This window comes from Streptomyces sp. Wb2n-11 (assembly GCF_001049855.1).
GTDB lineage: Bacteria > Actinomycetota > Actinomycetes > Streptomycetales > Streptomycetaceae > Streptomyces > Streptomyces altiplanensis.
Map to the genome: position 1 here is coordinate 508,354 of NZ_CVPB01000001.1, position 54,206 is coordinate 562,559.

Sequence of the window (54,206 nt, forward strand, 5' to 3'; positions counted from 1 at the left end):
CGGTGGTCTGCGGCCCTCGCGCTGTTCGCCTGCGGCCTCATCCACCTGCCGACGGACTTCGCCCATCTGCGCTCCGGCGGATACGCGGACGCGCTGTCCGTCGCCGTCACCGTGTTCTGCCTGGTGCTCGGCATGTGGCTGGCCGTCCGGGACACGGCGCGCGTCTGGGCGGCAAGCGCCGCGACCGCGATCGGCATCGTCGCCCTGCACGTGCTGGCGAACATCGGGACCATGGACCTGCTGGAGAGCAGTCTGGGCGAGTCCTTCGCATGGGCGGACGCCGCGGCGGTGTCCTTCGCCGCGTTCGGCGCGGTCATCTCCTCTTCGGCTCTGCTGCGCCGCCAGAGGAAGCCCGACGCGACCAACAGCACCTGACGGACGGGCCCGGCCGGACCACCGGCCGGACCGTACCCGCCGGCCGCGGAGGACCGCGGCCGGCGGGTACGGGTGACCGCACCGCTCGGATGCGGTGGTCAAGAAAACCGCAGAACGAGCACATGACGCCCCTCCCATGAAGAGTCATCAGCTGTGAAGAGCCGTCAGCCCGGGCTGCGCACCGCCGTCCGGCACACCCTCCGCCGTTTCCTCACCCCCACCGCTGCCGCCGTCGCACTTGCCTCCGCCACTGATCTGCCGGTCCGGGCGCGGTGAACGTCGCCGGGCTGGACGCCGGAAAGGTCACGGAGAATCCGTTCCTACCGGGCGTCGTCTCCGGGGACCCGCTGCCCGGCAGCTGGGGATCGCCAGGAGCGGGAGCGCCACGGCTACCGCACGGCGCACAAGCACCCGGCCGGTGAGGATCTGGACCCGGTCGTCCACCTCGGTGAGCACCTCTACGAGTACGCCGTCGGCAGTGCGGTCGGCGCCCGCGGCCGCACCGACCGCCGGCGGGACGCTCGCCACAGCCGCCTCGTTCGCCGCCGAAGTCGGCGCACCCGGGCCCACCCCGGTCCGGACCGGCCTTCACCGGCACCCGTGCGGCGTTATCGCGTCCACCACGGGGGTACCCCTAACCACCGGCGGCCCCACAGAACAGAACCGGCCGTCGACACCGAGAAGTGAGGTGTACGCGATGAGCGAGAAGGAATCCCGGAATCCGGACCGTGAGGACCAGCCACGCAGGGACCTGGGGCCGGGCGCCCACTCCGGTGCGGAGCGCCAGGCGCAGGAGCGGATCGTACCCGGAACGGCGAGCGCGCACGAGGGCTATCCCGCGAAGGGCGGAACAGCCGACGGCGAACCCCTCGAGGGCGTGGAATCGTCCGGTGAGGAGGGCGTGCAGCGCTCCGCGGAGGGCAGCGCCACCGACACCCCCGCCGACCGCAAGCGCCCCAGGTGACCTCGGAAAACCGGAAAGGCGGTCTTTGTGATCACTGAGGAACACGTCCGGGATCTCCTGCGCCCGCGTGCGGACGACCCGACACTGGTCGTTCTCCAGGGCCGGGCACAGGTGGTCCCCGCGGCCGAACTGGGCACCGACCGCTACCGGGGCGCCCTGGAGGTGGCATCGGCCGGCGATCTCGCCCGGCGCATCGGTTCCCGTACGCCGTCCGACCAGGACATCGCCGCGCTGGCGAGCACGCTGGACGCGACCGTCACGGAACTCGGGGGCTGAGCGGCTCCCGCCCGTCCTCCGCTCCTGCTTTCCCTCCTGTCCCCCTCCCGTCCTGCCGTTCCCGTGCGGCTCGTTCCGGTGTGCACGCGGCCGCTCCGCACTCCCTCGCGTCCCTCGTCACCCGCGTGGCGTACCTGAGACGGCCGTCGGCCCGCCACCGCGTTCCACTGGAGACGACAGCGCAGGCACCGGGACGTGTGAAACCGGTTCACAGTGCATGGAGTGGAATGACAATGGTCCAAGTTTCGATCGTCGTGCCGTGCTTCAACGAGAGCGAGGTGCTCGAGGTCTTTCACGAGACCCTGGTCACCGCTCTCGAACCGGTCGGAGCGACCTTCGAGATCTGCTACGTCGACGACGGCAGCACGGACCGGACCACGGTGCTGCTGAGAGAGCTCGCGGGAGCGGATTCCCGGGTGCGTTACACCTCCTTCAGCCGGAACTTCGGCAAGGAATCCGCCATGCTCGCCGGTATGCGCATGTCCCGGGGCGCCGCGGTCGTCCTCATGGACGCCGATCTCCAGCACCCTCCCGAGTTCGTCCCCCGCATGCTGGAACTCCACCAGCACGGCTACGACCAGGTCATCGCCCAGCGCGACCGTACGCACGAAGGGGCCCTGCGGACCGCGCTCTGCCGCGCCTACTACCGCCTCGTACGGCGCTGCATGAACGTCGAGATCGTGAACGGGGCGGGCGACTTCAGGCTCCTGTCGCGCCGTGCGGTCGATTCCCTCCTGTCGCTCCCCGAAAGCAATCGCTTCTCCAAGGGGCTCTTCTCCTGGATCGGTTTCGACACGGTCAGCTTCACGTACGAGAACGTCCAGCGGGCCGCCGGGCAGTCCAAGTGGAGCGGCCGGCATCTGTTGAACTACGGCATCGACGGGCTGCTCTCCTTCAACAGCCGTCCGCTGCGTCTGGCGATCCACACCGGGCTCTGGCTCTTTCTGTCCGCGCTCGTCTACGCGCTGTGGATCATCGCGAACGCCGTACTGGACGGTGTCGAAACGCCCGGTTACGCGACGCTGATCACCGCGGTCGTCGCACTCAGCGGAGTCCAGCTGGCCACTCTCGGCGTCATCGGGGAGTACGTGGGGCGCATCTACGACGAGACGAAGCACCGACCGCACTACGTGGTCCGTGAAACGGACGAGTCCTCCGCAGCGCTTCCCTCCGGCCTCTCACTGGAGCCCGCGGGACGGACGCGGCTGGAGACATGACCGCTCCGGCGCTGCGTCAGTTCGCCTCCTTCGCCGCGATCGGCCTCGTCAACACGGCCGTCTACTACGCCGTGTACGCCTCGCTGAACATCTGGCTGCCCTACCTGGTCGCCCATGGTGTGGGCTACGCGGTGAGCATCGTCGGATCGTTCTTGCTCAACTCGTACGTCACCCTTCGTACGAGACCGACCTGGCGTGCCTTCGTCCGTTATCCCCTGTCGGGTGTGGCCAATGTCGTGGGCAGCGGAATCCTGCTGTACGTCGCCGTGAGCAAGCTGGGCATGGACGAGAACATCTCGGCCGTCGCCGCCGGTGTCCTCGTCACCCCGCTGTCGTTCCTGCTCGCCCGCTGGGCCATCACCTCCGGCGCTGCCGCCACCCGGTCCTCCGGGCCGCAGGCGCGGCGGGAGCCGCCGGGGCCGAAGGTCAGGGAAGCCGATTCGAGTAAGTGACCCGGTCCAGGTGGTAGTAGTCGGCGACGCACCCGGCCGGCCAGACGTTGCGTCCCTGACCGCCGAACGGCTCCAGCATCCCGCCGACGGACAGCGGCGTGTACGGCAGCACCTTCGCGCCCTTCGCCGCCCCGGCGCGCAGGTACTGGTCCTGGCGGTCCCACTTCTGCGCCCGTACGCGCATGTCGTGGCCCAGGTGGTGGAGCGGGGCGGCCAGCCCCAGGACGGACGCGGCGCACACCACCGCGGCGACGGCCGCCGCCGCGCGCGTGCGCCGCGTCCGCATGCGCAGGGCACGTCCCAGGAAGGCTCCGGCGCCCACGAGGAGCAGGACGTACAGCAGGAGGTAGTCGTTCCAGGTCCGTTGGGCGGTCATCACGCGTGCGCCGAAGACGGGGTAGGTGATGACGGTGCAGAGGTAGCCCGAGACAAGAAGGACGAGCGCTCCGAAGAACGTCCACAGGAGCGGCCTGCACGGCAGCAGGACCGGTGAAGGCCCCCGGCGGCCGCGCGCCAACAGACCCAGCAGCACTCCGGCCGCAAGCGCTCCGACGTACTGCCAGGTCGTGAAGACGGTCTCCAGGATGTGTACGTACCCGCGCAGCGACGCGATCAGCGACTCCGGGGCGAGCATGGAGGCACTCTCCAGACCGAACCGCTCGCGCCGTCGGCGCCCTCCCGGGGACACCGTCAGCACGATCGTGCCGATGACGGTTCCGGCCATGCCGGCCAGGGCCCAGTAGCGGGCGGCGGCCCTGGCCCGCTCGGTGAAGATCCATCGGCCGAGCAGCACGACGCCCGAGAGCACCACCAGGCAGACCACCGACGTCTCTTCGGAGAGCGTGCCCATGAAGACCCCGGCCAGCAGCACGACGACCAGGGCGGCGATCCTGCCCCGGCGGCTGCGCGCCCGCAGCAGCGGGATGGCCGCCGCGCAGGCCAGCACGGGGGCGATGGTGTGCGAAACGGAGGCGGCGGGCCAGTAGAACGTCTTGTACGTATTGGGGGTGGCGAAGAGGAAGACCGCCGTGACCATGGCCGCCACGAACAGGGGCACGCCGCGGGGAACCGTCTGGTCGGCCCTGCGCAACACCTGGACCGTCAGGGCCCACAGCAGGGTCAGCATGAGGACGCCGCTGATCAGGCCGAACCACTGGTGGCCGGCGACCGGGAACTTCGCGTACGCCCCGACGAGCAGGCCGTTGCCGATCCGGCCGTTGTCGGTGAGGTAGAACTTCTCGACCATCCCCCAGACACCGAGGTCGCGCACTTTGGGCAGGAAGCACCACTCGTCGGCGCTGGGACGGACGTAACGGCCCAACCACGAGGCCGCCGTGAGCAGCCCGAGCGGCAGCAGGGAAAGCCCCGCCACCCATGTGGCCGTCGACAGCCGGAGGAGGCTCCGGCCCCTCCCCCGCTCCGGACCGCCTCCGCCCGGTACCGGTTCGCGCGGGGTGGCGACACCCGGTGCAGCCGTCACAAGTTCTCCTGCCCTCCGCCTGGACCTGGAGGTGAAGTCCTCCACCGCACGGCATCGTGACCGGCCGCTGTTCATCCGCGCACAGGACCACGCCGCCGCGCGTCCGTTTGCCGTCCAATGGAGCAATCGGGGCGGTCCGGCGTGGGCTTCCGGTCCGTCCCCCCGGCCGCCGGCGACCGTGCGACGTACATGTGTGCGGTGAAGGGCCGGTCGGCGAAGATGTGGCTGTCACGTGTCACCCGTCAGAGCGAGGAGCGTCCGCGCAGATGCCCACTTCCGGTTCCGGTACACGGCCGCCGACGATCGCCGATGTCGCCAAGGCCGCCGCAGTGTCGCGGACGACCGTCTCGCACGCCCTGAACGGGCTCGGGAAGGTCGACCCGAGGACCCGCGAGCGCATCAAGAAGATCGCCGCCGACCTTGGTTACCGACCGAACCTGCGGGCGCAGCGGCTGCGGAGGGGGCAGGCGAAAGCCATCGCGCTCGCCTCGTCGATGCCCTTCGCGGTGGCCGGGGGGCCGTCCCGGCTCGGCTTCTACATGGAGGTCGCCGCCGCGGCCGCCGAGCGGGCGCTCCTGCACGACTACGCACTCGTGCTCGTACCGCCCGTGCAGTCGGGTTCGGCGCTGTACTCCCTGGACATCGACGGCGCCATCGTCGTGGAGCCCGACGAGAACGACATGGCCGTGGCGCAGTTGCGGGAGCGCCACCTGCCGTACGTCGCGCTCGGCCGGCCCGTGTCGCCCGAGGACGACGCCCCGTACGTCGATCTGCGCGGCGGATTCGTCGCCGAGCTGCTTCTGACGCACCTCCGGGAACAGGGGGCGCGCCGTCCGGCACTGATCATCGGCGCCGGTGCCCGCCACTCCGCGGTCGACGCCCGCGCCGCGTTCGAGCGCTTCGCCGCCGAACACGGGTGGGACCCGCTCGTCGCGACGGCTCCCGAGGAGGGCGGTGAGCAGGCCGGGTACGACCGCTGCGCCGCCCTGCTGGCCGCCCACCCCGGGATCGACTCCGTCTGCGCGCTGGTGGACGCCTTCGCGGTGGGCGCCGTCCGGGCGATCCGGGACAGCGGCCGCAGGATCCCGGACGACGTCATGGTCGTCACCCGGTACGACGGTCTGCGGGCCCGGACCTGCGAACCCCCGCTGACCGCCGTCGACCTGCACCTGGACCGGGCCGCCGCGGACGCGGTGGAGCTGCTGCTCGGCCGGCTGGGCGGCGCGGCGGCGGACACGGCGCCCGCGGTGGCGGTGCCCGCGCCGCGCGTGGTCCCCCGGGCCTCGTCGCTGCGCGTCACGGCGCCAGCATGAGCACCGCCCCGGAGACGAGGGCGAAGACCAGCACGAACAGGCGCATCCTCCGGGCGTCGAAGCGGTGGTGCACCAGCCGGCTCAGCCAGGCCCCCGCCGCGAGCGCGGGCAACAGCAGTACCGTCCAACCCAGTTGGGCCGGGCTGCCTTGTCCGGTCGCGAACAGCAGCGCGAGCGAGGCGACTTCGCCGACGAGGAAGCACGCAGCGACCGTGGACCGCAGCTCCGCCGGCGGGCGGTGCTGGTAGACCAGAGCGAGAGGCGGGCCGCCGACCCCCGTCGCGGTCTCCGTGAGTCCGGTGACGGCCCCGGCGGCGACGTACGCCCGCCGGCCGGGCGTGAACGCCGGAGCGGCGAGGCTGACCACCGCCGCCAGCACGGTCGACGCTCCGACGAACAGGCCGAGACTGCGGTCCGGGACGACCCACAGCAGCATGAGCCCGCCCGGTGTGGCCGCCAGCCGCGCGGCGGTGATCCAGCCGGCTCCGCGCAGGTCGAGGGAGGCCCGTTCGCGCCACGCGACGTACAGGTTGAGCGGGATCATCGACGCGAGTACGAATACCGGGACCAGACCGGGATCGAGCAGCCCTGCCACCGGTGCGACGATCAGTGCGAAGCCCAGACCGCTGCTCCCCTGGACGAACGCCGCGACGGCCACCGTCACCGCGAGGATCGCCGCCGTCTCCGTACTCACTGTGCCGCGCTCCGCTCCGCGCGGGCTCGGCGTGCGCGCGTGGAAGTGGGGTGGACGCGGATCACGGGGGCCCGCTCCACCACCTTTCGGCTCAATTCGGCGGCCCGCCGCACCAGCGCGGGACCGTCCCAGTCGGTCGGCTGCCCTCGCCACAGACGCAGCCGGCCGGCGACGAAGACCGCGGTGATCTGGTCGCGGTTGCCGCGCCGTACCAGCTCCCACGGCAGATCCCAGGACAGCCGCATCTCCGGTCCGCTCACGTCGACGAGCAGGAAGTCGGCGGCGGCGCCTTCGGCTGCTCGGCCGGTACGGGCGCCGAGCCCGACGGCGTCGGCGCCTCCCCGGCCCGCGTGCTCCAGCCAGGTCCAGCCCGCACCGCAGGAGGAGTCCCCGGTGGCCAGGCCGTAGGCGATGCGCTGCGCGAACTCGGCGGCCTCGGCCAGGCGGAACGCGTCCCCGCGGGTTCCGTCCGTGCCCAGCCCGAACCGGATCCCCCGCTCGGCCATGGTGGTCGCCGGGGCCACGGCGTTGCCCTTCCAGGCACTGGCGACGGGGTTGTAGCTCACCGCGGCACCGGATTCGGCGAGCAGGGTCAGTTCGCGCGGGGTGAGCAGGGTGGCGTGCGCGGCCAGCAACTGCGGTCCGAGCGCGCCGGCTTCGTGGAGGTACTCCAGCGGGCGCAGCCCGTGCTGCACGAGGGAGCGTTCCACGGCGGCGAGATGCTCGTTGACGTGGATCTGGACGACGGCTCCCGCGTCGGCGGCCATGCGGGCGGTGGCGTGCAGGGTGCGGGCCGTCGCGGCCTCCGGGACGGAGACGGCGAGGGACGGGTGGATCAGCTCCTCCGCGGCGTAACGGGCGAGGTGCTTCTCGGCGCTCGCGAGCACCGCCGAGGGGTCGCCGCCCGCGTCGGTGTCGTTGCAGACGAGGCCAAGCACGCAGCGGATCCCGGCGTCCCGGGCGGCCGCGGCCACGAGCTCCACGTCCACCGGCGCCCGGGTGCCGGCTTCGGCGACGGTGGTGAATCCGCCGCGCAGCGATTCCAGCGCGGCGAGTTTCGCCGCGACGTACACCGCTTCCTCGTCGAGGGCGCCTTCGAGGGGCACCCACAACCGCCGGAAGATCTCCGAGGGTTCACCGAAGGCCAGTGCCGCGCCAAAGGTCTGGGTGAGGTGGTGGTGGGCGTCGACGAAGCCGGGCATCAGGATGTGGCCGGGCAACCGGACGGGCGTCAGGTGCGGGTGGGTCCGCTCCAGTCGTCCGGCCGGTCCGACCGCGAGGAAGGCGCCTTCGGCGACGACGGCCGCGTAGTGGTCCATCGGCCCTTCGGGTGTCAGCAGCACGTCGGGCACCAGGAGCAGCGCGTCGTCGGCGCGCAGGCGGTCGGGGGCCGGGCCGGGCAGGGGCGACAGGTCTGGCAGGTCGGTCATCTGGCTCTTTCCGGTACGGGTCAGGAGTGCTGGACGGGGGTGGCGGGGCGGCTTTCGCCGGCCTGCGCGGGGACGGCGGCGGGCACTCGCTTCCGCGCGAGCCGCGGCCTTACGTGGTGGAAGAGGATGTTGAGTACGGCGGCGACGAAGGCCCCGACGGCGACGCCGCTTTCGAGGAGGATCCGGACGCCGGGCGCGAAGCCGCCGTACACGCCGGGGACGAGGATGGGCAGCAGCCCGAGGGCGATGGCGACGGCGCAGACGAAGGTGTGGGTGTGCCGGTCGAGGTCCGCGCGTCCCAGCATCTGCACGCCGAGCACCGTGATCACGGCGAAGACGACCATGGCGGTGCCCCCCACGACGGCCGACGGGATGACGCTGATCGCGCGGGTGACGGGCGCGAGGAAGCCGATGACGATGAGGACCACGCCGGCGGCGGCGGTGACGTACCGGCTGCGCACGCCGGTGACGCGGACGATGCCGATGTTCTCGCCGCTGGTCACCATCAGCGGCAGGCCGAAGAAGCCGCCGAGGAGGGACGTGACCGCGTCTCCGCGGATGGTCTTGGGGACGTCCGTACGCTTGTCGATCTCCTTGCCCACGGCCTCCGCGTTGATGACGGTCTGTCCGGTGGCCTCCGCCATGGAGGCGAGGCTGTAGAGCATCAGGGGCAGCGCGGCGATCAGGTTGAACTGGGGCGAGCCGAACGGCAGCAGCTGAGGGACGTTCAGGAGTCCGCCCCCGGCGGCGGGGCCGGTGTCCACGCTGCCGAGGGCGAAGGCTAGGGCCGTACCGGCGATCAGGCCGAGCATGACGGCGAGCTGCCGCAGCACCCCGGTGAACAGCCAGTAGAAGGCGACGGTGAAGCCGATCGTCGCGAGGCCGAGCAGGAGGTTGGTGGTGTCGGCGAAACCCGGCTGTCCGGGGCGGCCGGTGACGAGCAGCGCGCCGACCTTCACCAGGTTGACGCCGACGATGACGATCATCGTGCCGATGACGAGGGCGGGGAAGAACGCCAGCAGCCGGGAGAAGACGGGCAGCACGACGAAATAGAAGACGGCGGTGATGATCACCGCGCCGCTCGCGGTCGGCAGGCCGTGCTGTTCGGCGATGGCCAGGAAGAGGATGAGCGGGGCGCCGCCGGGCAGCATGACGAACGGCAGCCGGGGACCGCACTTCCACGGCCCCAGCGACTGGACGAGGGTTCCGACTCCGGAGAGCAGGAAGGCCGCCGAGAGCAGGTCGACGGTCAGACCGGGGTCCAGACGGAGTGTCGCGCTCATCAGGAAGATCGCCGAGATGGGGGTCGCGGCCATGACGAGGACGTGCTGGACACCGAAGAGCAGGATCCTGCCGATCGGGCGGGATTCGTCCACGGGGTGCGGCGTGGGAGAACCCGTGGGAAGGGACTGGGGGCGGGAGTCGGGAAAGGACGCGGGGCGGGGACTGGACACGTTCGAGCTCCGTTCGGCTCGCTCCGGCTTCGACCATGATCCGGCCCGGGACGGGGGCCAAATCGATTTGGCCAAATCGATTTGGCCGTCAGTATGTAAGGGCTCCTGGGGCGCGTCAAGGGATCCGGCGCGGCTCCGGAACCGCCCCGCGTCCACCGGGCGGGCGCCCGGGCGGCGGGACCGGCGAACGGGTGGTTCTGTGGTCGCGCGGCTTCATGTCCGGCAGGCCGGGCATCCGTTCGTCGAACGGTTTCGAGCCGAGGAACGGTGTGGTGATGACTGAGTACGAACGTTCGCGCACAATGCCGGCGCTGCCCGAGCACATCTTCGACCAGGCGGCCAATGTCGATCAGCTGGACCAGTGGTTGCCGGAGGCACTGCATGTGCGGGCCGAGGAACTGCCCGCCGTCACCGTCCACGAGGACCGCACCGACGAGGACACCTCGGCGCTGCTGCGCGCGCAGAAGGACCAGATGCGGCTGGAGTGGGGGACAAGGGACCAGGGAAGCTACACCGGGTGGCTCCAAGTGGCCGGTCTGGGCAGCGGAGCCTCCGAGGTGACGGTGCATCTTTCGTTCTTCGACGAGGACCACGACCCCGGCGGGAAAGCCGTGAACGACGCTCTCGACCACAGCCTTGAACGCCTGGAGCGTCAGGTACGGCTGCGCGTCGACAACACGGCCGGCTGAGGGATCCGGCCCCGTCCGCCGCTCTCCGCCGCCAGCTGCCGGGCTCGTCACCGGTGAGGGTGGTACGGCTATCGAGCTCGTAATGGGTACACGGAGGCGGTGCGACGACGAAAACGTCCAGCGCCCGGTTCGGCCCCGCCGGCTCGCCCATCGCCTTCCGCCGCCCCTGCGGGCCGCTCCACGGGGCCCGTCCGGGCGCCCCTTGTCCGTCGGATCGCCGGATCGCAGGAACGCCGCCGAGCGCCGAAAATGGCGTGTGAACGACCGAGAGGGCCGAATGATCCCCCGCTTCCACGACTACTGGGCACTTCGCCAGTGAGGACCACCCCGATGAGTGATCAGACACCTTCCCAGGCAGAGGGCGAACGCGAAGACGAGGAGCGCGAGAACGTGCGCCAGACGACCCCTTCCCAGGCAGAGGGCGAGCGGGACGAGAGCGAGGGGCAGGGGCCGGAGGGCGGCGCCGCTTCCGAGTGATTCCCTCTCCGCCCTTCTGCGTGCGGGAAGCCCGCGTGCCGGACTCGGCAGGAAAGGGCCGCGGTGGAGGAGGGCTCGGGATGTCCGACGGTCGCCCCGCACGGGCGCAGCGCATGGAGTCCGAGCGCGCCGCCCGCGGCTGGAGCCCGCTGGACGTGGCCCGCGCGATGGTCGCCCACTCCCCCGATCCGCTTCCGGAGCCGCAGGCGCTGGCCCGGGAGTGGTGTCGGTGGGAGTCCGGCGCGACCGAACCCGGGGACCACAAGGCGCTGATCTCACAGGTGTTCGGTGCGCCGACCCTCGCCTTCTTCCCTGCGGAGCGCCTCCGTGGCAGCCGGCCCGGGGCGCGGGCCGGCGCAGCGGCGAACACCGCTGAGGTCATCGCGCGGCTGGACGCGAATGACGTGGACCGGACCACACTCGAGGCCCTTGCCCTCACGGTCGACCGGCTGTGCTCGGAGTACGCCCGCCTGCCGGGCGAACACCTGCTGGCGGAGAGCCGTTCCTGGTCGCGCCGGCTCTCCGGAGCACTGCGGTCGCGGCGACTGGCCGCGTCCGAGCGCCGGGAGGTTCTGGTGCAGGCGGGATGCTGGCGCTGCTGACCGGCTGCGTGGAGTACGACTCGGGCTCCTGGCACGGCGCCGAAGCCGCCCGGCGGTCCGCGCTGTCCTTGGCGGGCGAGGCGGGCCACCCCCGGATCGCCGGATGGGGGCACGAGATGCGTGCCTGGTTCGCGTTGACCCGGGGAGACCTGCGTGAGGTGATCGCTGCCTCGGAGGAGGGCATCGCGGTCGCGCCGCACACGGACGTCGAGGTGCAGCTGTGGGCGCAGGAGGCCAAGGCGTGGGCGCGGATCGGCGACCGGCGCCAGGTGGAGACCGCTCTTGACCGCGGCCGCCGTCTCCTTGAGGAGCTGGGCCTGCCGGAGAACCCGGGGAACCACTTCGCCGCCGACCCCGCGAAGGGGGACTTCCACTCGATGGACTGCTACCGCAAGCTCGGCGAGGACCGGCTTGCCGAGAATTTCGCCCGTCAGGTGCTGCGGGCCGGCGTGGATCACGACGGTACGGACCGCTCACCGATGCGGAACGCGGAGGCGCGGATCACCCTGGGTGTCGTCGCCGCCCGGCAGGGCGCGTTCGACGAGACGGTCGCCTTCGGCATGAAGGCTCTCGGCGGCGAACGCCGTTCCCTGCCGTCCCTGTCCATGGTCGCCGAAGACCTCGGCAGCGTCCTGGCCCGGCAGGATCCGGGCCGCCCCGGCGTACGCGACTTCCTCGACCACCTGCGGATGCCGCCGCGCGCCTGAGTACGGGAACGCCGCCGCGTCCGGGGCCCCGGCCCCCGGCCCCCGGCACTCGCGACGGCCGTCCCGCACCGCGCGGTGCGGCTCGCCGCGGGCTCAGCGTCCGGCCGCCCGCGCCTTGATCAGGTCCTCCAGCGACGTGTCGTGCGGGAGCTGGCCTCCCGGCGTCAGCTTGTCCACCACCTCCGGCAGGACCTGGGCGAGCTGATCGGCAGCCTCGTCCGGGGACACTCCCGCCTCCTGGGCCACCTTCTGGAGGGTGCCCGGCGGCAGCGCCTCTGCGAGCTGCGCGCCGTCGATCGGCTCGTTGTCACCCGCTCCGACCCACGTGTGGGCCTTGTGCCCCAGTCCTTGCTCACCGAACACCGCCAGCAGCCGGTCCAGCGGGTTGCCGCTCCCTGCCGTGCTCCCGCTGAGCGAGCCGAGCAGGGAGCCGAGGAGGTCCGCCCTTCCGTCGCCTTTCCCCAGCAGCCCTTCGAGCAGTCGCCCCAGGTCTTCTCCCGCCACGGTCAGCCCTTTCCTCGCCAGTGGAACCGGTGGCGTACAGCGCGCCACCGCGGATGTGCCACCCGTCTACCCACATGGCTCTGCGCTACCCGGAAAGTCACCCGTCCACCGTGCGGGGCGCCCCCGCGTGCACGCGGTCTACGGCAGCTCGACCGTCTCTATGCCCGGGTTCATCTTGTGCAGCTCGGCGGGCCGGTCGGTGATGACGGGCCAGCCCGGACGCCGCAGGGCGAGGTGGGCGGCGTGGGCGGTGGCGAGATCGACCTGGGCCATGGTCGCCAGGTCGGCGACGGCCAGGGCCGCGGGCCGGTCGAGGTCGTGGAACTCGAAGACCGGCGCGGCCAGCGCCAGGTCGACCTGCTCACGGCGGCGGGGCGAGATGTCGTGGCCGATCAGTCCGGCCGCCAGGACCGTCGTGGGGACGTAGAGCACCTGGATCTGCTCGACCGAGACCACGACCCGGGCCACCATGAAGGGACGGCCGAGGACTAGCTGACGGATCGCACCGGCGTCGAGGATGTACCCGCCGATCACGCGGCCGCGCCCGCGTTGTTGCCGCGCCGGTCCGAGGTCTGGGCCCACTCCAGGGCTCTCGCCCACTCCTTGGGGCTGGTCCGCTCGACCTCGGCCGCCCAGCCCTCGATGATGCGCCGGGCGCGCTCCTCGCGTCCCAGGCGCTCTTCGACCGCTTCGGTCACGTACGCCGACACGGACTCGATGCGCTTCTCCTGGGCGAGCTTCCTCAGCATGGCCGCGCTGTCCGCCGGGATCGTGATGGTGACACGTTCCTTCTCCGTCATACGGCCAGCGTACGACCGTATGCGTCGGCGCGGCAGGGGTCCGAAAGAGGCATCCCCGGCGGACGGGCCCGGCTCTCAGGCCGCCGGCGCCAGTTCGGCGCGGCCGAAAAGGAGGGCGTAACCCCTGGGGAGGAGGGCGGTGATCCGCCGGGTGAGGTCGTCCCCCGCACAGTCCGCGACGACGCTGAGCACGGAGCCCACCCCCAGCGGGCGGCCGGGGGCGTGAGGTCGCCGAGTCTGGCGGCGACGGCATCGACGAACTGGGGTGCGGTCAGAGCCTGGGCAGCCGGGGTCTGGCGGGCGAGGATGCAGGCGGCTTCCACCGGCAGGCACCGCGTCAGCGCACGTCGTTCGTCGCCGGTGATGTGCGCGCCCAGCACAGTCAGCACGGTGCGCAGGACGCGCTCCGCCTCGGGGTCGGTGGCGTACTGCCCCGAGACGCGTACCTGCTGTATGAGTTCGTTCCACCGCATGGCTGTGGCTACCTTCTCTCTGCTGTTTTATTTGATGAACACAAGAACCGAAGAGCGCGAATGGTCCTAATGGCGCGAGTCCGAAACGAATGTCCGGATTCAGAATGCCTCCTCGCCAGGGCCGCGGCACCTTGTGCGCGGTCCCGGCCGGACCGCCGGGCCGGCGCCGCCGGACGCACCGGTGCTCATGTGACCTCGGGGCGGCCGAAGAGGAGGTCGTAACCGGGGGGAAGCTGGAGCAGCACACGGCGCATCAGTTCGTCGTCCGCGGCGTCGGCCACGACGCTGAGGACGGCGCTGACGTCCCACTTGGCGGTCTCTTCCGTGGCCCCCTCGATCCACGCCGCTGTCGCCCGTACGAACCGCTCCGGCCCGAGCGGTTCGGCGGCCGGGAGCGGATTGAGCAGCAGGAGCGCGCATGTTTCCGGCAGCCGGGCGGCGAGTTCGGCCCGCTCCGAGCCCACGACGTGCGCACCCAGGAGAGCGATCACCACACGGGTGGCCCGCTCGGCCTCCTGGCGCGAGGGGTACTGGCCCCGCTCCTGGACGGCGGCCAAGAACGCGTCCCACTTGATCACCATGCCGGCCCTCTCTCGTGCGTGTCGGTGTCGAGGTGCGCCCGCTCGCGGGGCGGGCCCGGGCCGGAGTTCACGGTCCGGGCCCGCCCCGCCGGGTTCAGCCGCTGATCTGCCTCTGCGAGCTTCCGCCGCTAATGGCGATCTTGCGCGGCTTGGCCTGCTCGGCGACCGGAATGGTCAGGCGCAGCACTCCGGCGTCGTAGGAGGCGTCGATGCGCTCGGTGTCCAGCGTCTCACCGAGGAACATCTGGCGGCTGAAGGAACCCGTCGGCCGTTCCGTGATCAGGACTTCCGCGTCTTCGCCCGCGTGGGAGCGGCGCTCGGCCTTCACGGTCAGCACGTTCCGTTCGACGTCCAGGTCGATCGAATCGGGGTCCACCCCGGGCAGGTCCATTTCGACGACGAAGGTGTCACCTTCCCGGAAGGCGTCCATCGGCATGGCCGTCGGCTGCGCAGCGGTGCCCATCAGCTGCTGGGTCAGCCGGTCGAGTTCACGGAAGGGGTCGGTCCGCATGAGCATCATCGGTCACTCCTTTCCCGGATACGGGATGCACATGGCGACACCACCTATATAACTCCCAGCAGCAAAGTTGACAAGCCTCCGCTCAATCCCGGCGCGGTCGATTTTCGGCGTACGGCCGGAGACACGACGACGGCCCTGGCGCCGGGCGGGCGCCAGAGCCGTCACCGTGCGGTGACCTGCGGGAATCCTGAACAGCTGGGGCAGCCGTCAGCCGCCGGGCGTGATACGGCCGCGCCAGGCGCCGGTCTCGCCGCCCTTGTGCTCGATGTAGTCCTTGAAGCGACGCATGTCGCCCTTGACGCGCCGGTCGATCATCCCGGTCATGTCGGCGGCCTTCTCCGCGGCCCCGCTCGCCTCGACGTCCATCACGAGCTCGACCCGTGTGTGCGTGTCGTCGAGGCGCTCGAACCTGACCAGGCCCTTCTGCTGCGTGTCGCCGCTCGTCGTACGCCAGGCGATCCGGTCGTCCGGGAGCTGGTCGATGATCTCGGTGTCGAACTCCCGCTCGACTCCCGCGATCTTCGTGATCCAGTGGTTGTGGCGGTCGTCGATCTGCCTGACTTCCTCCACCCCCTCCATGAAGTTCGGGAACTCCTCGAACTGCGTCCACTGGTTGTAGGCGGTGCGAACGGGGACCTCGACCTCTACCGTCTCCTTCACCGTGCTCATCTGCGCCTCCTCTTCGGTGACGCGCGGCAGCGTGCCCGCCGCGCGGATCTTGGCACGTCGCATCGGGTACCCGGTGATCGCCCGCCTAGTCGGGGGTGCGGAAGAAGAGCCGCTGTTTTCCTCCATGAGGCCGCATCCGGAGGCCGTACTCGCCCGGGGCCATGCTCCGCGGACCGGGCGGTCAGATCTCCTCGGGCCGTTCGTCCGGCCGGCCGGCACGCACCCTGCCCCGGAGCCTGGCCACCAGCGGGTACTTCTCCCGCTGCTCACGGGACTGCCGGTCCAGCTCCTCCACCAGCCTCATCGAGCGTTTCTCCACGTCCAGCTCGTCCAGGATCCGGTCGACCTCGGCCAGCAGCGCTCCGTGCAGCTGCCACTGGCGCGGATGTTCCCGCACGCCGGCGAGGAGCATGTGCGCGACGATCTCGCGGCTGTCGCGGCTGGCCGCGAGCTCCTTCACCAGCCGTTCCTCCGCCTCCTCCGCGTTGACGGTGACCTGCGTGGTGATCAGTACGGCGAAGCTCTCGACGGCGCGGGCCATGTGCGTGAACAGTTCCCGCAGGGCGTCGGCGATGTCCGGGGGAAAGAGCGACTCCTCCGTCCGCGCCTTGGCGAGATCGGTCATCGTGCGGCACACCGTGCGGAGCACCACCGCGCAGATCTCCAGGGTGTCCAGACCGGTGCGCAGCACGACGCGGAAGAGCAGGCCCTCCTTGACGCGGGGGTTGAGCCGGAGACTGTCCTCCGCCTGCCGCAGGGACGCGTCCACCTCGACGATGTCATGGTCCAGCCGGCGCGCCTCGTGCAGCAGGGCGGCGGCCTCCGCCACGGGGGTGTGGCCGCACACCTCGTCGCCGAGGCACATCAGCAGCCCGCGCATACGGCCCGCGAGACCTTCGATGGCCGCGCTGGCGGGCTGCACCCACACCGGCGGCACGAACAGGATGTTGAAAAGCAGTCCGACGACCGCCCCGATCAGTGTCTCCAGCACCCGGTCCCAGGCCGATTCGGCGACCCGCGTGGTGACGCCCAGCACCAGCATGGCGCTGATCGCCACCTCGGGGACGAACTCACCGGCCCGTACGAAACGGCCGATCACCAGTGAGGCGAGGATGATCAGTCCCAGGCTCCACCAGGACAGACCCACCAGGGAACTGAAGCCGATGGCGATGACCACGCCCACCACCACCGAGTTCACTCGGCGCATGCTGGTGGTGAGGGTGGCGTACAGGGTGACCTGGACGACGAGCAGCGCGGTCAGCGGCGCGGTCAGCGGCGCCGGCTCGCTGCTCAGCATCAGGGCGACGACGTAGGAGATCACTGCGGCTACGGTGGACCGGACCGTCTGCACGACCACGGGTTCTTTGTGCCGCCGGACGAGATTCAGCAAAGGGTCGGTAACTTCAGGCACTCTTAGCCTCTTCCCCGTCTTTGCCACCACAGGCCACATCAGTGGTCAATCACACGTGCGCTCGCCCTGCCCGGGGGCGGGAGCGGGAACGACAGCGGCTCCGCCCGTCGAGCGGGCGGAGCCGGCCGGCATGGGCTCAGTCGTCGAGGCTGATGCGCAGCTTGGCGTAGTCGTCGTCGATGACGACCTCGGCCTGTCCCTCGGCCTCCGCGTACGTGCCGGTGCCGCCGGTGACCGCCGCGTCGCCGCCGTACGGGCCGGGGCCGAACATGTCCATGCTGCCGCTCAGGGTGATGCTGCCGTGGTCGGTACGCAGCACGCTCTGGCACTGTGCGACGACACCGTGGGGCGTCACTTCGACAGCGCTGCAGTGGGCCGTGGTGTCACCGATCCTCTTGCCGGCTTGCCCGCCTTGAACTCGTACAGGTGCGCGTAAACGGTCCAGTCGGAACCCTCGCGTACCGAGCGCGGCATGGTGTCCGATTGCTTGTGCGCCAGCCAGTTGAGCACCTTGGCCTTGGCCGCGGTCTCGGGCAGGGGGCCGGTGCCGCCTGGCGGTGAAGGTGAGGCACCGGTGGCGGCCATCGCCATGGCGGCGTGGTCACGACGGCGGACAGCTGCCGGGCACGGGAGCGGAGCATGAAACCTCCAGAAGACGAGAGTGGGATCGCCCGCTCCATGGAGGCGACGGGCGAAAGCGAGCCCACCTCAAACGCGCTGAAACCGCTTCGGGCGATCGCCACGAGCGAAGAGTCACCCGCCTGGTTGCGCGCCTTCACCCCTTCGGCCTTCAGGAGGCCCTCCTCGCCGAGCGGTCGCGGCGCTCCGTCAGGCGTCGGTGTACCTGCGTCCGGAGCGCCCGGAACTGCCGGGGCAGTTGCCCGGCGGCGGGAAGCGGTGTCCCTTCACGTCCGTGCTCCAGTGACGCGCCGGCCGCGGTCGCACTCGTGACCCCGCTCCGGGCACCGCCTCGCCCGGATGGAAAGACTCCTTCCGCTCGCTCACGGCCCTCCCTGTCCACGACGCGTCGGCCGATCCCCGACTCGTTGCCGGCCTCCCGGGGCGGGCCCGTGTCACAGGGACGGGCGCGTGTCAGGGGCTGGACGGGGCGGCCGCCCCGACGGCGGCGTGGCACCGCTCGACCACCGGCCGCGGATCGCGTGCGTAACCACCGTACCGAAGAGCTCGAAGGTCATGTACCCCCGTACCGCCGGCGGTCGAGGGCGGCCAGGTACTCGGCCAGGGGCAGCTCCCCGTCGCCCCACGCAGGTGCCCCGCGGGCGGCCGTCGATGAGGTGGACGTGCCGGATGCGGTCGCCGAGTGCGTCGAAGGCGTCGTCCACGGTCTCCCCGGCGACAGCCATGGCGACCGTGTCGAGCACGGCGCCGAGGTTCGCCGCGCCGATTCGTCGGTCATCGCCGCGAGGGTGCGGTAGTCGTTCACGAGGTTCGACTCACGCGCTGGAGCGGTTCGAGTACGCACTCCACCCCCAGGGTGTCCGCGTAGGCGGCGATGTCGCCGACCGCTTCGACGGAGCGGCGCCACGCGACGTCCGCCGGTTCGCTCTCGTCACCGCGCCGGGGCACCAGGAGCAGTTCCGCGCCGATTTCCGCGCACAGCTGCGCCGCGCGGCGGAACATGCGGATGCTCTCGGTGCGCAGCCAGGGGACCGGCGAGGCCACGTTGACCGGGTACATCACCTGCTCGGGGTGAGGCAGTGCGTCCGAAGGCCGCGTGCCGCGGCGAGGCGCCGGACGCTCCGCGCGTCGGCGTCGGTCAGCCGCGGGATGTGGAAGTGGGGCGCGATGCCCCACAGTTCGAGCTTCTCACGGCCGAGGTCGGCCATGTCGTCGAGGAACCGCTCGAACGGCAGGTGCTGGTAGGCGAAGTTGGATCCGGTGATCTGCCGGGTGGAGAGGGCCATCGGGGCTCCTTCGTAGCTGGCGCGCGGTCACTTTCCGATGCCGTCGGCGAGGCCCTTGACGATGTAGCGCTGCCCGAAGAAGAAGAGCAGCACCACCGGTACCGCAGCGATCGCCATGCCGGCGAAGACGACGGGGAAGTCGGTGCCGTGCTTGCTCATCAGGCTCGTCAGGCCCACCGGAAGGGTCTGTACGTCGCTGCCGTTGGTGAAGACCATGGCGAAGAGGTACTCGTTCCAGGCGAAGAGGACGTGCAGCAGCACCGTGGAGGTGATGATCGGCTTGCACATCGGCAGGATGATCCGCCAGAACGCGGTCCAGCGGCCGGCGCCGTCGATCTCGGCCGCCTCGTCGACCTCGCGCGGCAGGTCGATCATGTAGGCGCGGATCAGGAAGGTCGTGAAGGGGACGCGGAAGGCCGTGTACAGGATGAGCAGTGCCCAGAAGCTGTTGTAGAGGCCCATCGCCTGGAACATCCGCACCAGGGGCACGAGCGCCACGGTCGGGGTGAGCATGAGCCCGCCGAGAATGACGGCGGTGAGCACCTTGTTGAGCGGGATGTTCACGCGGGTCAGTCCGTACGCCGCCCAGGCGCTGATGAACACGGTCGCGACCGTGGAGACCACCGTGACCAGCACACTGGCCATGAGGTAGTCGCTCACCCCGCGGTTCCACGCCTTCTGGTAGTTCGCGAAACTCCAGTCGACGGGGAGCGCGAACGGGTCGTCGAAGAGTTCGGCGTTGGTCTTGAACCCGTTGAGCACCATCCACAGCAGCGGGTAGAGCACGACCACTGCGAGGCCGAGCAGGAAGGCCCACATGAAGATGCGCGCGATCGCGCCGAGGAAGCCGAGGCGGCTCACCATTCCACCCTTCTCTTACGGGTGATCCACAGCTGCGCCACGGCGATGGCGAGGGTGATCACGAAGATCACCGTGCCGATCGCCGCCGCGTAGCCGAAGTCGTTGCGTACGAAACCGTTGCGGTACAACCAAGTGCCGAGCACCTGGGTCGAGTTGTTGGGGCCGCCGCTGGTCATCACCATGACCTCGTTGAACACCTGGAACGCGCCCGAGACGGTCACCATCATCATGAGCCCGGTCATCTCGCGCACCAGCGGGAGCGTGACGTGGAAGAAGCGGCGGACCGGCCCGACGCCGTCGAGGGAGGCCGCCTCGTACAGCTCGGAGGGGATGCGCTGGATCGCGATGGCGAACAGCAGGGTGCAGTACCCGAAACCCTGCCACTGGCTCATCGCGATGACGGCGAACATCGCGGTGCTTTCCTGTCCCAGCCACGCCTGGCCGAACCGGCCGAGTCCCACCGCTTCGAGCACGTGGTTGAGCAGCCCCAGCCTGGGCTCGTAGACGAAGTAGAAGAGCAGGCCCGCGACGGTGAGGGAGATCGCCGAGGGGATGAAGTAGACCGCCCGGAGAGCGCGTGCCCAGCGAGGGCTGCGGATGCTTTCGACGAGTGCGGCGAGCAGCAGGGCGCCGCACACCTGGAACACGATCGACAGCACCGCGTACCAGAGGTTGTTGGCGAACGACGACCAGAAGACCGGGTCGTCGAACAGTGCGCGGTAGTTCTCCAGGCCGACGTACTCCTGGCTTCCGCTGTAGATGTCCCACGTCAGCGTGGAGAACCCGAAGTTCTGCACGAGCGGCAGGTAGACGAACACCCCGAGCAGGACGAGGGCCGGAATGACCCAGGCCAGCCCGAGCGCTCTTCGGTACATGGTGCGCACCGGCATGTCTCCCTTCGGCCGTGCGGCTACTTGGCCGACTTGGAGGCCCGGCGCACGCTCTCGAGCACTTCCTCGGGAGACATGCCGCCGCTGATCAGCGCCTCGCCGCCGGCCAGCCAGGCGTCGGCGACCTCGGGTGCCGTCACCATGTCCAGCCAGCCGGCCAGGCGCGGGGCCTTGTTGACCGTCTCGATGCCCTGGAAGACGGCCCGGCTGGAGGTCTCGGGGGTGACCGCGCCGACGACCGTGCTGGGCTGGCCGTAAGGGGGCGAGGAGAGCGTCTTCGCGTTGCGGCGCTCCGTCACGAACTTCATGAAGTCGACGGCGAGTGCCGCTCGCGGCGACCTGGCGTTGACGAGGTACCCCTCCGGCGCCCCCTCGATCGCCTCGGGGTCGCCCTTCGCGCCTTCGGGTACGGGCAGCGGGCGGACGGCCAGGTTCTGGGACTTGAGAGCCCGGGGTCCGGATCCCGCGCCGGCCGCGGTCGCGTTGTCGAACTCCAGGATCTCCTGGTAGTACATCGCCGCCTTGCCGCGGGAGAACGCCTCCTGCGCCGAGGTGTAGAGCACGCCGTTGGTGCCGCCGCGGGTGTCGGTGCAGGTGCTGACCAGGGTCTTGAACTGCTTGAGCGCGGTGAGGTAGCCGGCGTCGTCGAGCGCTGCCGTCCCGGGGTGGTGGTCCGCTTCGCGGATCTCGCGCGGCACGTGGTAGGCGAAGAGCTGCTGCAGGTAGTGCAGGGCGGGCCAGCCGTCCTTGTTGCCGAAGGCGATGGGCTCGTATCCGGCCTTGCGCAGGTGCGGGCAGGTGTCGACGAGTTCCTCGAAGGTGGTGGGCACCTCGACACCGGCCTCGGCGAAGGCGGCCTTGTTGTAGCCCATGAACTTGCCGTTGTTGTACAGGGGTATCCCGTAGTACCGGCCGTCGTGGGCGAAGGCGGACAGGGACGCCTTGCTGAAGGTCCGGCCCCACTCGGTGTCGGGGCCGATCACCTCGGTGAGGTCCGACGCACGGCCGCCGCGTACGAAGTTCTCGGCCCAGTTGCCCGTCCACGTGAAGTAGAGGTCGGGAAGGGCGTCGGACGCGGTGAGCGTCTTCGTCTTGTCCTTGATGCTCTGGTCGGTCTCCTGGATGAGTTCGACCTTCACCCCGGGATGCTTCCGCTCGTACGCGGCGGCGAGGTCCTCGAAGTACGGACTGAGGGGATCGCCCGCGAACTTGGTGAGGATGCTGAGGGTGCCGGAGAACTCCGGCTTTGCGGTGACGTCGGCCGCCGGCGCTTTCGCCGGCCCGGCGAAACAGCCGGTGAGGACGAGCACCGAGGCCCCGAAGAGTGCCGCGTACCTCGTCAGTGCACGAGCGCGCATGGGCTTCCTTTCTGACACGGATCTGACACGAACCGCTGGTGTGCGGCGACTGTACAGAGATTCTGATACCGGTACCAGACATGGAATGAAGATCTTCTTTTCAACCGGCCGGAGCCGATCGGCGGGCGCGCGGACCGATGTGCCCATGCCTTGAAGACTTGCTGTTGGGAGCCGGGTTAGGTCTCCCGTCAGAAGATCTGCGCCGCTTCGGTGTTGACGGTGTGCGTCCACTGTGTCAGCGTGACCTTCGCGTGATACCGGTATCAGGTCGCTCAGCGCCGCCGGCCGCACCCTTTCCTGAAAGGACGCGAAGATGCTCGGATTCAACGAGCCGGAATTCCTCTCCCAGCTGGCGAGCACGGTGGCGTTGCGCCACCCGATCGAGGAGCTCGCCGACCGCCTCGTGGACGAGGGGTTCGACAACCTCCTCCTCGTCGGCGCCGGCGGCACGTACGCCCAGATGTGGCCCTACGAACAGCTCGCCCGGCGCATCTCGACGCTCCCCGTACGGGCCGTGGTCGCCGCCGAACTGGCCGTCGCGGGCGATGCCACGCTCGGCGAGCGCTCGGTGGCCGTCTTCACCTCCGTGTCGGGCACGACGGAGGACAGCCTCCGCGCCGTCGAGTTCTGCAAGTCGAAGGGCGCCCGGACGGTCGGTTTCACCGGGTACGCCGATTCGCCCATCGCCCGGAGCGTCGACGTCGCGCTCGTGTCGGAGCCGAAGGCCTGGCCGTTCGACCCGCAGATGCTGCTGCTCATGGGCCGGCTGTTCGCACGCCGGGGCGAGTTCGAGGGGTACGAGAAGCTCGCCGACGAGCTCGCGGACATCCCGCGCGTCCTCCTCGACGTGGCCAGGCAGGCCGATGCTCCGGCGGCCGCCTTCGCCGAGGCCCACAAGGACACCGACTACCACTTCCTCGTCGGCGGCGGAAACCTGTGGGGCTTCACGTACCTCTACTCCATGTGCATCCTCGAGGAGATGCAGTGGCTGCGCACCACCCGGGTGCACAGCGCCGAGTTCTTCCACGGCTCCCTGGAGCTGCTGGAGAAGGACACCAGCGTGATCGTCTTCCAGGGGGAGGACGAGACGCGCGCCCTCACCGACCGCGCCGAGGCCTTCGCGAAGCGCGTCTCCCACGACGTCACCGTCTTCGACACCCGCGATTACGCGCTGGAGGGCATCAGCCCCCGATTCCGCGGTCTGCTCGCGCCGCTCGTGCTCGACACGGTGATGGGCCGGGTCAGCAAGCACCTGGAACGCGTACGCGACCACTCGCTCGACCTGCGCCGCTACTACCGGGTCATGGACTACTGAGCGGCGGGCCCGCCGCCCGCGCCCGGCGAACGGCCGGGCGCGGGCGGCAGGTTCCGCACACACCCCCTCGGACACGCCGGTGCCCTGCCCGCACCGCGCCCCACTCGGCCCCGCGCCCCTGGCTCACCGGGCCCGCGCACAGGAGAACCCCTATGAGAGTCCTCGGCTTCGGCGACAACATCGTCGACCGCTTCGTCGACCGCGGCATCGACTACCCGGGTGGCAACAGCGTGAACGTGGCCGTCTACGCCCGGCGCCTCGGCCTGGAGGCCGCCTACCTCGGCGTCTTCGGCGACGACGATCTCGGCCGCTTCCTGCGCGAGTCCGTCACCGCGCAGCGGGTCGCCGTGGACCACTGTGTCGTACGGACCGGTGAGACCGGCCTCTCCACCCTGCGCGTCGACGACGGCGACCGCGTCTTCCTCGGCTGGAACGGCGGCGGCGTCACGGTGCGGGAGCCGCTCGTACTCGACGGCGAACTGCTGTCGTACGCCGCCTCCTTCGACCTCGTGCACTCCAGCGTGTACTCCCGCAGCGAGAGCGAACTGCCCAAACTCGCCGGGCTGGGACCGCTCGTGACCTTCGACCTGTCGAGCGACGACGAGTTCCGCGCCCCCTCCTACCTGGACCGCGTCTGCCCGCACGCCGACCTGGTCCTGCTGTCCTGCTCGCACCTCGACGAGCCCGCCACGCGCGCGCTCCTGGCCGAGGCCGTGGGCCGGGGGGCCAAACTGGCGCTCGCCACCCGGGGGGTTGACGGAGCGATCGCCCACGACGGCCGCACGACCGTCGCGGCGCCGGCGCGCCGGGTGGAGGGAGCGGGATCCCTCGTCGACACGATGGGCTGCGGCGACGCCTTCCTCACCGGCTTCGCGGTCTCCCTGCTGCGGAGCGGCTGGACCGCGGACGCCCCGCCCGATCGGCGCATGATCGAGCGCGCACTCCACGACGGAGCCGGCACCGCCCATGAGCAGTGCTTCGTCGAAGGAGCCTTCGGTCACGGGCGGCCCGCCGGGCAACCGGCCGTGTCTAGCATGTGGCAAGTCTTCGACCGAGAGAATTGAGGTACGGATCCATGCCAGCAGACCGGGGCCGCGCGTCGGGATCACCGACGATCTCCGAGGTGGCCGCCGAGGCCGGTGTCGGCCGGGCGACCGCGGCCCGGACGCTCGGCGGGTACGGATACGTCAGCCCCGAACTGAAGGAGCGGGTGCTCGCGGCGGCCGAGAAGCTCGGCTACCGCGCGAACGCGCTGGCGCGCAGCATGTCGACCGGTGTCAGCCACACCCTCGGGGTCATCGTCGCGGACATCGGCAACCCCTTCTTCGCCGGTGTGGTGCGCGGGATCTGCGACACCTCCCGGGCCCGGGGCTTCGACACCATCGTGCTGAGCACGTACGAGAACCTCGCCGAGGAGGTCGCGGCGACGAACGTACTCATCGACAAGCGCGTGGACGGTGTCATCATCGCGTCGGCCGCCGTCGGCCGCGGTGAAGACGCCCACATCAGGGCGGCGTTGGAACGGGGCGTCCCGGTCGTACTCGTCGACCGGGCGATCCCGTCGCTCGATCTCGACGCCGTCGTCATCGACAACCGGGAGGCGGCGCGCGAGGCGGTCGAGATGCTGATCGCGGCCGGGCACCGCCGTATCGGATTCGTGTGGGGGCCGCCCGTGGCGCAGGCGCCGGCGACCCGGCGCGAACTGCTCGCCGGGGCCTCGCGCAACCTGTGGACCGACGGGGAGCGCCTGCGCGGCTACCTCGACGCGCTCGACGACGCGCACATCCCCTTCGACCCGGAGCTGGTGATGGTCGGGCCCAAGACGGAGGAGCGGGCCACCGAGGAGGTCGTCCGCATGCTGACCCTTCCCCGGCGGATCACCGCGCTGTTCTGCACCGAGACCGACGCGGTGACAGGAGCGCTGCGGGCGGTGCGCAGGCAGAAGCTGTCCTACCCCCGCGACCTGTCCCTGATCGGCTTCGACGACAGCGCCTGGGCGGCGGTCATGGACCCGCCGCTGACGATGATCGAGCAGCCCGTGCACCGGCTCGGCGCGAAAGCGGCCGAGGTACTCCTCGATCCTCTCGAAGGAGCCGAGCCACTCCGCGAGATGCACACCCTGCGCACGCGCCTGATCGTGCGCTCCTCGGTCGCTCCGCCGCGGTCCTCCTGAGAGCAGCGGTTCATGGCGAGGTGCCGCGCTCCAGCAGGTCCTCCGCGCGCCGTCGGCGAACCGGCCGTCGTCCACGACCCGGATCGGGCCGGTGTCTCGCCACCGGCCCGCACCGCGAGTCCGGGCTCCTCCTCGTCGAGGAGCCGCTGGACGGGGACGATCTCCACGCCCGTGCCCGCTTCCCGGAGCGCCTGACGGCGCCGGTCTGCCTGGACGAGTCGGTCCGCTGCGCACGTGGCACGGCCGTCGCCGGCGCGATGGGCGCGGCGCGGGTCGTGGCGTCGAGCCGGCCCGGACGCCCTGCGGCACTTCACGCGCGTCCGGCACACGCTCCGGGGCGGGTGACGCCGCAGGCCCGGCCGGCCGGCCGGCGCCCGGTCGGCGCTCAGTCGACCTGGATGGCGAGCAGGCAGGCGTCGTCGTCGTGAACCGTGCGCGTGTAGTCGGCGATGATCCGCTCGACCGTCTCTCCTGGCGAGAGTCCCGCGTTCCCCGACAGGTGCCGGCTGAGGTTGGTGATGCCTTCGGTGATGTCCTCGCCCCGGCGTTCGACCACGCCGTCGGTGTACAGGAGCAGGAGGTCGCCGCTGTGCAGCGGAACCGACGCGGTCTCGTACGCGTACCCGGGCAGCAGGCCGAGCAGCGGGCCCAGGTGCTCCGACGGCAGAGGGGCCACTTCGTTCCCCCGCCGCAGCAGTGGAGGCGGATGGCCCGCGCACGCCCAGCGCAGGACGTGGTCGTGGTCGATGTGTCCGGTGACCATGGTCGCGGTCATCGCCGAGGGGTCGCCGCACACCAGCTCGTTCAGCCAGGTCGTCATCTCGCCTGCCGACGCGCCCGTCTGGGCGAGTCCGGCCAGGGCGTGGCGCTGCTGGGCCATCCGGGCCACGGCCTCGAGCCCGTGGCCGACCGCGTCACCGATGGCGACGAGTACCCGCCCGTCCGACAGGCGCCTGCACTTGTACCAGTCGCCGCCGACGGCCGCGTCCGCCTCGGCCGGCAGGTAGGCGGCGGCCACCGTCAGGCCCAGCTCGGCGAGTTCCGCGGTGTGCGTCGGCAGGAGCGCCTCACGCATGACCGAGGCGATGCGCTGTTCCGCCGCGGCCTGCTGACGCAGCCGCTCCGTCTCGCGCTGGGTCTCCGCCAGACGGCGCCGGCCGCGCATCTGGGGTGTCAGGTCACGTGCCACGAGGTGCACGGCCCACGGGCGCCCGTCGGTTCCCGCGACGGGCCTGCCGAGCAGGTCCAGGGTGCGTACTTCGCCGAAGACACGGAAGCGGATGCGCGTCCAGGAGGGTTCCTCGCCGGCGAGGACGGAGGTGATCAGCTCGGCGAGCGCCGGCACTTCGCCGGGGAGCACCGCGTCGCAGAGTTCCGTCAGCGACCACGGCATCTGCGGATCGGTGCGGAAGATGCGGTGCAGCCCCTCCGACCAGTCGACGGCGCCGGAGAGCAGATCCCAGTGCCCCCATCCCATCGAGGCGATGTGCTGAGCGTCGAGGGTCAGGATCTCCGTATGACTGCGGGCGGGGACCCAGGTGATCAGCATCTGGTTGCCGCAGGCAGCGGCGTGGTACAGGAGCGGGGCGCGGAACAGCCGGCCGTGCCGCTCCTCCGTGTAGTCCACGGTCAGTCCCTTGAGGGCGCGCCCCGAGGTGAACACCGCGGTCAGCGCCGCCATCAGTCCGCTCGCCACGGCCCCGGGGCGGACCGCCAGAAACCGCTGCCCCACCTGGCTGTCCGGCGCTTCGAGCCATTCCGCCGAGCGGACGTGGTTACCGGCGCGAATGACGAAGTCCGTGATCTCGCCGGTCTCGTCCTGGACGGGAGCCAGCAGCGCCGCCGAGACGGGGATGGCCGACAGGCCGGCGTGCAGGCCGGCCCAGGGGTCATTGCCGGGCATGTCGTACGGGCGGCCGTCACCGTCGTCACCGTCCGGGGCGTCGCCCTGCCCGGGCCGGTGGGCGGCCGGCGGCTCGGGGCTCCCGGAGATGAAGCTCTCCAGGGACCGGTCGCCGGGGGACGGCGCGTGGGCGGAGGACCTCGCGAGGGCCTGGGGCTCCTGCACCCTGCGCCGTACGTCCGCCCGCAACGCGGCGATCTCGCGTTCGATGAGTGCCTTCAGGCTCTCCACGTCGTCCGGCAGGTCCGGCAGGCCGGGCAGGGGGAAGCTCACAAGACCGTCACCGCCCTGCCGCGCCGGACGTTCACGATGATGGCCTCCCGGCGTCGCAGGTCAAGATCCGTCTTCCTCGATCGTAGGTCCCCCCTCGGACACGCGCGAACGCTCACCGCCGCCCCCCGGGGTCATGGGCCCCGGGCCCCGGGGGTGACGAAGGCCCCGGCCGGAGGGGACTTTCGCCCCGTGTCACGCATATTTCCGACGGAAACACCCAAACCGGGAAAATGACGCCCCGCACCGCGCCGGACGGCCCGGCCGCCACTCCCCCGGCCCCCGGAGCCGCCGTACGGCAGCTCCCCCCTTGCGGGAGAACCACTGTTCTCCTAAGCTGCCGCGGACAGGAGAGAACGACCGTTCTCTCAATGGCGAAAGAGAGAGCCATGACGGACAAGAGGCCGCCGTTCCCGCCGTTCACATCCGAGACCGCCCAGCAGAAAGTCAGGGCGGCCGAGGACGCGTGGAACAGCCGGGATCCCGAGCGGGTGTCCCTCGCTTACACCGAGGACTCCGAGTGGCGCAACCGCGACACGTTCCTCCGGGGACGCGCGGAGATCGTGGAATTCCTGCGCGACAAGTGGGAGCGCGAGCAGGACTACCGTCTGCGCAAGGAGCTGTGGGCCTTCACGGACAACCGCATAGCCGTCCGCTTCGAGTACGAGTGGCACGACGGCGAGGGCCAGTGGTTCCGCAGTTACGGCAACGAGAACTGGGAGTTCGACGAGAACGGCCTGATGCGACGCCGCTACGCGAGCGTCAACGACCTCCCCGTCTCCGCGGACGAACGGCGTATCGCCCTCTGACCGAGCGGGCGCCCCCGGCCGGGCGGGAGGGATCAGCCGGGCCACGTTCCGGTCAGGCGCCGCACGACGGTGGCGCCACCGCGGTCGACCATCGCCTTGACCGCGGCGAAGACCGCGCCCTGCAGGGTGGCGGCGATCACGATTTCCCGCCAGCCGCGCTCCTCGTCGGTGGCGTCGGGGGCGTCCTCGTCGTGGCCGACGACTTTCCACACCTGCTTGAAGACCGTGCCGGCGATGACACCGCTCACGGCGCCCAGGACCAGGCCGACCGGCTTGTAGGCGACCTTGGAGGCTTTCATCAGCACCTCCTGCCGCGTCGCACGGCGATGATCACGGCGAGCGCGGCCACACCGACACCGGCGAGCACGAGCAGGTTGCGGGTGGCATGCGTGCCCGCGCCCTCCGTCCGGCCTTCGCCCTCCGGCCGGCCTTCTCGCGCACCGGCCTGCGGGGTCTTGTCGTGGATCTTTCGCCCCAGGGTGTGGGTGGTTTCGGTCAACTGCTCATTGGCGTGGGCGGCCTTGCCCTGCACCAAGCCCTTGACCTTCGCCGCCTTCTGCTGCGCCTGCGCTTTCACGTCGGCCTTGGCGGCCAGCGCTTCGATCGTCCGGCCGAGCTCCTCCCGGGTCTGCTCCACCTGGGCCCGCAGTTCGTCGGGGTCGGGCGTGGAGCCGTGGTGCCGTGCCTTGTCCGTCATCGCCGTACCCTCTCCTTGATCTCGGCCATGTCGGCCTTGACACTGTGGATGGCCTGCTCGGGAGCGGCCGGCGTGGCCCGGCCGACCTGTTTCTTGCCGACGGCGGCGAGTACGGCCGTCACCACGAGCAGGAGGCCGGTGACGACCAGGGCGGCGAGCCACAACGGCCAGACCAGGTCCAGGGCCACGATCGCGGTGGCCGCCATCGCCTGCAGGGCGACGAAACCGACCACGCCGGCTCCGCCCAGCAGGCCGCCACCGAGCCCGAACCGCTTGCCCTTCTGCTGCATTTCGGCCTGCGCCAGCCGCAACTCCTGCCGCATCAGCCGGGAGATCTGTTCCGATGCGTGTTTCACCAGCTCACCGACCGATTCTTCGGCTTCCCCGGGGGGCGGGTAGTCAGCTGACGTGCTCATCGTCGTGCCTGCCTTTCGCTGCTCGGCCCTCCGGGGCCTGTTCACACAAGTGGTAGTCCTTACCGCGCCCGCCCGCCAGCCGACAGCCGGCCCGGCGGTCAGACGCGCGCCCGTGTCGTCGACTCGTCGACGCACTACGACAAGGCGCGCAGCAGGCGCGGCGCATGAGGTACCAGGACGGCACCACCCACACCGACGGCCGCGCCGACCGCGGCGTCACTGGGGTGATGAGCGCCGGTGTGGACGCGTTCCAGGGCCATCATCACGGTGGGAACCGAGGCAGCCGCCCCAGCCACGGCGAGGTGAGGCCACCGCGGCGGTGAAGCCCACGACGGCCGCGGTGCGCCCGGACGGGAAGGAAGAGCTGTCCGGCCGGTCCTCGACACCGTCGTGCGGGATCATCTCCACAGGGGGCCTGCGCCGCTCGTACGGCTGCTTGCACACCGCGTCCACGTCAGCTGCGCGGTCAGCACGCCGGCCACTCCCCGGCCGCGGCTCTGCGCTCCACGCGCCCCCTGCGGCGGCCAGGGCCGCGCCCCGCCGCAGTGCGGTCCTCTCGGCCGCGGACTCCGCGGCCGGCAGTGCCCACCGCGCCCGGAGCGAGTCCCGGGAGGCGGTCCGGTTGGTCAGCCGCCGGTCGACGCGACGCGCGTCGGGGAGGAGGCGCACGAACGCCCGCCGGGGCCGTGCGGTACGGACTTCCCGGTTCGCCTGCTCCGACACGGTCATTCGCTGCCCGTCCGCTTGCGGTCCTGGTCGCTCCACTTGCGCGTGTCCCGCGGTTCGACGTAGGGCTCGTCATCGGCGGGGTGGCCACCGATGATGGCGCGCTGACGGGTCATCTCCGCGTCGAACTCCAGACCGAGCAGGATCGCCAGGTTCGTGATCCACAGCCAGACCAGGAAGATGATCACTCCGGCGAGGGTGCCGTACGTCTTGTTGTACGAACCGAAGTTCGCCACGTACAGGGCGAAACCCGCCGAGGCGATCATCCAGATCACGAGGGCGAGGAAACTGCCGGGGGTGACCCACTTGAAACCGCGGCCCCTGGCGTTCGGCGACGCCCAGTACAGGAGCGCGATCATGATGGTGACCAGGAGGACCAGAACCGGCCACTTGGCGATCGACCAGACGGTCAGGGCGGTGTCCCCGACCCCCAGGGCCCTGCCCAACTGCCGGGCGAGACCGCCGGTGAACACCACGATCAGCGCGCTGACACACGCCAGGAGCATCAGCACCAGCGTCAGGGCCAGTCGCAACGGCGTGACCTTCCACGCCGGGCGGCCCTCGGGAATGTCGTAGACGGCGTTGGACGTCCGGATGAAGGCGGCCACATAGCCGGAGGCCGACCACAGCGCGCCCACAAGACCGACGATCGCCAGGATGGAACCGGTGCCACCGCTGGCCTGCAGTTGCTCGACCGCGTTGGTGATGATGTCCCGGGCCGGGCCGGGCGTGAACTTCGTGAGGTTGTCCAGGATGCTCTTCGTCGCCGACTCGCCCACGATTCCCAGCAGCGAGACCAGCACCAGCAGCGCGGGGAACAGCGCCAGGACCCCGTAGTAGGTCAGCGCCGCGGCACGGTCGGCCAGCTCGTCGTCCTTGAACTCCGCCACCGTGCGACGCAGCACCGACCCCCACGACTTCTTGTCCATCTCGGTGGGCCCGTCCGGAGCCTCGCGTTCCACCCGGGAGTCCGGTCCGGCACGGTCACCGGGCTCCTCGTCCCCTCCGGCACCTGTCGGCCGGTGCCGGTCGTCTCCATGCGTGGGTTGCCACTTCGATGCCATGATCTACGAGTAACCCCAAAGCTCCCGTTATGCACCTGGAGCTAAGCGCGTTATCAACATATTTATCCAGAATTACCCGTCATTGAGGTGTTTTTCCACTCCTGCTCCGGTTACCCGGGCCACTGACCCCAGAGGAAGCAGGAGGCCCGAGATGATTACCCGAGAGCAGATTCCCGCGGTGCTGGACCACCCGGTCTACGACGCACAGGGAAGGAAGATCGGCGACGCCAAGCACGTGTTCCTCGACGATGCCACCCACCAGCCGGACTGGGTCAGCGTCAGGACCGGCCTGTTCGGCACCAGTGAGTCGTTCGTCCCCATCCATGACGCCACCATGGTCGAGGACCATCTGGAGGTCCCGTATCCCAAGGACAGGGTGAAGGACGCCCCCAACGTCGATGTCGACGCCGGCGGCCACCTGTCGGAGGCCGAGGAGCATCGCCTGTACGAGCACTACGGCATCGCGTGGGACGAGGCGTGGCAGCAGGCCAACCAGCCCGGACAGGGTGGATGGGCCCACACCGGCACAGACACCGGCACGCGCACCGGCGCAGACACCGGCACCGGCGGGTACGTCGACACCGGAGCGGCCGGCGGTGGCGCCCGCGCCCGGTCGTCCGGCGACGAGGCCATGACGCGTTCCGAAGAGGAGATGCACGTCGGCGTCGAACGCCGCGAAACGGGGCGGGCACGGCTCCGTAAGTACGTGGTGACCGAAGAACAGCAGCAGACCGTCCCCGTGCGTCACGAGGAGGTCCGCGTGGAACGGGAGCCGATCACCGAAGCCGACCGGGACCGGGCTCTGTCCGGGCCGGACATCTCCGAGTCCGAACACGAAGTCACCCTGCACGAGGAGCGACCTGTCGTGGAGACCGAGGCGGTACCGGTCGAGCGGGTCCGCCTCACGTCCGAAGAGCACACGGACCAGGAAACGGTCGCGGGCGAGGTACGCAAGGAACGGATCGAGACCGAAGGCGTCGACGAGGACGACCGCCGGCTCTGACCGCCGCGACCGCACTCCGCACCTCCCCGGGTGCCCCGTCAGGTCCGTTCGGCACCACGCGTTGCCGCTCGTACTCCACGAGGAGCCGTGCGAGCGGCAATGCCGCCGGAGACTTCCGGAAGCACCGCGGCGCAGGCCCTGCCGACAGCTGCGAACACTGCCGGGACAGCGAGAACGTGCGGAAGGAAACCCTTTTGACTTCACCCTGTTTCATGATGACGATCCGGTCATGTCACGCACTTTCGACGACCTTGTGTCCGAGGCGGAAGCCGTCTCGGTGGAGGGCTGGGACTTCTCCTGGCTGGAGGGCCGGGCCACCGAGCAGCGTCCCTCATGGGGATATCAGCGCACGATGAGTGAGCACTTGGCCCGCGCGTCCGCCGCCCTCGACATTCAGACCGGCGGCGGGGAAGTCCTCGCCGGAGCACCGAAACTGCCACCGACGATGGTGGCCACGGAGTCCTGGCCGCCCAACCTCTCCAAGGCCACCAAGCTGCTGCACCCACGCGGCGCGGTCGTCATGGCCGACGACGACGAACCGCCGCTGCCCTTCGCCGACGCCGCCTTCGACCTGGTGACCAGCCGTCACCCGGCAACGGTGTGGTGGCAGGAGATCGCCCGCGTTCTCCAGGGCGGTGGCACGTACCTGGCCCAGCACGTCGGCCACTCCAGCGTCTTCGAACTGGTCGAATACTTCCTCGGGCCGCAGTCCGAGGAAGTCCGCCGCGGCCGCCACCCGGACGACGAACGCCGGGACGCCGAGGCCGCCTGCCTGGAAATTGCCGACCTGCGGTTCGAGCGGCTGCGGACCGAGTTCTTCGACGTCGGCGCAGTGATCTACTTCCTCCGGAAGGTGATCTGGATGGTTCCCGGCTTCGCCGTCGACCAGTACCGCGACCGGTTGCGGGAGCTGCACGACAAGATCGGGAGCGAGGGGCCGTTCGTGGCCCACTCAACCCGTTTCCTCATCAAGGCCCGTAAGCCCGTCTGATGCGTCTGGTGTGTCTGGTGTGTCTGGTGTGTCTGGTGCGGCGTACGGGCGGCATCCGGACCGGCGAGCGGACAGCCGGCACGGGACGCTTCTGCCACTCTTGCCGCCTCTGTCAGCGGCCGAACACACCGGCGCTGTGCAGATAGAGGGCGACCATCCCGGCCACGCAGGCAAGGACCACCCAGGAGGTGAAGCCCGTGTGTCCCCCTCTCGGCCGCGGCTTGCCGGACCGTCCGGACCGTCTCGGCCGTCCGGACCGTCCGGGGCGACCAGCGCTTGACGGATCCGGCACTCGCACCGTCGCGTCGGCGGCGGTCTCGGCGAGCAGGCGACGGCAGGTCGCGGCGAGTTCGCCCGTCCCGGCGGCAAGGGGCACGATCGCCTCCGAACGCGCCGGGGCCGTGGTGCCGCCGTCGAGGAGGCGGCCCGCGCGGACGAGGACCTCGCCCCGGCCCCCCGCGGGAGCGAGGCTGATCCAGCGTCCCACGTGTTCGCCCCGGATCACCACGCCCCCGGCCCGGTCCCGGTACACGGTGCGTTCCCGCCACAGCACCTCGGCCAACTCGTCGGCTATGTCCTTCAGTTGCCCACTCATTCCTCCCCCTTCGCCGTGCGGCACTCGATCGAGCACCGCACTCTAGCGACAGGTACGCACCAAGTCCGCCGTCGGGGGCCCGCTCGGGCATGGTGGTAACGGGGTTCGGGGGCCGAGCCTTCGCGGCCCGGGCAACAGCAGCAGGCACGCACCGTGCAGGAACGGCCTGCCGGCCGGCCCGTGGCCGCCCGTCGCACGGAACGGGACGGCCGTGCGGTCACCCGGACCGGAAGGAGCGAGACGTGAAACCGCTCAGGGGTGCATTCGCGCACCCTTGAGGACCTTGTCCACCGCGTTGCGCGGCCCGTAAACGGCCATCCCCACCAGATCGAGCCCGTCCTTCCCCACAGCCCGTACAGCCGCCCGGTTGTCCCGGTCGTTGCCCGTGCCGAACAGGTCCGACGTGAACACGGCCCTCGGCAGCGACCGGGACAGCGCACGCGCGTGCGCGGCGGTCAGCGTCTCCTTCGCTCCCTCGAAGACCAGCACGGGCTGGCGGAACATCGGCAGATACGCGGTGTCGTCGGCGTCCGCGTACGGCTCGCCGATCACCTCGGGTGATGCCGTGCCGAGCCCACTGACCAAGAAGGCGGTCACATTCAGCCGCTGCCAGGACTCGAGGTCGTCGCGCAGCAGGACGGCGATCTTGGTGTCGAAGCGGACCGGCACGTCCTCAGGCTTTGCGACGGTCTCCGTCCCGGCGCCGACTTCAGTCTCGTTCTCGTTCTCGGTTCTCATGCTTCGAGACTCCACGGTGCGCGCCTTCTCCGTCTTGTACGTTCTTTGCATGGTGCCCCGGCAGGAGATCTCCGCCTGGCGCCCGCAGGCCGCGGGTGTCGTAGAGGTATTCCACGCCCACTTCACCGAGCACGCGTACCCCATGCACGTCCACGACGCCTGGACGCTGCTGATCGTCGACGACGGCGCGGTCCGCTACGATCTGGACCGCTACGAGCGCGGCACCCCGAGCGACACCGTGAGCCTGCTCCCGCCGCAGGTCCCGCACAACGGCTCACCCGCCACCCCTCACGGTTTCCACAAGCGCGTGCTCTACCTCGACATGACGCAGCTGGACGAGAGCTTCATCGGGCCGGCGGTGGACGGCCCGGACCTCACCGATCCCGTCCTGCGCAGACGCGTCGGGCAGTTGCACACGGCCCTCGCGAACCGGGGCGACGCGTTCGAGGCGGAGAGCCGTCTGGCCCTCATCAGCGAGCGGCTGCGCGAGCATCTGCGCCCCAGGGCGGCCTTCGGCAGCGCGGAGCCCGACCGCGGCGTCGCCCAGAGCCTGCGCGACCTCCTCGACGAGCGACTGCTCGAAGGCATCGCCCTGGAAGAGGCCGCGCGCCTGGTGCACGCCCACCCCACCCATCTCGTACGTGCCTTCAGTGGTGCCTTCGGCATCGCCCCGCACCAGTACGTGATGTCCCGCCGCGTCGACCTGGCCCGCCGTCTGCTGCTCGGCGGGCAGCCGCCGGGCGAGGTGGCGACCGCCGCCGGCTTCTACGACCAGTCCCATCTCACCCGGCACTTCAAGCGGGTCGTGGGCATCACCCCGGGCCGGTACGCCCGTACCGGAAGCGCCAACTGAGCCCGGACCGCCCGCGCTCGCCGCCGCTCCCCTCTCCGGTTCCGGTCACACGTCGGCCTCCTCCTGTCGGCAGGGCGGGCCGTGGCCGACGTCCCCGGGGATCTCGCTCGGCGGCTCCTTCGGACTCGCTCGAAGCATTCCGGCGGCGCCCCGGAGAGCGGTGGCGGCCAGGGACAGGTGGGGCCAGTGGGCGACATCGCGGCGCAGCTGCCGGTCGTGGGAGGCCATCACCACGGCGGCGGACGTGGCCTCCAGGGCATGGGTGAGTTCGTCGACCAGGGCGATGGACAGGTGGTTGGTCGGTTCGTCCAGCAGCAGGACGTGCGGCCTGGAGGCCAGCGCCAGGGCCAGGTCCAGGCGGCGCTGTTGCCCCAGGGACAGCCGGCGCACCGGTTTGTCCAGGTCACGGCGGGCCAGCAGCCCCAGTTCGTCAAGCGCCACCGTCCGGCTCTCGTCGAGCTGTCCGTCCGAGACGAGGGCCGCGAGGCGGGCCTCGTAGACCTCTCCCGCGCGGCGGTGGACAGGATGCGCCGACTCCTGGCCCAGCAGTGCGACCCGGGCGTTGCGGGCGTGGTGCACCCGCCCCGCGTCCGGCTCCAGCCGTTTGGCCAGCACGGCGAGCAGGGTGGACTTGCCCGCGCCGTTGGGTCCGGAGATCACCAGCCGGGAGCCGGACTCCAGCGTCACATCGGCCGACTGGCGCAGGCGGCCGGTGACGGTGACGTTCTCGGCGCGCACAAGGGCGACCCCGGCGCGGGCGGGCAGCTCGGGCATGTCCAGGCTCAACGGCGGCTCGGGCAGGGACACCTCATGCCGGGACAGCTCGTCCTGGCGCTGGTGCACCGAGCGCACCAGCCCCGCGGCCCGGGTGGCGCGCTGGTGCTTCCCGGTCCCTTTGCCGGGACGCCAGCCGGTCACCAACCGGCTCTGCGCCGCGGCGAGGCTGTCGGCCAGATGCGCGTGTTCGGCCTGCTGTTGGGCGTACTCCGCCTCCCAGCGCCGGCGGCTCGCGCGACGGCCGGCCAGATATCCCTCGTAGCCGTCGCCGTATACGGCCGGGCGGCCGTCCTGGCTGGGGTCGAGATCGAGAATCGTGGTGGCGACGTCCCTCAGCAGGGCGCGGTCATGACTGACCACCACCACGCCGCCGTCCCACTCCCGCAGGCGGCCGGTCAGGTAGTCCAGGCCGGCCTGGTCGAGGTGGTTGGTCGGTTCGTCGAGCAGCAGGAAGTCGTAGGCGGCGCCGAGCAGGCACGCCAGGCGCACCCGGTAGCGCTGCCCGACGGACAGGTGTGCCAGCAGCCGGCTCCGGTCGGTCACCGCGCCGAGGGCTTCGAGGGCGACATCGACACGCCGGTCGGCGTCCCATGCCTCCAGCGCCTCGGCCGCCTCCAGTGCCGCCTGGTACGACGCCTCCGCGCCGGGGCGTTCCTCGGCGAGCGCGGCCGCGCCGGTGTCGAGGGCGGCCAGCGCGGTGCGGGCGTCGGCGAGGTGGGCATCGACGACATCGCCGACCGTACGGTCCTCGTCGGCCGCCACCTCCTGCTCCGCACTGCCCAGGGTTCCCGTTCGCCGCACCGAGCCGGCATCGGGGGCCAGCGTTTGGGCGAGCACGTGGACCAGCGTGGATTTGCCGCGGCCGTTCTCCCCGACCACGCCCCAGCGCGAACCGGGAGTAACGGTCATCTCGACGCCCGTGAGGACCGGGCGGCCTCCTCGGGCGAGGTGGACATCAGAAGCGACGAGCTGTGCGCGGGCACGAGCCGGGACGGTAAGAGGGGTGTTCATGACGCTCCGAACGGAGACACACTCCACCCGTGAAGCGGGGAGTGGATCTTCCTTGAACTGACGGGCGGCGGCCGGAAGCGGCCGATGGGCGCGACGAGCAACCCACTGCCTCGGCTTCATCACGAGAGGCGGGTCGCGGCGTGCTCCGTCACAGGAAGCAGAAAGAACGCATGCACCTACTGTACCACGCGACGAACCGGACCGTCTCGCATGCGCCGGTTTCGGGTGGGAGCCGGTGAACGGGTTCGGGAGGAGCGGACGCCGGCCGGCAAGGGAGTGAGGGCGGGGTTCAGAAGTGATCGGGGCACCACGGCGCGAGGGAAGCGCGGAAGAGCGCGTCGGCGGTGGCCGCGGCTCCGGGACGCAGCTCCTCGACCAGCCCTGCCCCCTTGAGCCGAGCGGCCGTCTCACCGCCCAGACAGAGCATGGCAAGGGTGGTCGCGTCCAGTGCCAGGTGGGCCGGGCCGTCGGTGGTGGTGACGTGCCCGGAGCCGTCGGCCGCCACGTGCAACTGCCAGCGGCCGTCGACATGTCCGTCCGGGTCGGCCACTTCGAGAACGAGGCGGCCTTCCGTGGCGTAGGTGCGGGCGGCGAGAGCGACGGGAAGGTCCAGCAGGCGCAGCCGCAGGCAGTCGGCAGGATGGGGAAGAGGGCGTACGGCACGGGCATCGGCCAGCAGAAGGGGCGCCGGGTCGTCGGGGGCCGCGTCGGGAACGTCGATCGTGTGCACCCAGTCCAGGGAGAGCAGATGCCGCCACAGAGCACGCAGTGCTTCGGGCGTGGTGGTGATCAGATCGGTGACGGTCAGGGTGCTGTCGGGTACGCCGTCGGTCCACTTGCCGTCGACCCGGTAGGTCACCAGTCCGCTCACCTGCCCGTGGACATCGCGGTACACGACGGCCGTGGGCTCGGTCCATGTCTCTCCGGGGCGGACCGACTCTCCGGTCCGCGCCTGCCAGTTCCAGTCCGGGCGGCTGACCGCTCCGGCCCGTGAGCGGCGGACCCGGTCGAAGAGGGCGGGCCCGAACCTTCGCACGTCCTCCATGGTGGCGGGCTGGAGGATTCCGGTGCCGGCGGGGCCGGGGCGCAGGCCACGGCCGGCACGTACGTCGACGGTGAAGCCGCCGTGCCGGGTGGCCGGCGCGAATCCGTAACGGCCGTAGACACCGTACTCAGCGGAGTGCAGGACCGCGGCTGCCTCGCCGCGCGCCACCGCCGAGCGCAGGCCCTGAGCCATCATCGCCTTCAGCAGGCCGCGCCGGCGGTGAGTGGGAACGACAGAGATGCTGCTGATGCCGACCACCGGAAGCATCGCTCCGCCCGGCACGCTCAGGTCGAAGGAGATGCCACGGAACGTCCCCACACATCGCCGACCCTCATAGGCTCCCAGCCAGGGGGCGGCTGCTCTCCGGGCGCGGTGCGGGACGGTGGGCGCGGGCCTCGTCCAGGAGCAGTGCGAGGCTCACCCGCTGCCAGAGGATCTCGTCGGGGCCGTCGGCCGGCAGCAGCCGGTCCATGGCTTCGCGCACGGCGGGCGATTCACCATGGCGCCCCACCAGCCCCGGCCGGAGTTTGCTGAGGTACGCGCGCTCGTAGGGGTCGTCGACGACCTCCACGAACTGGACGGGGTCGAGGACGGAACTGGTGATCGCCGCCTGCTCCCACGGGTCTTCCGTCTGCCGCGTCAGCAGACCGAGGCGCCGGCCCCGCCAGTTGCGGGCACGGCGGTCCTCACCCGCGTCGAGCAGGGCACGCATCCTCTGCGGCGACCTGCCGGTCAGCAGAGCGGGCTCGCGGTCGGCGAATTCCTTCAGTTCTTCGGCGAGGTACAGCCAGACGACCGCCCGGTAGCGATTCAGGTAGAACGTGACGGGAGCGATGTATCCGGTGCGGGCGAGCTTGCCGAACCGGACGGGGCTGGTACCCATCAACCGCGCACCCTCGGTGGCGCCTACGGTCCGTAGCCGCTCACGCAGCGTTTCCTGATTCCGGCCCGCCGCCCGGAGCCTGTCGATCTCCTCACGGGCGACCCGGCGGTGGCTGCCGTCCGCGTCAACCGTGGTGCGGATGTGACCCAGCAGGGCACCAAGGTCCAACTCGCTTCGCTTCAAGCCGAGTTCCCGGGCGGCCCGGGACGCGGACAGCGGCCCGCCGGCCTGGGTCACAGCAGCGGTGCGGTGCGCTTCTCGTACGGCCATGATCGTCTCCCCGTGAGATGCGGATACTCCCGGTGACGACCGTAGTCCGGACGGCGCGTTGCCCGCCCAGCCTGTGGACAACTTCCGGGCCGGGCGAGTACGCGCAGGTCAGAGCTCGGTGTCTCTGGCGAGACCCGGCTGCCTCGCGGCAACCCCGAGGTGTTCGCCGACCCGGTTGACGAGCAGCGTCATCTCGTACGCGACCTGTCCGATGTCGGCTTCGGCGGCACTCAGCACGCACAGGCAGCTGCCGTCTCCCGCCGCGGTGACGAAGAGAACCCCCTCGTCGAACTCGACCATCGTCTGACGGACCTTGCCCGCCCGGAAGTGCCGGCCCGACCCCTTGGCGAGGCTGTGCAGTCCCGACGACACTGCGGCCAGGTGCTCGGCGTCCTCCCGCGCCAGGCCCGCACTCGCCCCGGTCACCAGGCCGTCGTTGGACAGCACCAGCGCGTGCCGCACATGCTCGACCCTGTTTGCCAGGTCGTCCAGAAGCCAGTCAAGTCCTTTGTCCAGCGCCATGTTTCGGCCCTCCCCGTTCATCCGTTCCCCGTCGCCCCTGGTCGAGCACCAGCCTTCCCCACTGACGTCATCGCGGCAAGCACGGGTTCCTTCGGGTGCCGCGGACAGGGGAAACGCGGGACGGTTCAGCCCACCGTGTCGAGCAGCCGGGCCGTGTGCGTCCTTCCGGCGTACTCGACGAAGCGCATCGTCCAGATACCGGCGCTGATGGCGGTGCCGACGGCGATGGCGGACGCGGCAGTGGTCAGCCAGTTGCGGCGGGAGCCCCCGCTCGCGTCCAGCGCCCGTACGGTGCGGTGCGAGGGCGGCGCCGGCTGAGGTCATCGCGTACGAGAGGGCGGGGGCCGGCCGGAGGCGGCGTGGTCCAGGTGTCCCATGACCCGGGGGCGCCGGTCCCGCAAGGAACGCACGCGGGGAGCGCTTTTCGAAAGCTGCCGGGATGTGGCAGAGATACGTTCCGGAAGGACCGGCCCACACTCGGACATGCCCGCCGCACCTGCGGGGGAGCCGCCGGAGTTCCGGGGAACTGAGGGCGATGGGGGACGATGTGCGTATGGCCGACGACCACACGCACGTCCAGGAGTTCTTCACGGCCCGGGCCGCGGACTGGGACGCCCGGTTCCCGGACGACGGACCGGCCTACGCCGCCGCGGTGGCCCGCCTCGGACTGCGGGCCGGTGACGCCGTGCTCGACGCCGGCTGCGGCACGGGGCGCGCACTGCCGTTCCTGCGCGACGCCGTGGGCCCCGTGGGTTCGGTGCTGGGCGCCGATGTGACACCGGCGATGCTGGAGGCGGCGGTCCACGCGGGCCGCAGTCGCGGCGCGCGGCTGCTGCTCGCCGATGTCGCACGGCTGCCCGTACGGACGGCGGCTCTGGACGCCGTCTTCGCGGCCGGGCTGATCGCGCACCTCCCCCGCCCCTCGGAGAATCTGCGCGAGCTGGCCAGGGTGGTGCGGCCCGGCGGCCTGCTGGCGCTGTTCCACCCCATCGGCCGGGCGGCCCTCGCGGCGCGCCAGGGGTGGCAGATCACCCCGGACGACCTGCGGGCCGAGCCCAACCTCCGGGCACTGCTGAAGCGTTCCGGGTGGCGGCTGGCGTCGTACACCGACGAGAGCGACCGTTTCCTTGCGCTGGCCGTCCGCCGGGACTGAGCAAGCAACCACACCGCGCCGGCCGGGTCACTCGGCGGCGGCAGCCGGGCGCTCGATGTGCGGAACCGGGCAGCCGCCCGTGCCGGGCGTCGGGAAAGTCCCCAGGTTCGCGACCGTGTAGCCGCCGGGATAGCTCTTGATCTCGGGGTTCTGCCGGGCGTAGTGCGGTGTGCTGCGCGGTGGCATCAGACGGACGGCGCGGGCGCGCAGCCGGAGGGCCCCCCTGACCAGCGCTCGCGCGGCGGGCGACGGGGTGTCGTAACGGAAGGTCCGCAGGAGCGTGTCGTCGAGGAGGGCGAGGCTCGCGCCGCGCACCAGCGGCGCGAGGGGGCGCGGATACCAGGACGCCATGAGGGCGAGGGTCGCGTCCGAGACCCTGCGTGCCCCCTCGTCCCAGCCGAAGTGCTGCGCCTCGTAGGTGTCGAGGCAGCGTTCGAACTCCTCGTAGGACTGCGGGATGTCCTTGATGCCCATGTGCCTGCCGAGCGTGCGGTAGTAGGCGGCGGACGCCCGGAGCTCGTGGTCGGACAGCCGGCGCCAGCCGTAGGAGTCGATCCAGCGCTTCGGCACGACGACGAACGTGCACAGCACGTAGCGCATGTCGTCGTTGCTGATGGCGTAGCTGCGGTGCATCTGGTTGATGCGGCGAATGGCGGTGCGGCCGTCCTCGGTGTCGAAGCCGTGCTCCACGACGGTGTCCAGGAGCAGCGCGGTGTCGTCGTAGCGCTTCTGCGAACGGTCGGTGAGCTCTGCCGTCTCGGCGAGGAGACGGCCGATGCCGGGGACCGCGTAGGTGCGGTAGAGGGCCAGCTCCAGGGCGCGTGTGTGGTCCCAGGGGAACTCGTACGTCGCGGTGAGCCGGTAGATCTCCAGGAAGTCCTTCTCCGGATCGAGTCGCCGGATCTCCCGCAGCCGGTCGTAACGGTTCAACGCACCGTCCCCCTTATGTCGCCCGGGCTCCAACTCTACGTTGGAAGGGCACGCATGGACGGTTCGTGATCGAACCCCTCAAGAAGAAGGTGGTCCGGGTGCGGGACAGACTCCGGAAGCTCTTCGGGCCGCGTCGGGGCGGTGCGCCGCGGGCGCGCCCGGAAACGCGGCAGCACAACATCTTCGAGGCCGCTGCGGCCTATGTGTCCGCGTGCGCGGACGACGACGAGCCCCGCAGCGAGGAGGCGGCGGGCTGGGTCTCGCCGGAGGCACTCTCCTTCGGCGTCAACGAACTGGCCTGCCGTGCGGTCATCGCGCTCGCGCGGGAACGCGGCGAATCACCGCACACCGTGGCGCGTACGCTTCTCGGCCTCCCGGCGGCCTGACTGGGGCGCTGTTCGCCGCGGGGCTTCGACGGCGAGGTTACTCACTGGTCAGGGTGCGCCGCTTCGTGCTGCTGGACGACGAGCCGGGTGAAGTCGTCCCGGTCGGCCGGGGGCCCGGACTGCCCGGTCTGCTGGAGACGCTCGACGAGATGGCCGTGCGACCCGCCTGACGGCTGCCCCACCGGTCGGCGGGCGTTCCCCGGACCGGCGAGGAGCGCTTCCACAGACGTGCCGGAGTCCGGGCGCTCGCACAGGAGGAGTGAGGCGTCGAGGGCCACCCCGCGCGGCCGGGACGGCCGGAAGACCATCGGCGGGCCGAGCGGCGGGCGACGGTTTTCGTGGACGGCACCCATGCCGCGGCCCCGCGCCGTGTGGGCCGGGCCCATGGCCCTACCGGGTGGGACGACAGCACCATGTGGCGCTGCGCCCGTCTTTTTTCCCCACGAGACCGGAGGCTTCCCATGCGCCCGTCCAGAGGTGTCCCACTCGTCGCCGCACTTCTCATGGTGCTGACCACCGTGGGCTCCGCCGGCGCCGCACCCCGTGCCTCTGGCACCGATCCCTGTGCGCGGCAGAACCGGCCTGCCGTTCCGGGGGCGGAACATCAACGGGTGGCCTGTCTGCCCGACTTGACCACCGCGGGACTGGCCGGCACGGCGTACACCGACACCGCCGACCAGGTGGGGTTGTCCGCGAAGGGCACGAAGAACCCCTCCGGTGTGCCGGGCGTCCAGATCGACGGTTACTTCCCCGACGATTCGCGCTTCAACGCCACCCACGGGTGGCGGCACGACGCGCAGTTCGTCATCCGGATGCCCGAGCGCTGGAACGGCGGCCTGGTCGTCACGGGAGCGCCCGGGACGCGCAAGCAGTACGCGACCGACGCGCTCATCTCCGACCAGGTGCTGGCGCAGGGCTATGCGTACGCGGCGACCGACAAGGGCAACAGCGGTCCCGACTTCTTCACGGACGGCAGGAGGCCCGGTGACGCGGTGGCGGAGTGGAACCGGCGCACCACGGAGCTGACGCGCGCGGCCCGCAGGACCGTCGCGCGGTGGTACGGGCACGCACCGCGACGCACGTACATGACGGGCATCTCCAACGGCGGCTACCTGACCCGCTGGCAGCTCGAGAACCATCCCGGGCTCTACGACGGCGGGGTGGACTGGGAGGGCGCCCTGTGGACCGCCGACGGCGGCGGTCTCCTCGGTTCCCTGCCGGTCACCGTGGCGCGGAGCCTCGGCCGGGCCACGGACGAGGATCTCCTGGGGGCCGGTTTCGCGCCGGGCTCACAGTTCCTGTGGCCGTACCACGAGAAGGCGTACTGGGGGCTGACGCAGAAGATCTACCGCGCGGAGTTCGACCCGGCGTACGACCCCGCCTGTCCCGGTTCCTCGGCGGGTACGACGCTGCCGGAGATCCTTGCGCCCTGTGCGTCGGACGCGGAGTACGACTACGCCGCGCGCCCCGGGTCCGTACACCGCGCGGTGCAGCGGGTCGCGCTGACGGGACGGATCGGCAAACCGTTGATCACGCTGCACGGCGACCTCGACACGCTGCTGCCGATCGCCACCGGCTCCGACGTGTACGAGCGGATGGTGACGGGGCAGGGCCGGTCCCGGCTGCACCGCTACTACACCGTCGAGGGCGGCACCCATGTCGACTCGCTCCACGACACGTATCCCGAGCGGCTGCGGCCGGTCCTGCCCTGCTACCGCTCCGCTTTCACGGCGCTCGCCGCGTGGGTGGAGGACGGCAGCGCTCCGCCCGCGGACCGGACGATCGCCAGGCCCGCGGGCGGTGACGTGGTCAACTCCTGTGCGCTGGACTGAGCCGGGCCGCGGCTCAGACACACTCCAGGGGACGGTGCGGCTCCGCCGGCAGTACGGCCTCGATCCGGTCGCCGGGCCGCACCACCCCGCCCGTCCTGACGACGCTCATGATCCCGGCCTTGCGCATGACGTTGCCCTCCGCGTCCCGGCCGACGACCTGTTTCAGGAGGCCGTCCTGGAAGGTGTCGATCTGCAGGCAGGGGTTGCGCAGGCCGGTGATCTCGACGACCGCTTCCTCACCGATGTGCAGCAGGGTGCCCCGCGGGAGCCCCAGAAGACCGATTCCGCTGGTGGTGATGTTCTCGCCGAGCCGGCCGGGCCCGACCGTGAAGCCTTCCCGGAGCAGCTCGGCGAAGAGCTCCTCGTGGATGAGGTGCACTTGGCGCAGATTGGGCCGGGTGGGGTCCTGAGCGACCCGGGAACGGTGTTTCACCGTCGTCCCCGCGTGCACATCGCCTTCCACACCGAGCCCGGCCAGCAGCGTGACGCTGTCGCGGTTCGGCTTGGTGAACGTGTACTCGCCGTTGCTGCTGACCGCCCTGACTGTGCCGCCCATGGTGCGGAACTCCCCTCTTCCGTGCCGGTACTCGGCCCTTCCGGGACCCTGGCCCGGCACGGTCCTGGGCCGGGTCAGCGGCCGATCTCCTTGCGTGAGACCCGGCGCAACCTACGGCGCTGCGAGTTGTCCAGCATCAGATACGCCGCAACGGGTACGCCGATCATGACCAGCAGAGCGGGCCAGAACCCGATCAGCCAGATCAGGGCGACTCCCACCACCACGCCACCGGCGGCGACCTTCGCGCTCTTCGACATCTTCGACGCCTCCTTCGCGGCTGTTGCCGCTTCATGTTCCGGTAACGTGCGCGTCCGCGCCACAGTTCCGCCGTACGGCCGCTAAACAGCGCCGCCGGCCTTGTCGGTCCTGTCGGTCCTGAGGGGCTCGCCGACCTCGTGCATGTGCGTCAGCGCCTGCCGGTACGAGTCGATCAGTCCTGTCTCCGTGTACGGCATACCCAGCGCCCGGCAGTGCGCACGCACCAGCGGCTGGACGAGCCGCAGATTCGGACGCGCCATGCTCGGGAAGAGGTGGTGCTCTATCTGGTAGTTCAGGCCGCCCAGGAACCAGTCGGTGAGTATCCCGCCGCGCACGTTGCGCGAGGTGACCACCTGCCGGCGCAGGTGGCCCCAGCGCTCGCCGTCGGGGTCGGGCATTTCCATCCCCTTGTGGTTGGGCGCGAAGGCCATGCCCAGGTGGAGACCGAACAGCGCGTGGTGCACCAGCGCGAAAACCACCGCCTTGCCCGGCGACATGACGGTGAGCAGAAGCGCGAAGTAACCGACGAGGTGGGCCACGAGCAGCAGGCCCTCCAGCAGGCGCTCGCGCACCGGCTGGCGGCGCAGGTACTGAAAACCGTAGATCTTCAGCGCGATGCCTTCGAGCAGCAGCATCGGGAAGAACAGGCGCGCCTGGTTGCGGGTGAGCCAGCGGGCGAAACCTTCGCGCTGCGCTGCCTGCTTCTGGGTCCAGACAAGCGCCCCCACGCCGACGTCCGGGTCCTTGTCGATGTGGTTCGGGTTGGCGTGGTGGCGTACGTGCTTGTCGTTCCACCACGCCTGGTTCATACCGAGCAGCAGATTGCTGTGGACAAGGCTGATCACCAGGCTCACCCTGCGGTTGCCGGTTATCTGGGCGTGTCCCGCGTCGTGACCGACGAAGGCGGTACGGGCCCACAGCACGGTCAGGGGCAGGGCGAGCGGAAGCGCCCACCAGGAATCGCCGACGAGCACGAGGCCGGTGACGACAGCGGCCAGGGCGAGCAGGTTGGCCGCGATCCCCAGCGCGTACCAGTCGGCGCGGCGCTCCAGGAGCCCTGTTCCCTGGCTGTTCGCAGGAGCGGGGCGAAATCGCTCCCGGAAGTGCCTGTCGTGGGTTCCGCGACGGCGGCGGCCTGGGGCATGGGGGTCTCCGGTCTGCAGGACCTGGCTCTGACCTCATGAAACTATGCGCCGGGTCCCTCGACGACCATGGTGTGAACCCCCCTGTTCCGCTGGTGCAGGCCCCAGCCCGCGGCAGTGGGGCCGGGTACACCGTCGGGGGCGGATGCAGTATCCTCGGCGACTTCGGGCCCAACTAGTCAAATTTGAGGGATTCGGCATCGCTGTGCACCGGCCTCCTGCGGCAACGCTCTCCGGGATCTCCGAACTCATCCGCTGCTCCGCGGTCTTCCTGCCTGCGGACCCGGCACGCACCGGCAAGGTCGCCTTCTGGCGCTCCGACGGCAGCGGGCCTCCCTCCCTCCCCGGCGCCGTCGAGGAACTGACCGTCGTCACGGACGGCGTCACCGCACGGACCGTACGGGCCCTTGTGCTGCCGGTACGGGACGCTCTGCCGGTACTGACCCGGGCGCGCGCGTCCGCGCACGCCGCCCCTGCCGCCGCCTTCTGGGGTGCGGCTGCCCTCGTCGCGCTCCAGCTCGTCGCCCACGGGCGGCTGCTGCCGGGCCTGAGCGCCACCGATCACGACGCCTGGCGGGCCGGACCGCTCACCGCCGAGGACCGGGAACGGGTGCGCGAACTGGCGGCTTCGATGCCGCCCTGCGCGCACGCAGTACCGCTGGACGCCGCGCAGCGGCCGCTCCGGCTGCCCGCCCCCGAGCGGCTGCTGCGCTCGTTCCTCGACGCGGTCGCGGACGGGCTGCCGCGCACACCCGCCGCGGCGACGGCCGCCGCCGGCCCGGCGTTCGCCGGCGCCGGGCCGCAGCGGCTGCCCGAGCAGCGCGCCTGGGCCGCCGATGTCGCCGCCGGTCACGACGCGGGCGTACGGATCTCCCTGAGGGTCGAGCTGCCGGGGCTCGCGGCCGCTCGCGCGCGGGACGGTGCGCAGGACGGGGCCGAGGAGGGGGCCGGGCCCGCCTTCCGTGTCGTTCTCCAGATGCACAGTGTCAGCGACCCTCACTGGTCGCGGACGCCGCCGAGGTATGGGCCGGAACGGGGCACGCGGGTACGGCGTTCGGGCCGCGCGCCCGCATGGACGCGCTGCTGGCTCTGCGCCGCGCCGTCCGCGCGTGGCCGCCGCTGGCACCGCTGCTGTCGGCCGCCGTGCCCGACGCGATCGAGCCGGCGGACGAGGAGGTCACCGAACTGCTCGGCCGGGCCGCCCGGGAGCTCGCCGCCACCGGGGTCCAGGTGCACTGGCCGAAGGAGCTGGCCCGCACCCTGACGGCACACGCTGTCGTGGGGCCGCCCGACGACGGCAAGGGACCGGGGAAGACGTCGTCCGGCATGCCCTCCTTCCTGTCGGCCGACGCACTGCTCGCTTTCGACTGGCGGTTCACGCTGGGCGGTCAGCAGCTCTCCAGGGCGGAGCTCGACCGGCTCGCGGAGGCGACCAGACCCGTCGTTCGTCTGCGTGACCAGTGGGTGCTGATCGACCCGGAGGAGGCCCGGCGCGCGCGGGAGGGCCAGGACCGCAAGGTCACCCCGATCGACGCCCTCGGTGCCGCGCTGACGGGCCGCACGGAGCTGAACGGCCGGCAGGTCGACGTACAGGCATCGGGATGGCTGGCACAGCTGAAGGAACGGATCGCCGATCCGGAGGGCGCGGACGACCACGCGATCGCTCAGCCGGCCGCGCTCGCGGCGACCTTGCGCGACTACCAGCTGCGCGGACTGAACTGGCTGCACCGCATGACGTCCCTGGGACTCGGCGGCTGTCTCGCCGACGACATGGGCCTCGGCAAGACCATCACCCTCATCGCCCTCCACCTGCACCGGCAGACGGACGAGCGGACCGCGGGACCCACCCTGGTGGTCTGTCCCACCTCCCTGATGGGCAACTGGCAGCGCGAGATCGAGAAGTTCGCACCCGGGACCCCGGTACGCCGTTTCCACGGCGCGGCGCGCAGCCTGGACGCTCTGGCGGCACGGGAGTTCGTCCTCACGACGTACGGCACGATGCGGCTCGACGCGGCGCGGCTGGCCGGTCCCGCGCCGTGGGGCATGGTCGTCGTCGACGAGGCGCAGCACGTCAAGAACCCGTACTCGGCGACCGCCGGGCAACTGCGGACCATCGACGCCCGCGCGCGCGTGGCGCTCACCGGCACACCGGTGGAGAACAACCTCTCGGAGCTGTGGGCCGTCCTCGACTGGACGACGCCCGGGCTGCTCGGCCGGCTCGGAACGTTCCGCAAGCACTACGCGCAGCCGGTCGAGGGCGGAAGCGATCCCGCGGCCGCCGAGCGGCTCTCCAGGCTGGTGGGTCCGTTCCTGCTGCGGCGCCGGAAGTCCGATCCCGGGATCGCCCCGGAGCTGCCGCCGAAGACCGAGACCGACCACGCCGTGCCGCTCACGGCGGAACAGGCCCGTCTGTACGAAGCCGTGGTCCGCGAGACGCTCGCCGCCATCGCGGAGGCCGAGGGGTTCGCACGGCGCGGACTCGTGGTGAAGCTGCTCACCGCGCTGAAGCAGATCTGCAACCACCCGGCGCAGTACACGAAGGAGGAGCGGCCCGTCATCGCGGGCCGCTCCGGGAAGCTGGAGCTGCTGGACGAGCTGCTCGACACCGTCCTGGCCGAGGAAGCGAGCGTGCTGGTGTTCACGCAGTACGTGCAGATGGCGCGGCTGCTGGAGAAGCATCTCGCGGCGCGCGGCACGCGCACCCAGTTCCTGCACGGCGGTACGCCGGTGCCGGAACGGGAGGCGATGGTGCGGCGGTTCCAGGACGGCGAGGTCCCGGTCTTCCTGCTGTCCCTGAAGGCGGCGGGCACCGGGCTCAACCTCACCAGGGCCGCCCATGTCGTGCACTACGACCGCTGGTGGAACCCGGCGGTCGAAGCGCAGGCCACGGACCGCGCGTACCGCATCGGGCAGACCCAGCCGGTGCAGGTGCACCGGCTGATCGCCGAGGGGACCGTCGAGGACCGGATCGCCGGAATGCTCGTGCGCAAGAAGGAGCTGGCGGACTCCGTTCTCGGGAACGGCGAGTCCGCGCTGACCGAACTGACCGATGCCGAGCTGGCCGATCTGGTGAAGCTGCGAGGGGGCACGCGATGAGCGACCGGGACAGAGCAGGGGAACGGGAAACGGAGCGCACCTTCGACGCGCTGCCTCCCGCGCGGGGACGCGGTTTCGCGGGGACCTGGTGGGGCCGGGCCTGGACGAAGGCGCTGGAGGACACCGCGCTCGACGGTGAACAGCTCAGAAAGGGCCGCAGGTACGCGCGCGAGGGCGCGGTCGGCGCCGTGTCGGTGCGGCCCGGCCGGATCACGGCGGTGGTACGGGAGAAGGACGGTTCGGCGTACCGCAGTGACGTGCTGTTGCAGCGGTTGAGCGGTGAGGAGTGGGACCGCTTCCTCGCCATGGCGGTCGAACGCGCCGGGCACATCGCGGCGCTCCTGGACCGGGAGATGCCGCCCCACCTGGTGGAGGACGCGGCGGAGGCCGGACTCGAACTGCTGCCGGGCATCGGCGACCTCGAACCGGAGTGCTCGTGCGACACCTGGGACCACTGTCCGCACACCGCGGCGCTCTGCTACCAGATGGCGCGGCTGCTGGACCAGGACCCCTTCGTACTGCTGCTGATGCGCGGACGCGGCGAGCGGGAGCTGCTCGACGAACTGCAGGTGCGCAGCGCCGCCCGGGCCGTGCCCCGGGAGGCACCGGGGACCTGCGAGGACGAGCGCGCGCCGGAGGGTGTGCGGGCCGACGAGGCGTTCGCGGCGCGCGACGCGCTGCCGCCCCTGCCCGCCCCTCCGCCGCTCCCGGACGAGCCGGGCCGGCCGCCGGCCCTCGACACGGAGACGGGGCCCGCGCCGGGAATCGACGCGGCGGCACTGGAGTTCCTGGCGGCGGACGCGGCCGGACGTGCGCACCGTCTGCTGGCCGAGGCGCTGTCGGCCGGGCACGAACAGCAGCCGGTGGACGGGGAACCCACCGTGGAGCAGGACGCGGTGAGGCTGGCCTCCGGCGGTCCCGGACCGTGGATCGCCGCGCGGCTCGCGGCGGGCTCCGGGCGGGACCGGGCCGGTCTGGCCCTGGCCGTACGGGCCTGGGAGTACGGGGGGCGTGCCGCGCTCGCCGTACTCGAGGAGGAGTGGTCGCCGGAGCCGGGGGCGCTCGCGCGCGCCCGTACGCAGCTGGCCGAGGCGTGGGACGAGGACGGGCGCCCGCAGCTGCGTGCCCGGCACAACCGGTGGACCGTCGTCGGCACGGACGCGCAGCTGAGGTGCGGTCGGGACGGGCGCTGGTGGCCGTACCGCAAGGAGCACGGGCGGTGGACGCCGGCCGGTCCGGCCGGTCCGGATCCGGCCGCGGCACTCGCCGTCGCACTCGACGAGCACCGCTCCCCGGCCGCGGACGCCGCTCCTCCCCGTTCTCGCTCCGCTCCCGCCCCCGTCCAGCCGCCGGCCGCCCGGCTCCCGCGAGCCCGGTGAGCCGGGCGGCGCTTTCCGGTCTCCGGTCCACGGGTCCTCACCGGAGGCGTCCGCTCAGGACGCGCGGCTGCGGTCCACCGGCCTCTCCGGCGGCTGTCCGGCCGCGGCCAGGGCGATGTTGCGGGCCATGCCGCCGAAGACGACCGCGTGGAAGGGCGAGACGCTCCACCAGTACGCGTGGCCGAGCAGGCCGCGGGGGTGGAACAGGGCCCGCTGCCGGTAGCGGGTACGGCCGGCGTCGTCCTCGTCGGCGTACATCTCCAGCCAGGCCAGGCCCGGCAGCCGCATCTCCGCGCGCAACCGCAGCAGACGGCCGCGCTCGATCTCCTCGACGCGCCAGAAGTCCAGCGAGTCGCCGACCCGCAGCCGGTGCGCGTCCCGGCGGCCGCGCCGCAACCCCACCCCGCCGGCCAGGCGGTCCGCCCAGCCGCGCACAGCCCATGCGAGGGGGAAGGAGTACCAGCCGTTCTCGCCCCCGATGCCCTCGATCACCGTCCACAGGGCCTGCGGGGTGGCGTCGACGGTCCGTTCCCGCAGGTCGCTGTAGAGGCTGCCGCCGGCCCAGTCGGGGTCGGTGGGCAGGGGGTCGCTGGGCGCGCCGGGCACCGACGCGGAGGACCAGCGGGTGGTGACCTGGGCGTCCCGGACCCGCTGGAGCGCCAGGGCGAGCGCCTTGTCGACGCCGATCGGGGAACCCGGCGGGTCGGGTACGTACGCGGCGATGTCGTGTTCGTGGCAGACGACCTCGTGGCGCAGCGACTCGGCGAGCGGCCGAGCGATCGAGTGCGGTACCGGCGTGACCAGGCCGACCCAGTGGCTCGAGAGCCCGGGGGTCAGGACCGGCACGGGGACGATGAGGCGCCGGGGCAGTCCGGCCACCGCCGCGTACCTGCGCATCATGTCGCGGTACGTGACGACGTCGGCGCCGCCGATGTCGAAGGCGCGGTTCACGTCGGCGGGCATGGAGGCGCTGCCGACGAGATAGCGCAGGACGTCGCGGACGGCGATGGGCTGGATGCGGGTGCGCACCCAGCTGGGCGTGATCATGACCGGCAGCCGCTCGGTGAGGTAACGGAGCATTTCGAAGGAGGCGGATCCGGAGCCGATGATGACGGCGGCGCGCAGCACGGTCGTCGCCACCCCGGAGTTCAGCAGGATCTCCCCCACCTCGGCGCGCGAGCGCAGATGGGGCGACAGCTCCCGTTCCGGCACGTTCCGCGGTGTCAGCCCGCCGAGGTAGACGACGCGGCGGACGCCTGCGGCGCGGGCCTGCTCTCCGAAGATCCCGGCGGCCCGGCGGTCGGTGCGCTCGAAGCCGGATCCCGTGTCGAGCGCGTGGACCAGGTAGTACGCGACGTCGATGTCCCTCATCGCCTCGCGCACCGACTCCTCGTCGGTGACGTCACCGCGCACCACCTCGGCACGGCCGGCCCAGGGGTGGTCGCGCAGTTTCCCCGGCGTACGGGCCAGACAGCGCACCTGGTGCCCGGCGGCGAGCAGTTCGGGGACCAGTCGGCCGCCGATGTAGCCGGTGGCCCCGGTGACCAGGCACCGAAGGGCGGGTGCGTCGTTCCCGTGTGTCATTGTCTTCCGCCTGTTCAGTGGTCCGTGGATGTGCCGTCGGGCTTCTATAGGCTGTTCGTGTGGCCAGTACAGATGAGCGGGAATCCGGTGACGGTGGCATTGCCCCCGGCGGTCCGGCGGCGGATCTTCAGGCGTTCGCGGTTCAGCTGCGCCGCATGAACGGCGAGATCAGCCGTCTTGTCCACGGTTTCGCACTCGGCCAGGGACTGCACGCCACGGACATCCAGGCGCTGGCGGTGATCCTCGACAGCGCGGAGCCGGTGACGCCGGGCCTGCTGCGCGAACACCTGGGCCTGACCTCGGGGGCCGTCACCGCCTGCCTGGACCGGCTGGAGCGGGCCGGGCATGTCAGGCGCTCGCGCGAGAGCGCGGACCGCAGAGTGGTTCATGTCCATTATGTGGAGGGAGCGCGGGCGGCGGCGCGTTCGTACTTCATGCCGCTCGCCACGGCTGCCGACCGTGCTCGCCGGCGCTTCAGCGAGGAGGAGTTGTCGGTGGCCCTGAGGTTCCTCACCGCCATGAACGAGGAACTGGGCGGGTTGCGCGTACCGCGCCGCTGAAAAATCTCCGGACGACGTGGGCCCGAAGGGCCTGTCGGCTTGCTTGTGGCTCTCCTTTATCTCAATCATTAAGATTGTTTCTGTTGAGATACTTTCCACGTCCCAGTTCCAGGAGTTCCCATGTCCACCACCGCACGGCGGATCCGCTGGCTCGTCCCCGCCGTTCTGCTCGTCGCCTGGCTGGCCGTCGGCGGCATGCTCGGCCCGTACGCCGGGAAGCTCGGTGAAGTCGCCACCAACGACCAGGCCTCTTTCCTTCCCCGCAGCGCGGAATCGACGAAGGTCGTCGACGCCCAGAAGGCCTTCCGTCAGGGCGGGACGCTCCCGGCGATCGTCGTGTGGACCTCGGACGACGCGGGCGGGCGGCTGAGCCGGGAGCAACAGGGCGCCGCGACCCGGGCCCTGGCCACGCTCGCCGACAGCGCCGGGGTGGCGGGCGGGGTGTCCCCCGCCGTTCCGTCCCGGGACGGCCAGGCCCTGCAAGGGGTCGTACAGCTGGAGGCCGGTCTCGGCGAGGAGCTGCCCGGCGCACTGGAACGGGTCACCGAGGCAGCCGAGTCCGTACCCGGCACCGCTGTGCAGCTCGCCGGCCCCGCGGCGAGCCAGGCGGACCTCTCCGACGCCTTCGCGGGCATCGACGGCCTGCTGCTCGGCGTGGCCCTGGTGACCGTGCTGCTGATCCTGCTGCTCGTCTACCGCAGCGTGCTCCTTCCGCTGGTGATCATTGCGGGAGCGGTCTTCTCGCTGGGCCTGGCATGCGCCGTCGTGTACGTCCTCGCCGACCACGACGTGGTCCGGGTCGACGGCCAGGTGCAGGGCATCCTGTCGATCCTCGTGATCGGCGCCGCCACCGACTACGCGCTGCTGCTCACCGCCCGCTTCCGTGAGGAACTGGCCGCGGGCTCCGACCGGATCGCGGCCATGCGCGCCGCGCTGCGGCAGTCCTTCGGTCCGATCACGGCGAGTGCCGCCACCGTCGCGCTCGGCCTGCTCGCCCTGCTCCTGAGCGACCTGACCAACAACCGGGCCCTGGGGCCGGTCGGCGCGATCGGCATCGTCTGCGCCGTACTCAGCGCCCTGACGTTCCTGCCCGCCGCCCTGGTGGTCCTCGGCCGCGCCGCCTACTGGCCGGCGAAGCCCCGGCCCG

General features: G+C 71.1%; 58 protein-coding genes and 5 pseudogenes (2 of these 63 only partly in view). 25 read left to right on the top strand and 38 right to left on the bottom strand.

The window, feature by feature from the left end; translation table 11 throughout:
- The 5 genes from BN1555_RS02150 to BN1555_RS41505 form a co-directional block, all read left to right on the top strand.
- Positions 1-375, top strand: the end of a protein-coding gene (locus BN1555_RS02150; protein WP_255305834.1) for a hypothetical protein. 675 nt of this gene lie to the left of the window's left edge; 375 of the gene's 1,050 nt are visible here — the last part of the coding sequence; the start codon falls outside the window, past its left edge; the stop codon is at positions 373-375.
- A gap of 697 nt (positions 376-1,072) precedes the next feature.
- Positions 1,073-1,339, top strand: coding sequence for a hypothetical protein (locus BN1555_RS02155; protein ID WP_255305835.1), 267 nt, complete (start codon positions 1,073-1,075; stop codon positions 1,337-1,339).
- A 27-nt stretch (positions 1,340-1,366) separates the two neighbouring features.
- On the top strand, positions 1,367-1,615 hold the full coding sequence (locus BN1555_RS02160) for a hypothetical protein (RefSeq protein ID WP_093797347.1): 249 nt from the start codon (positions 1,367-1,369) through the stop codon (positions 1,613-1,615).
- 233 nt (positions 1,616-1,848) lie between these two features.
- Positions 1,849-2,832 (top strand): glycosyltransferase family 2 protein, encoded by a 984-nt coding sequence (locus tag BN1555_RS02165; protein WP_093797349.1) that lies wholly within the window; start codon positions 1,849-1,851, stop codon positions 2,830-2,832.
- Positions 2,829-3,284 (top strand): GtrA family protein, encoded by a 456-nt coding sequence (locus BN1555_RS41505; protein ID WP_093797351.1) that lies wholly within the window; start codon positions 2,829-2,831, stop codon positions 3,282-3,284. The genes BN1555_RS02165 and BN1555_RS41505 overlap by 4 nt, the downstream gene beginning before the upstream one ends.
- Here the strand turns inward: BN1555_RS41505 and BN1555_RS02175 are convergent.
- Positions 3,259-4,764 carry a DUF6056 family protein gene (locus BN1555_RS02175; RefSeq protein WP_093797353.1) on the bottom strand — a complete coding sequence of 502 codons (1,506 nt, stop codon included), beginning with the start codon at positions 4,762-4,764 and terminating at the stop codon, positions 3,259-3,261. The two genes, BN1555_RS41505 and BN1555_RS02175, sit on opposite strands and share 26 nt — an antisense overlap.
- A gap of 266 nt (positions 4,765-5,030) precedes the next feature.
- Here BN1555_RS02175 and BN1555_RS02180 point away from each other — a divergent pair, with 266 nt between their 5' ends.
- Positions 5,031-6,077, top strand: coding sequence for a LacI family DNA-binding transcriptional regulator (locus tag BN1555_RS02180; protein WP_093797354.1), 1,047 nt, complete (start codon positions 5,031-5,033; stop codon positions 6,075-6,077).
- Here BN1555_RS02180 and BN1555_RS02185 read toward each other — a convergent pair.
- Genes BN1555_RS02185 through BN1555_RS02195 form a run of 3 tightly spaced genes read right to left on the bottom strand, consistent with a single transcriptional unit; the run spans position 6,061 to position 9,577 of the window.
- Positions 6,061-6,771, bottom strand: a complete 711-nt coding sequence (locus BN1555_RS02185; RefSeq protein WP_093797355.1) for a sulfite exporter TauE/SafE family protein — start codon at positions 6,769-6,771, stop codon at positions 6,061-6,063. The genes BN1555_RS02180 and BN1555_RS02185 overlap by 17 nt on opposite strands.
- Entirely contained in the window at positions 6,768-8,201 is a 1,434-nt protein-coding gene (locus tag BN1555_RS02190) for an amidohydrolase family protein (protein WP_093797356.1), read from the bottom strand. Before BN1555_RS02190 ends, BN1555_RS02185 begins: the two co-directional genes overlap by 4 nt.
- Positions 8,202-8,221: 20 nt before the next feature.
- A complete protein-coding gene (locus BN1555_RS02195) occupies positions 8,222-9,577 on the bottom strand; it encodes a uracil-xanthine permease family protein (RefSeq protein ID WP_093797358.1) in 1,356 nt (451 codons plus the stop codon).
- A 353-nt stretch (positions 9,578-9,930) separates the two neighbouring features.
- Between BN1555_RS02195 and BN1555_RS02200 the strand changes: the two genes are divergently transcribed.
- The 4 genes from BN1555_RS02200 to BN1555_RS39600 all read left to right on the top strand — a co-directional run bounded on the left by BN1555_RS02200 (position 9,931) and on the right by BN1555_RS39600 (position 12,130).
- Positions 9,931-10,344 carry an SRPBCC family protein gene (locus BN1555_RS02200; RefSeq protein ID WP_093803113.1) on the top strand — a complete coding sequence of 138 codons (414 nt, stop codon included), beginning with the start codon at positions 9,931-9,933 and terminating at the stop codon, positions 10,342-10,344.
- A 330-nt stretch (positions 10,345-10,674) separates the two neighbouring features.
- On the top strand, positions 10,675-10,821 hold the full coding sequence (locus tag BN1555_RS38780; protein ID WP_176709922.1) for a hypothetical protein: 147 nt from the start codon (positions 10,675-10,677) through the stop codon (positions 10,819-10,821).
- An 80-nt stretch (positions 10,822-10,901) separates the two neighbouring features.
- Positions 10,902-11,423 carry a hypothetical protein gene (locus BN1555_RS39595; protein WP_218058167.1) on the top strand — a complete coding sequence of 174 codons (522 nt, stop codon included), beginning with the start codon at positions 10,902-10,904 and terminating at the stop codon, positions 11,421-11,423.
- Positions 11,408-12,130, top strand: coding sequence for an NsdA family TPR-like regulatory protein (locus BN1555_RS39600; RefSeq protein WP_218058168.1), 723 nt, complete (start codon positions 11,408-11,410; stop codon positions 12,128-12,130). Before BN1555_RS39595 ends, BN1555_RS39600 begins: the two co-directional genes overlap by 16 nt.
- A gap of 93 nt (positions 12,131-12,223) precedes the next feature.
- Here the strand turns inward: BN1555_RS39600 and BN1555_RS02210 are convergent, their stop codons facing one another.
- The 10 genes and pseudogenes from BN1555_RS02210 to BN1555_RS02255 form a co-directional block, all read right to left on the bottom strand.
- Positions 12,224-12,634, bottom strand: a complete 411-nt coding sequence (locus BN1555_RS02210; protein ID WP_093797360.1) for a YidB family protein — start codon at positions 12,632-12,634, stop codon at positions 12,224-12,226.
- 138 nt (positions 12,635-12,772) lie between these two features.
- Positions 12,773-13,168 (bottom strand): hypothetical protein, encoded by a 396-nt coding sequence (locus tag BN1555_RS02215; protein ID WP_093797362.1) that lies wholly within the window; start codon positions 13,166-13,168, stop codon positions 12,773-12,775.
- Positions 13,165-13,434, bottom strand: coding sequence for a hypothetical protein (locus BN1555_RS02220; RefSeq protein WP_093797364.1), 270 nt, complete (start codon positions 13,432-13,434; stop codon positions 13,165-13,167). The genes BN1555_RS02215 and BN1555_RS02220 overlap by 4 nt, the downstream gene beginning before the upstream one ends.
- A 263-nt stretch (positions 13,435-13,697) precedes the next feature.
- A pseudogene (locus BN1555_RS41510) lies at positions 13,698-13,907 on the bottom strand (DUF2267 domain-containing protein); the annotation flags it as partial.
- Positions 13,908-14,092: 185 nt separating this feature from the next.
- Positions 14,093-14,488, bottom strand: coding sequence for a DUF2267 domain-containing protein (locus BN1555_RS02230; protein ID WP_093797365.1), 396 nt, complete (start codon positions 14,486-14,488; stop codon positions 14,093-14,095).
- Positions 14,489-14,582: 94 nt separating this feature from the next.
- A complete protein-coding gene (locus BN1555_RS02235; protein ID WP_176710243.1) occupies positions 14,583-15,005 on the bottom strand; it encodes an Hsp20/alpha crystallin family protein in 423 nt (140 codons plus the stop codon).
- Positions 15,006-15,215: 210 nt separating this feature from the next.
- A complete protein-coding gene (locus tag BN1555_RS02240; protein ID WP_093803114.1) occupies positions 15,216-15,677 on the bottom strand; it encodes an SRPBCC family protein in 462 nt (153 codons plus the stop codon).
- A gap of 181 nt (positions 15,678-15,858) precedes the next feature.
- The gene (locus tag BN1555_RS02245; RefSeq protein ID WP_093797369.1) at positions 15,859-17,088 is read right to left on the bottom strand and encodes an FUSC family protein; all 1,230 of its coding nucleotides are present in this window, start codon (positions 17,086-17,088) and stop codon (positions 15,859-15,861) included.
- Between the two features lie 136 nt (positions 17,089-17,224).
- Entirely contained in the window at positions 17,225-17,407 is a 183-nt protein-coding gene (locus BN1555_RS02250) for a hypothetical protein (RefSeq protein WP_141662800.1), read from the bottom strand.
- 32 nt (positions 17,408-17,439) lie between these two features.
- Positions 17,440-17,679: a hypothetical protein gene (locus tag BN1555_RS02255; RefSeq protein WP_093797373.1), complete on the bottom strand. Its 240-nt coding sequence runs from the start codon at positions 17,677-17,679 to the stop codon at positions 17,440-17,442.
- Positions 17,680-18,389: 710 nt separating this feature from the next.
- Here BN1555_RS02255 and BN1555_RS40020 point away from each other — a divergent pair.
- Positions 18,390-18,524, top strand: a complete 135-nt coding sequence (locus BN1555_RS40020; protein WP_255305836.1) for a hypothetical protein — start codon at positions 18,390-18,392, stop codon at positions 18,522-18,524.
- 4 nt (positions 18,525-18,528) lie between these two features.
- Here BN1555_RS40020 and BN1555_RS39610 read toward each other — a convergent pair whose 3' ends face one another.
- From BN1555_RS39610 to BN1555_RS02275, 5 genes are read right to left on the bottom strand one after another with little or no spacing between them, the layout of a single operon-like run.
- On the bottom strand, positions 18,529-18,786 hold the full coding sequence (locus BN1555_RS39610; RefSeq protein WP_255306353.1) for a TIM barrel protein: 258 nt from the start codon (positions 18,784-18,786) through the stop codon (positions 18,529-18,531).
- Positions 18,786-19,013 (bottom strand): apurinic/apyrimidinic endonuclease family protein, encoded by a 228-nt coding sequence (locus BN1555_RS39615; RefSeq protein WP_218058171.1) that lies wholly within the window; start codon positions 19,011-19,013, stop codon positions 18,786-18,788. The genes BN1555_RS39610 and BN1555_RS39615 overlap by 1 nt, the downstream gene beginning before the upstream one ends.
- A 27-nt stretch (positions 19,014-19,040) precedes the next feature.
- Positions 19,041-19,877: a carbohydrate ABC transporter permease gene (locus BN1555_RS02265; protein ID WP_093797375.1), complete on the bottom strand. Its 837-nt coding sequence runs from the start codon at positions 19,875-19,877 to the stop codon at positions 19,041-19,043.
- A complete protein-coding gene (locus BN1555_RS02270) occupies positions 19,871-20,749 on the bottom strand; it encodes a carbohydrate ABC transporter permease (protein ID WP_218058237.1) in 879 nt (292 codons plus the stop codon). The genes BN1555_RS02265 and BN1555_RS02270 overlap by 7 nt, the downstream gene beginning before the upstream one ends.
- A 35-nt stretch (positions 20,750-20,784) precedes the next feature.
- On the bottom strand, positions 20,785-22,122 hold the full coding sequence (locus BN1555_RS02275; RefSeq protein WP_093797379.1) for an ABC transporter substrate-binding protein: 1,338 nt from the start codon (positions 22,120-22,122) through the stop codon (positions 20,785-20,787).
- A gap of 313 nt (positions 22,123-22,435) precedes the next feature.
- Between BN1555_RS02275 and BN1555_RS02280 the strand changes: the two genes are divergently transcribed.
- The 3 genes from BN1555_RS02280 (at position 22,436) to BN1555_RS02290 (ending at position 25,610) form a co-directional block, all read left to right on the top strand.
- Positions 22,436-23,437, top strand: coding sequence for an SIS domain-containing protein (locus BN1555_RS02280; protein ID WP_093797381.1), 1,002 nt, complete (start codon positions 22,436-22,438; stop codon positions 23,435-23,437).
- 152 nt (positions 23,438-23,589) lie between these two features.
- Complete coding sequence (locus BN1555_RS02285) at positions 23,590-24,501, top strand: PfkB family carbohydrate kinase (RefSeq protein ID WP_093797383.1); 912 nt, start codon at positions 23,590-23,592, stop codon at positions 24,499-24,501.
- A gap of 11 nt (positions 24,502-24,512) precedes the next feature.
- Complete coding sequence (locus tag BN1555_RS02290) at positions 24,513-25,610, top strand: LacI family DNA-binding transcriptional regulator (protein WP_093797385.1); 1,098 nt, start codon at positions 24,513-24,515, stop codon at positions 25,608-25,610.
- A 385-nt stretch (positions 25,611-25,995) separates the two neighbouring features.
- On the opposite strand, the gene BN1555_RS02295 is transcribed toward BN1555_RS02290, so the two are convergent.
- Positions 25,996-27,786, bottom strand: a complete 1,791-nt coding sequence (locus BN1555_RS02295) for a PP2C family protein-serine/threonine phosphatase (RefSeq protein WP_255305837.1) — start codon at positions 27,784-27,786, stop codon at positions 25,996-25,998.
- Between the two features lie 386 nt (positions 27,787-28,172).
- Here BN1555_RS02295 and BN1555_RS02300 point away from each other — a divergent pair, with 386 nt between their 5' ends.
- Positions 28,173-28,592, top strand: a complete 420-nt coding sequence (locus BN1555_RS02300) for a nuclear transport factor 2 family protein (RefSeq protein ID WP_093797387.1) — start codon at positions 28,173-28,175, stop codon at positions 28,590-28,592.
- Positions 28,593-28,624: 32 nt separating this feature from the next.
- Here BN1555_RS02300 and BN1555_RS02305 read toward each other — a convergent pair whose 3' ends face one another.
- From BN1555_RS02305 to BN1555_RS02325, 5 genes and pseudogenes are all read right to left on the bottom strand, one after another.
- Complete coding sequence (locus tag BN1555_RS02305; protein WP_093797389.1) at positions 28,625-28,891, bottom strand: DUF4235 domain-containing protein; 267 nt, start codon at positions 28,889-28,891, stop codon at positions 28,625-28,627.
- Positions 28,891-29,289 carry a DUF3618 domain-containing protein gene (locus BN1555_RS02310; RefSeq protein ID WP_093797391.1) on the bottom strand — a complete coding sequence of 133 codons (399 nt, stop codon included), beginning with the start codon at positions 29,287-29,289 and terminating at the stop codon, positions 28,891-28,893. Before BN1555_RS02310 ends, BN1555_RS02305 begins: the two co-directional genes overlap by 1 nt.
- Complete coding sequence (locus BN1555_RS02315; protein WP_093797393.1) at positions 29,286-29,705, bottom strand: phage holin family protein; 420 nt, start codon at positions 29,703-29,705, stop codon at positions 29,286-29,288. The genes BN1555_RS02310 and BN1555_RS02315 overlap by 4 nt, the downstream gene beginning before the upstream one ends.
- A 134-nt stretch (positions 29,706-29,839) precedes the next feature.
- The gene (locus BN1555_RS41515; protein ID WP_369689024.1) at positions 29,840-29,968 is read right to left on the bottom strand and encodes a hypothetical protein; all 129 of its coding nucleotides are present in this window, start codon (positions 29,966-29,968) and stop codon (positions 29,840-29,842) included.
- Between the two features lie 462 nt (positions 29,969-30,430).
- Positions 30,431-31,411: pseudogene (locus BN1555_RS02325) on the bottom strand (YihY/virulence factor BrkB family protein); the annotation flags it as partial.
- Positions 31,412-31,646: 235 nt separating this feature from the next.
- On the opposite strand from BN1555_RS02325, the gene BN1555_RS02330 reads away from it, so the two are divergent.
- On the top strand, positions 31,647-32,498 hold the full coding sequence (locus BN1555_RS02330) for a DUF2382 domain-containing protein (protein WP_093797397.1): 852 nt from the start codon (positions 31,647-31,649) through the stop codon (positions 32,496-32,498).
- Positions 32,499-32,727: 229 nt separating this feature from the next.
- Positions 32,728-33,489, top strand: a complete 762-nt coding sequence (locus BN1555_RS02335) for a class I SAM-dependent methyltransferase (RefSeq protein WP_093797399.1) — start codon at positions 32,728-32,730, stop codon at positions 33,487-33,489.
- A gap of 112 nt (positions 33,490-33,601) precedes the next feature.
- On the opposite strand, the gene BN1555_RS02340 is transcribed toward BN1555_RS02335, so the two are convergent.
- Both BN1555_RS02340 and BN1555_RS02345 read right to left on the bottom strand, forming a co-directional pair.
- Entirely contained in the window at positions 33,602-34,084 is a 483-nt protein-coding gene (locus tag BN1555_RS02340) for a hypothetical protein (RefSeq protein WP_093797401.1), read from the bottom strand.
- A gap of 252 nt (positions 34,085-34,336) precedes the next feature.
- Positions 34,337-34,822 carry a DUF2000 domain-containing protein gene (locus tag BN1555_RS02345; RefSeq protein WP_255305838.1) on the bottom strand — a complete coding sequence of 162 codons (486 nt, stop codon included), beginning with the start codon at positions 34,820-34,822 and terminating at the stop codon, positions 34,337-34,339.
- Positions 34,823-34,871: 49 nt separating this feature from the next.
- On the opposite strand from BN1555_RS02345, the gene BN1555_RS02350 reads away from it, so the two are divergent.
- Positions 34,872-35,675, top strand: a complete 804-nt coding sequence (locus BN1555_RS02350; RefSeq protein ID WP_093797403.1) for a helix-turn-helix transcriptional regulator — start codon at positions 34,872-34,874, stop codon at positions 35,673-35,675.
- Between the two features lie 45 nt (positions 35,676-35,720).
- On the opposite strand, the gene BN1555_RS02355 is transcribed toward BN1555_RS02350, so the two are convergent.
- The 5 genes and pseudogenes from BN1555_RS02355 to BN1555_RS40025 form a co-directional block, all read right to left on the bottom strand.
- Complete coding sequence (locus BN1555_RS02355) at positions 35,721-37,463, bottom strand: ABC-F family ATP-binding cassette domain-containing protein (protein ID WP_093797405.1); 1,743 nt, start codon at positions 37,461-37,463, stop codon at positions 35,721-35,723.
- Positions 37,464-37,752: 289 nt separating this feature from the next.
- Positions 37,753-38,826, bottom strand: a complete 1,074-nt coding sequence (locus tag BN1555_RS02360; RefSeq protein ID WP_255305839.1) for a GNAT family N-acetyltransferase — start codon at positions 38,824-38,826, stop codon at positions 37,753-37,755.
- 13 nt (positions 38,827-38,839) lie between these two features.
- Positions 38,840-39,661 carry a DUF6397 family protein gene (locus tag BN1555_RS02365; protein ID WP_093797409.1) on the bottom strand — a complete coding sequence of 274 codons (822 nt, stop codon included), beginning with the start codon at positions 39,659-39,661 and terminating at the stop codon, positions 38,840-38,842.
- A gap of 108 nt (positions 39,662-39,769) precedes the next feature.
- Positions 39,770-40,183, bottom strand: a complete 414-nt coding sequence (locus tag BN1555_RS02370; protein WP_093797411.1) for a roadblock/LC7 domain-containing protein — start codon at positions 40,181-40,183, stop codon at positions 39,770-39,772.
- A 176-nt stretch (positions 40,184-40,359) separates the two neighbouring features.
- Positions 40,360-40,560: pseudogene (locus tag BN1555_RS40025) on the bottom strand (hypothetical protein); the annotation flags it as partial.
- 176 nt (positions 40,561-40,736) lie between these two features.
- Here BN1555_RS40025 and BN1555_RS02380 point away from each other — a divergent pair.
- Positions 40,737-41,336, top strand: a complete 600-nt coding sequence (locus tag BN1555_RS02380; protein WP_093797413.1) for a class I SAM-dependent methyltransferase — start codon at positions 40,737-40,739, stop codon at positions 41,334-41,336.
- Between the two features lie 27 nt (positions 41,337-41,363).
- Here BN1555_RS02380 and BN1555_RS02385 read toward each other — a convergent pair whose 3' ends face one another.
- Positions 41,364-42,266 carry an oxygenase MpaB family protein gene (locus BN1555_RS02385; RefSeq protein WP_093797415.1) on the bottom strand — a complete coding sequence of 301 codons (903 nt, stop codon included), beginning with the start codon at positions 42,264-42,266 and terminating at the stop codon, positions 41,364-41,366.
- Between the two features lie 65 nt (positions 42,267-42,331).
- Between BN1555_RS02385 and BN1555_RS02390 the strand changes: the two genes are divergently transcribed.
- A complete protein-coding gene (locus BN1555_RS02390) occupies positions 42,332-42,652 on the top strand; it encodes a hypothetical protein (RefSeq protein ID WP_255305840.1) in 321 nt (106 codons plus the stop codon).
- Positions 42,653-42,693: 41 nt separating this feature from the next.
- Here BN1555_RS02390 and BN1555_RS38790 read toward each other — a convergent pair whose 3' ends face one another.
- Positions 42,694-43,038, bottom strand: a complete 345-nt coding sequence (locus BN1555_RS38790; RefSeq protein ID WP_176709924.1) for a hypothetical protein — start codon at positions 43,036-43,038, stop codon at positions 42,694-42,696.
- Positions 43,039-43,113: 75 nt separating this feature from the next.
- Here BN1555_RS38790 and BN1555_RS02395 point away from each other — a divergent pair, with 75 nt between their 5' ends.
- Entirely contained in the window at positions 43,114-44,484 is a 1,371-nt protein-coding gene (locus BN1555_RS02395; RefSeq protein WP_093797417.1) for a tannase/feruloyl esterase family alpha/beta hydrolase, read from the top strand.
- Positions 44,485-44,497: 13 nt separating this feature from the next.
- Here the strand turns inward: BN1555_RS02395 and BN1555_RS02400 are convergent, their stop codons facing one another.
- The 3 genes and pseudogenes from BN1555_RS02400 to BN1555_RS02410 all read right to left on the bottom strand — a co-directional run bounded on the left by BN1555_RS02400 (position 44,498) and on the right by BN1555_RS02410 (position 46,442).
- Positions 44,498-45,040, bottom strand: coding sequence for an MOSC domain-containing protein (locus BN1555_RS02400; RefSeq protein WP_093797419.1), 543 nt, complete (start codon positions 45,038-45,040; stop codon positions 44,498-44,500).
- A 74-nt stretch (positions 45,041-45,114) separates the two neighbouring features.
- Positions 45,115-45,297, bottom strand: a complete 183-nt coding sequence (locus BN1555_RS02405) for a hypothetical protein (protein ID WP_093797421.1) — start codon at positions 45,295-45,297, stop codon at positions 45,115-45,117.
- An 81-nt stretch (positions 45,298-45,378) separates the two neighbouring features.
- Positions 45,379-46,442: pseudogene (locus BN1555_RS02410) on the bottom strand (fatty acid desaturase).
- A gap of 203 nt (positions 46,443-46,645) precedes the next feature.
- Between BN1555_RS02410 and BN1555_RS02415 the strand changes: the two are divergent.
- Together BN1555_RS02415 and BN1555_RS02420 are read left to right on the top strand one after the other, a co-directional pair.
- Positions 46,646-49,536 (top strand): annotated as a pseudogene (locus tag BN1555_RS02415) (SNF2-related protein).
- Positions 49,533-50,915: an SWIM zinc finger family protein gene (locus BN1555_RS02420; RefSeq protein ID WP_255305841.1), complete on the top strand. Its 1,383-nt coding sequence runs from the start codon at positions 49,533-49,535 to the stop codon at positions 50,913-50,915. Before BN1555_RS02415 ends, BN1555_RS02420 begins: the two are co-directional and overlap by 4 nt.
- A 54-nt stretch (positions 50,916-50,969) precedes the next feature.
- Here BN1555_RS02420 and BN1555_RS02425 read toward each other — a convergent pair whose 3' ends face one another.
- On the bottom strand, positions 50,970-52,499 hold the full coding sequence (locus BN1555_RS02425; protein WP_093797423.1) for an SDR family oxidoreductase: 1,530 nt from the start codon (positions 52,497-52,499) through the stop codon (positions 50,970-50,972).
- Positions 52,500-52,558: 59 nt separating this feature from the next.
- Here BN1555_RS02425 and BN1555_RS02430 point away from each other — a divergent pair, with 59 nt between their 5' ends.
- Entirely contained in the window at positions 52,559-53,059 is a 501-nt protein-coding gene (locus BN1555_RS02430) for a MarR family winged helix-turn-helix transcriptional regulator (RefSeq protein WP_093797425.1), read from the top strand.
- Between the two features lie 120 nt (positions 53,060-53,179).
- Positions 53,180-54,206: the start of an MMPL family transporter gene (locus BN1555_RS02435; protein ID WP_093797427.1), read on the top strand. It continues 1,061 nt past the right edge of the window; only the first 1,027 of its 2,088 coding nucleotides appear in the window; it begins with the start codon at positions 53,180-53,182; the stop codon falls past the right edge of the window.

Bases quoted from the DNA above. Each gene is read 5' to 3' on its own strand.
- BN1555_RS02365 (WP_093797409.1), bottom strand. From the start codon at position 39,661: ATGGCCGTACGAGAAGCGCACCGCACCGCTGCTGTGACCCAGGCCGGC.
- BN1555_RS02395 (WP_093797417.1), top strand. From the start codon at position 43,114: ATGCGCCCGTCCAGAGGTGTCCCACTCGTCGCCGCACTTCTCATGGTG.
- BN1555_RS02315 (WP_093797393.1), bottom strand. From the start codon at position 29,705: ATGAGCACGTCAGCTGACTACCCGCCCCCCGGGGAAGCCGAAGAATCG.
- BN1555_RS41515 (WP_369689024.1), bottom strand. From the start codon at position 29,968: ATGATGGCCCTGGAACGCGTCCACACCGGCGCTCATCACCCCAGTGAC.
- BN1555_RS02305 (WP_093797389.1), bottom strand. From the start codon at position 28,891: ATGAAAGCCTCCAAGGTCGCCTACAAGCCGGTCGGCCTGGTCCTGGGC.
- BN1555_RS02220 (WP_093797364.1), bottom strand. From the start codon at position 13,434: ATGACGGAGAAGGAACGTGTCACCATCACGATCCCGGCGGACAGCGCG.
- BN1555_RS02300 (WP_093797387.1), top strand. From the start codon at position 28,173: ATGACGGACAAGAGGCCGCCGTTCCCGCCGTTCACATCCGAGACCGCC.
- BN1555_RS02240 (WP_093803114.1), bottom strand. From the start codon at position 15,677: ATGAGCACGGTGAAGGAGACGGTAGAGGTCGAGGTCCCCGTTCGCACC.
- BN1555_RS39615 (WP_218058171.1), bottom strand. From the start codon at position 19,013: ATGGCCCTCTCCACCCGGCAGATCACCGGATCCAACTTCGCCTACCAG.
- BN1555_RS02330 (WP_093797397.1), top strand. From the start codon at position 31,647: ATGATTACCCGAGAGCAGATTCCCGCGGTGCTGGACCACCCGGTCTAC.
- BN1555_RS02155 (WP_255305835.1), top strand. From the start codon at position 1,073: ATGAGCGAGAAGGAATCCCGGAATCCGGACCGTGAGGACCAGCCACGC.
- BN1555_RS02405 (WP_093797421.1), bottom strand. From the start codon at position 45,297: ATGTCGAAGAGCGCGAAGGTCGCCGCCGGTGGCGTGGTGGTGGGAGTC.
- BN1555_RS02255 (WP_093797373.1), bottom strand. From the start codon at position 17,679: ATGGCGATGGCCGCCACCGGTGCCTCACCTTCACCGCCAGGCGGCACC.
- BN1555_RS02265 (WP_093797375.1), bottom strand. From the start codon at position 19,877: ATGGTGAGCCGCCTCGGCTTCCTCGGCGCGATCGCGCGCATCTTCATG.
- BN1555_RS02285 (WP_093797383.1), top strand. From the start codon at position 23,590: ATGAGAGTCCTCGGCTTCGGCGACAACATCGTCGACCGCTTCGTCGAC.
- BN1555_RS02345 (WP_255305838.1), bottom strand. From the start codon at position 34,822: ATGAGAACCGAGAACGAGAACGAGACTGAAGTCGGCGCCGGGACGGAG.
- BN1555_RS02190 (WP_093797356.1), bottom strand. From the start codon at position 8,201: ATGACCGACCTGCCAGACCTGTCGCCCCTGCCCGGCCCGGCCCCCGAC.
- BN1555_RS02290 (WP_093797385.1), top strand. From the start codon at position 24,513: ATGCCAGCAGACCGGGGCCGCGCGTCGGGATCACCGACGATCTCCGAG.
- BN1555_RS02230 (WP_093797365.1), bottom strand. From the start codon at position 14,488: ATGGTGATCAAGTGGGACGCGTTCTTGGCCGCCGTCCAGGAGCGGGGC.
- BN1555_RS02425 (WP_093797423.1), bottom strand. From the start codon at position 52,499: ATGACACACGGGAACGACGCACCCGCCCTTCGGTGCCTGGTCACCGGG.
- BN1555_RS02420 (WP_255305841.1), top strand. From the start codon at position 49,533: ATGAGCGACCGGGACAGAGCAGGGGAACGGGAAACGGAGCGCACCTTC.
- BN1555_RS02340 (WP_093797401.1), bottom strand. From the start codon at position 34,084: ATGAGTGGGCAACTGAAGGACATAGCCGACGAGTTGGCCGAGGTGCTG.
- BN1555_RS02380 (WP_093797413.1), top strand. From the start codon at position 40,737: ATGGCCGACGACCACACGCACGTCCAGGAGTTCTTCACGGCCCGGGCC.
- BN1555_RS02355 (WP_093797405.1), bottom strand. From the start codon at position 37,463: ATGAACACCCCTCTTACCGTCCCGGCTCGTGCCCGCGCACAGCTCGTC.
- BN1555_RS02235 (WP_176710243.1), bottom strand. From the start codon at position 15,005: ATGCTCATGCGGACCGACCCCTTCCGTGAACTCGACCGGCTGACCCAG.
- BN1555_RS02200 (WP_093803113.1), top strand. From the start codon at position 9,931: ATGACTGAGTACGAACGTTCGCGCACAATGCCGGCGCTGCCCGAGCAC.
- BN1555_RS02310 (WP_093797391.1), bottom strand. From the start codon at position 29,289: ATGACGGACAAGGCACGGCACCACGGCTCCACGCCCGACCCCGACGAA.
- BN1555_RS41505 (WP_093797351.1), top strand. From the start codon at position 2,829: ATGACCGCTCCGGCGCTGCGTCAGTTCGCCTCCTTCGCCGCGATCGGC.
- BN1555_RS39600 (WP_218058168.1), top strand. From the start codon at position 11,408: ATGCTGGCGCTGCTGACCGGCTGCGTGGAGTACGACTCGGGCTCCTGG.
- BN1555_RS02280 (WP_093797381.1), top strand. From the start codon at position 22,436: ATGCTCGGATTCAACGAGCCGGAATTCCTCTCCCAGCTGGCGAGCACG.
- BN1555_RS02180 (WP_093797354.1), top strand. From the start codon at position 5,031: ATGCCCACTTCCGGTTCCGGTACACGGCCGCCGACGATCGCCGATGTC.
- BN1555_RS38780 (WP_176709922.1), top strand. From the start codon at position 10,675: ATGAGTGATCAGACACCTTCCCAGGCAGAGGGCGAACGCGAAGACGAG.
- BN1555_RS39595 (WP_218058167.1), top strand. From the start codon at position 10,902: ATGTCCGACGGTCGCCCCGCACGGGCGCAGCGCATGGAGTCCGAGCGC.
- BN1555_RS02165 (WP_093797349.1), top strand. From the start codon at position 1,849: ATGGTCCAAGTTTCGATCGTCGTGCCGTGCTTCAACGAGAGCGAGGTG.
- BN1555_RS02335 (WP_093797399.1), top strand. From the start codon at position 32,728: ATGTCACGCACTTTCGACGACCTTGTGTCCGAGGCGGAAGCCGTCTCG.
- BN1555_RS02270 (WP_218058237.1), bottom strand. From the start codon at position 20,749: ATGTACCGAAGAGCGCTCGGGCTGGCCTGGGTCATTCCGGCCCTCGTC.
- BN1555_RS02350 (WP_093797403.1), top strand. From the start codon at position 34,872: ATGGTGCCCCGGCAGGAGATCTCCGCCTGGCGCCCGCAGGCCGCGGGT.
- BN1555_RS02400 (WP_093797419.1), bottom strand. From the start codon at position 45,040: ATGGGCGGCACAGTCAGGGCGGTCAGCAGCAACGGCGAGTACACGTTC.
- BN1555_RS39610 (WP_255306353.1), bottom strand. From the start codon at position 18,786: ATGTACCCGGTCAACGTGGCCTCGCCGGTCCCCTGGCTGCGCACCGAG.
- BN1555_RS02275 (WP_093797379.1), bottom strand. From the start codon at position 22,122: ATGCGCGCTCGTGCACTGACGAGGTACGCGGCACTCTTCGGGGCCTCG.
- BN1555_RS38790 (WP_176709924.1), bottom strand. From the start codon at position 43,038: ATGGGCCCGGCCCACACGGCGCGGGGCCGCGGCATGGGTGCCGTCCAC.
- BN1555_RS02370 (WP_093797411.1), bottom strand. From the start codon at position 40,183: ATGGCGCTGGACAAAGGACTTGACTGGCTTCTGGACGACCTGGCAAAC.